The following is a 56,893-nucleotide window of genomic DNA, read 5'->3' as shown; positions in this document are numbered from 1 at the left end:
CCTGCCGAAGAAGGCCCGCGAGTCCGTGTCGGAATCCGAGTACGACCGCTCGACCCGGAAGAAGCAGGCTGATTCGGCCAAGGGCAAGCAGTTCTCCAAGCAGCCGGCCGACGTCGCGAAGAAGACCGCCGCGGCACGGAAATCGACCCATGCGGGATCAGGCCGGACCAAGGCGGACCTGATGAAGGCGGCCCGGGACAAGAACATTCCCGGCCGCTCGAAGATGTCGAAGGGCGAACTGGAGCACGCCCTGCACGCCTGACCGATCAGGCCTCCGACACCGTCAGGCGATCAGCTCACCCCAGGAGGGCTTCCACAGGTTCTGGGGATCGATCACCACGATCTCCAGACCGCCCTCGTTGGCGACGTGGACGGCCACCCCGAAGGCCTGCGCGATGGGCATGACGCCGGTGGTGCTGAACAGGCGGCCGTCGGCGAGCTTGACCTCGCCCGTCTGCGCGCCGCCGGTCTCCGCGAGGCAGAGGGTGACGGCGGAGGCGTCGGGCCGGGTGACGCGTCGGAAGGGCTTCGCCATGGGGGTCCGTGTCTCTCTGCGGCGGCTCAAAAGGCGGCGGCTCAAAAGGAAAGGGCGGCCGAAGCCGCCCTGCCCAGATACATCGTGACGGAGCGCCTCAGCGCTTCGAGAACTGGAAGCTGCGGCGAGCCTTCTTGCGGCCGTACTTCTTGCGCTCGACCACGCGGCTGTCGCGGGTCAGGAAGCCCTCGCGCTTCAGCGGAGCGCGCAGCTCCGGCTCGTAGTAGGTCAGCGCCTTGGACAGGCCGTGGCGCACGGCGCCGGCCTGACCCGAGAGACCGCCGCCATGCACCGAGACGGTGATGTCGTACTGGTCGACGCGGTTGGCGATGGTGAGCGGCTGACGCAGGATCATGCGCAGCACCGGACGGGCGAAATACACCTCGACGGCGCGGCCGTTGACCACGACCTTGCCGGTGCCGGGCTTGATCCAGACGCGGGCGACCGCGTCCTTGCGCTTGCCGGTGGCGTAGGCGCGGCCCTGGGCATCGAGCTTCTGGACGTGGACCGGAGCGGCGTTCTCCGGCGACTCGACGTTCGCGCGGTTCAGGTCGGAGAGGGACTGAAGGGTCGCCATGATCAAGCGCTCACGTTCTTGCGGTTGAGGCTGCCGACGTCGAGCGCCTGCGGCTGCTGGGCGGTGTGGGGATGCTCGGAGCCCTTATAGACCCGGAGGTTGCCCATGATCTGGCGGAAGAGGGGACCACGCGGGAGCATGCGCTCGACGGCCTTCTCCACGACGCGCTCGGGGAAGCGACCGTCGAGGATGAACTTGGCCGTGCGCTCCTTGATGCCGCCCGGGTAGCCGGTGTGGTGATAGTACACCTTCTGCTCGCGCTTGCGGCCGGTGAACTTCACCTTCTCGGCATTGATGACGATGACGTTGTCGCCGCAATCGACGTGGGGCGTATACGCGGGCTTGTGCTTGCCGCGCAGGCGCATGGCGACGATGGAGGCGAGCCGGCCGACGACCAGGCCCTCCGCATCGACGATGATCCACTTCTTGTCGACGTCGGCGGGCTTCAGAGAAAAGGTCTTCATCCCGTGGCGTTCCGTATGGTGTCTGAACAAAACGATGCGCCGCCGCGTGCGGGACGCGGCGGCGTTGACGGTTCCTCTAGGGACATGCATCGGATTCGTCAACCCGCTTCGTTCAGGTTTTGGGTCCTCGAAAACCCGAAAAGCGCAATTATTCGAAGCATTTCGGGCATGCGGTACCCAAATACCGCAGGCCGGATCAGCGGTCCGCCTTCTCGCCCGCCGTGGTCAGGTCGATGTAGCGCAGCGTGGTCGGGCGCACGAGTTCCCGCACCTTGCGGGCCATCGCTTCCTCCTCGCGGAGCGATTGCTGGAAGCCCGTGAGGGCGGTCTGCTGCCCAGCCGCCTCGCCGATGGCGATCAGCGATTCGTAGGCGGCGATCTCGAAATTTTCGAAAGCGTGGTTGGCGTAGGCGTTCTTCAGGATCTCGTCCTGCGCCGGCGTATGGCCGAGGGCCATCATGTTGCCGACGAAGCCCAGCACGCCCTCCTTGATGGTCGAGGGACTTTCCGAGAGGCTGTGCAGGGCCTCCTCGATCCGGGTACGCTGACCGTGGGTCTCCTCGATATGGCGGCGCAGGGCCTGCTCCATTTCGGGATAGCGCTGCAGACGCTCGACCTGACGCTCCATGATCTGGAGCGCCTGCATCTCGAGCGCATGGGTATTCTTCAGGGCGGTCACGTAAATTTCGCGCGTATCGATGGTCACGTGGAAGATCTCCTCGTCGTCGCGAATGCATTCGCTGTCGTCACGAGAAGATCAGAAGCTGGGCTCCTGTTCCGCATAACGGGTTGGCATTTGTTATAGACCAATCCGCGACAAAGCATCACCGGGACCGAACCGGTGCGATGTGTAGACGAACGGTCCAGCTTGCTTGACGCGCTCGCGCTCAGGCCGGTTTGAGGCGGGCCAGTTCCGCCTCGGCGGCGAGCGCCCGGGCCTTCCATTCGTCGCGCTCGGCCTCCGCGGCGCGCGCCGCGATCTCAGCCCGCTGCGCCTTTGCAGCCTGCGTGGCGGCCAGGGCTTGGGCTCGTTCGCGAGCGCGGGTCTCGCCAGCCATCTGCACCTTGAGGTCTCGCGGCGTGGCCATCGGGGCAATCCTGGGGGTAAGCGGGAATTCGGGCGGGGGCGCCGGTTCGGTGCCGTGCCTTCCCGCGCGGCGGCACCCGGGTCAAGCTCGGGCCGCGAAACACTCACACGCCGAGACACCGGAGGGTCAGCAGGTCGTCGAGGCTGAGATCCCGGCCGAAGAGCAGGGGACGCCAGATCGGAAGCGTCGCCAGGACGAGTCCGGCCGCGAGCGCCAGCCAGGGCAGGACCGCCCGCCAGGGCAGGACCGGCCGCCAGGGCAGGCTCCCCCGCCACGGTATGATCATCCGAAAGGTCCGGGGCGGCATCACGCGCGGGCATTCCGAACAAGAACGAACCCGACGATCAGCATCACGAGACCCCAGGCCAGGAAGCCGAGATCCCACGCGAGCCACTGCGTGGGCGGCACCCGTTCGTTGACATGGTGGACGCCAAGAATTTGGTGGTCGATCAATCCCTCGAGGGTGTTGAACAGGCCCCAGCCCATCAGGAGGGTCCCGGCGAACTGCCGGTTCGACCAGCGCAGGTGGCGCCGATGGGCGCTGCGCCACAGCAGGAACAGGCCGAGCACCACGAACACGTAGGTGGCGCTGTGGAAGATCCCGTCCCACAGGGTGTTGCGCTCGAGGTTCTCGATCGAGGTGATCGGGTACCAGCTGCTGAGCATATGGTGCCATTGCAGCACCTGATGCAGCACGATGCCGTCGAAGAAGCCACCGAGGCCGAGGCCGAACAGCAAGCCGGCCGCGATGGGGAAGCGAGGCGCGTCCGGGCCGGGGACGGCGCTTCCGGGGCCAAGGGGCGAAGGGCTAACCGGAGCGGTCATGCGATGCCTCATCGGGGACGGGAGCCCGGGTTCGTCACGCCGGCGGCGCACGGGACACCAAGTGTTGGAAGCCGAGGACGATCGCGGCGAAGACCACGGCGCCGAGACCGGTCGCCACCGGCGCGAAATCGGGTCCGACGAGCACGAGGGACGAGCTGCGCCCCGACAGGGTGTCGGCGGCGGCGAGCAGGACGCCGACGATGCTCTCGCCGACCAGGAAGCCGGACGCGATCAGAACGCCCCGGCGCCGGGCCAGGGGCTCGGCCTCGTCGGAGCCTGGCCCGGCGCGGAGCCGGCGGCGCGCCAGCCAGCCGATCACGCCCCCGATGGCGATCGTCACCACCACTTCCAGGGGCAGGTAGATGCCGATTCCCACCGTCAGGGCCGGGAAGGAAAGCTCGCGCCGGCGCAGGAGCGTCTCGATCACCACGAAGACGACGCCGAGGGCGGCGCCGACCAGCACCATCGTCCAGGGCAGCTCACCGTGGACGATGCCGCTGGCGATCTGGGTCATCAGGGCGGCTTGCGGCGCCGGAAGGGCGTTGCCCGGGTCCATCCCGGGCCGGGGCAGCGCCTGCGCGAAGCCGTAGGCCTGATACAGCAGCGACAGCAGGGGGGCGATGACCAGGGCGCCGACCGTGACCCCGGCCATCAGGGCCACCTGTTGGCGCCAGGGGGTGGCATCGACGAGCTGCCCGGTCTTGAGGTCCTGCAGATTGTCGTTGGCGATCGAGGCCGTCGTCACCACGACGGCGGCGAGGAGCAGCGCCAGCCCGATGACGAAGCGGTCGCCCTCCGGCCCGGCGGAGCGCCCGATCAGGAGGGGGATCAGCAGCGCGGTGACCAGGGTGGTGAGAATGCCGATGCCGGAGATCGGGCTGCTCGACGAGCCGAGGAGCCCGGCGAGGTAGCCGCAGGCCGCCGCCATCAGGAAACCGAACATCACGGCGAACACGGTCGCGACCGCGACCACGGCGATGTGCAGCGCCCCGAGATCGGCACCCGAAGCGAAGATCCAGAACAGCCCGGCCAGAAGGGCGGCGAGGCCCAGGGTCGCGCCCGCCACCCAGGTGATCGGCAGGTCGCGCTCCTGGCGGGGGATCTCCGCGCCGCCCGTCCGCGCGCTCGCGAAGGCGGCCTTCATGCTGCCGGCAATCTGGCGGGCGAGACTCGCCACCGTCCAGAGGGCGCCGACCGCGATGATGCCGGCCCCGATCAGCCGGACCTGATCCGACCAGACCGCCCGTGCGGCGGCATCCGCGCCCTCGCCGGAGGCGGACCCCAACGCGGTGAGGACCGGCACGGCGACACCCCACGCGATGGCGACGCCGGTGAGAAGGGCGAGGCAGGCGCCGAGCCCGACAAGGTAGCCGACGCCGACCAGGGCCAGGGAAAAGCCGGTGCCGAACCGAAACAGCGCCGACCCGGCCGCCACGGTGGCGTGCATCCCGTCGGCCAGGACCCGGAAGCCCGTGGTGGACAGGCCGACGAGGCCCGCCAGCGCCGCCGCGCCGAGGAGCGGACGCAGGCCGCCGCGGGGCGCCGCATCGCCGGAGCTGTCGCCCGCCCGCAGCACCTCGGCTGCCGCCGTTCCTTCCGGGTAGGGCAGGCCGGCGCCCATCACCAGGGCACGGCGCAGGGGGATCGAATACGCGATTCCCAGAAGCCCACCGATCAGGCAGAGGCCGGTGGTCTGCCAATAGGGGAAGTCGCTCCAGTGGCCGATCAGCACGAGCCCGGGCAGCACCAGGATGACGTTGCACAGGGTGCCGGCCGCCGAAGCCTGGGTCTGGACGATGTTGTTCTCGAAGATGTTGGCGTTGCCCACCAGCCGCAGCACGCCCATCGACAGCATCGCAGCCGGGATGGAGGTCGAGAACGTCACCCCGGTCTTCAAGCCCATGTAGAGGTTCGCCGTCATGAACACGACGGTGATCACGGCCCCGAGGAGCAGACCACGCAGGGTCAGCTCCGCCGCGTGCGCCGGTGGGTTCTTCACGAAACGAAAAACTTCATGGAACGGCTCGCGGTGAGGGGTGGCCCGGTCGGCGGCGGAGCGGCGGAGGGGCAGAAGCGAGGGACCGAAAACCCGTGCACGCGGTCCTGAGTCACCGGGTCCGACCGCACGGTCCCAGCGCCGCCACGCCCCGACATGGTGCGGAACCCGGCTCGGCCTGCAAACCACATAGGTTACCGGGCGGACGGCCCGTGACAGGCAGCCACGGGCCTTCCCGAACCCGCCACCGAGGCAAGCTGCTCGATCGCGATCCTGATGGAACGCTCATGAAACGCGGCCGCACACCCGCTCGAATCCTCACGCGTCCGGGTGCAGTTCAGGCGGGCGGTCCCGAGGATGGATCGCGCAAGCCCCGAACGCCCATGCCCGCTTCGCTCATCCCTCCGGCCCCCGCGCTTCCGGACATCGACGGGGGCACGTCGTGCTTCGTCATCGGCCAGGACCGGCAGGGATGCTGGGTCGCCGCCGAGATCCACGGCCGCGCCGGAGGCCTGTTCCGCAGCCGCCAGGACGCGCTGCATTACGCGGTCGATGCCACGGCCCACCGGCCGGACGCAGTGCGGATCGCGGCCGACGGCGTCGAACTGCATCTCGGCGGGACCAGCGCCGTCGCCCTCGATCAGCGGGCCGGACCGCCCTCGTCGTCGGGGGCGCGCAGCCGGTAGCCCACGCCCGTCTCGGTGAGCAGGATCCGCGGGCGCTCCGGATCGGCCTCCAGCTTCTGGCGAAGCTGGCGCATGTAGACCCGCAGGTATTGCGGGTCGGACGAGGTCGAGACCGCGTTCATCAGCTGGGCATGGGTCAAGGCCTTGCCGGCATGCTGCACCAGGACGCGCAGGAAATCGTATTCCCGCGGGGTCAGCTTCACCTCGGCCCCGTGGACGCGGACGATGCGGCGCACGAGGTCGACGCTGAGGCCGTCGACCGCGAACACGGCGCGCTCGCCCTGGACCGCGAGCTGGTGACGCAGGGCCGCCCGCAGGCGGGCGAGGAGTTCGCCCATGCCGAACGGTTTGGTGACGTAGTCGTCGGCGCCGAGATCGAGGGCCTCGACCTTGCCGGACTCGTCGTCGCGGCTCGACAGAACCACGACGGGCAGGTCGCGGTGGTCGGCGCGGATGCGGCGCAGGAGATCGTGCCCCCGCATGTCCGGCAGGCCGAGATCGAGGATGATCAGCGCGATGGTCTCGCGCGCCAGAATGTCGAGGGCCGTGCGGGCGTTCGGCGCCTCGAACACGGTGTAGCCCTGCGTCGCCAGCCCGGTGCGGAGGAGCTTGCGGATGGGCGGCTCGTCGTCGACCACCAGGATGCCGAGGCTCATGCGGCGGATCTCATGGCGAGGCTCATGCGGTGAATCTCATCGGGCGCGACTCATGCGGCAATGTCCGGTGCGCGGCCGCCGTCGACCGGAACCGGCAGCACGAGAGTGAAGACGGCACCGGCGCGATCCGGGCGGTTGGCCGCGCTCAGGGTCCCACCCATCGCCTCGACGAAGCCGCGCGCGATGGCAAGGCCGAGGCCGGTCCCGGCCCGCACGCTGTCGGCCTTGCGCACCCGATAGAACTTGTCGAACACCCGCTCCTCCTCGCCCTCGGGCAGACCTTCGCCCTCGTCCAGCACCTGGAGGCGAACGCGCATCGGGCCGCCGGCGCGCTCGGACGTCACGCCGGCCGCGACCGTCACGGTCGAGCCCGCGGGCGCGTATTTCGCCGCATTGTCCAGGAGGTTGACCAGCACCTGCTCGAACAGGACGGGATCGAGGCGCAGGGCCGGCAGGGCATCGGGAAGATCGAGCACCACCCGGTGTCCGCCGAGGATCGCGCCAAGACGGCGAAGGGCGGTGTCGACGATCTCGGCGACGTCCTGCGGCGTGAGGTTGGCCGCCACCGCGCCGGCCTCGAGCCGGGTCATGTCGAGCAGGTTGACGATGAAGCGGTTCAGCCGCTCGGATTCGGCGATGACCGTCGCCAGCAGGTCGCCCTTGGCCTCGGGGTCCAGCACGGTGTCGAGGTCTCGCAGGGTGGTGGCCGCGCCGAGGACCGCGGCGAGCGGGGTCCGCAGATCGTGCGAGATCGAGGTGAGCAGGGCCTGGCGCAGCCGGTCCGTCTCGGCGTCGCGCGCCGCCCGCGCCAGGTCCTCCACCAGCCGGACCCGCTCGATGGCGAGCGCCCCCATATCCGCCAGGGCGTCGAACAGGCGGCGATCCTCGGGGGTCAGGATCGGCCCGGTGCCGTCGGCATCGAGGCCAATGACGCCGATGGGGCCGCGGCCGGTCCGTGCCGGCAGGAACAGGCGGCGGGCGCCCGGGAGGGTGTCGGCGCCGCGCCCCGCCGGGCGGTCGTTGGCGAAGGCCCAGCGCGCCGCCGCGAGATCGGCCGCTTCGAGCCGGTCCTCGGGCGGATAGCCGGCCCGCACCGCGATCGAATCACCCTCGGGCAGCAGTAGCACCACCCGCACCCGTAGCATCGTGGCGATCTGGGCCGAGGTGGCCCAGAGCACGTCATCAAGGGTGCCGCAGCCCGAGAGCTTGCGGCTGAAGCCGTAGAGGCGCTCCGTCGCCCGCGCCCGGCGCTGGCTGATGACCGCGACCGTGCGGGCCCGCGCAGCGAGGTTCGAGACCAGAACCGCCACCAGGGTGAAGAGCAGGAAGGCCGCGACGTTGGTCGGGTCGGCGATGGTGAAGGTGTAGACCGGGGGCAGGAAGAAGAAGTTGTAGGCCAGCGAGGCGGCGACCACGGCGGCGAGCGAGGGCCATAGGCCGAAGCGCGCCGCCACCGCCACCACCGCCGTCAGCAGGAACAGGTCGGCGTTCTCGACTCCGAGATAGGGCTTCAGCGCCAGCGCGAGGCCGAGGCCGGCCAGCGTCGCCAGCGCGGCGAAGCCGTAGCCTGTCCTGTCGAAGCCTGTCCTGTCGAAGCCTGCCCCGTTGAAGCCTGCCCCGTTGAAGCCTGTCCTGGCCGGAGCGGTCGCCACCGGTCTGGCGGAGGCAGGGGCAGCGGCCATCTCGCCGGCGACGACGTGGATGCTGATGACGCCGCTGCGCCGGACGAGATCGTGCACCACGGAGCCGTGGACCAGCTCGAACCACCAGGACCGCGTCGCCTTGCCGACGACGATGTGGTTGACGTTGGCGGTGCGGGCATAGGCCAGCAGGTCGTCGGCGACCCGCCAGCTCCCCGGCAGGGTCACGGCATCGCCCCCGAGGCGGTCGGCAAGGCGCAGGGCCTCGGCGACCCGATCCCGGTCGGCCTCGCTCGACCCGAGGCTGCGCGTGCCCTCCACGGTGACGGCGGTCCAGGACGCGTGCAGGCGGTCGGCGAGGCGCTTGGCGTAGCGCACCAGCCCGGCCGAGCGGGGGTCCTCGCTGACACAGACCATCACCCGCTCGCCGGCGCTCCACGGCCCCGCGATGGCGTTGGCCTGCATGTGACTGAGGAGTTCGTCGTCGACCCGGTCCGCAGTGCGGCGCAGGGCCAGCTCGCGCAGAGCGGTGAGATTTTCACGGACGAAGTAGTGCCGCAGGGCGCGCTCCGCATGGGCGGGCTCGTAGACCTTGCCGGCCTTCAGGCGCTCGATCAGGTCGGCGGGGTTGAGGTCCACCACCTCGATGTCGTCGGCCCGGTCGAGGATGACGTCCGGTACGGTCTCGCGCACCCGGATACGGGTGATCTGGGCCACGACGTCGTTCAGGCTCTCCACGTGCTGGATATTGAGGGTGGTGTGCACGTCGATGCCGGCATCGAGCAGTTCTTCCACGTCCTGGTAGCGCTTGGGGTGCCGCGAGCCCGGCGCGTTGGTGTGGGCGAGCTCATCGACCAGCGCCAAGGCGGGTCGCCGGGCGAGCAGGGCGTCGAGGTCCATGTCCGCGAGGGTGCCGCCCGAATGGCCGACCTGACGGCGCGGCACCACCTCGAAGCCTTCGACAAGGGCCTCGGTTTCGCTCCGACCATGGGTCTCCACCAAGCCGATGACGACGTCGGCCCCGGCCTTCAGACGCGCCCGCCCGATGGTCAGCATCTCGTAGGTCTTGCCGACGCCGGGGGCGGCGCCGAGGAAGACCTTGAGACGCCCGCGACCGGCCGCGTCCCGGCGTGCCCGGTCGAGCAACGCGTCGGGGGAGGGGCGCTGGCGCTCGCGTCCGTCCTCCATCATCGGGGCCATCTCATCCTGTGCATCGGTCCGACCGGATTATTGCCGGAGGCCGGCGTCCAAAGCGAGGTTCAACGCCAGGACATTGACGCGCGGCTCGCCGAGGAGGCCGAGGGTCCTGTCCTCGACCTGGGCGGTGACGAGGGCGCGGACACGGTCCTCGCTCACCCCGCGGGCGCGGGCCACGCGCGGCACCTGGAACAGGGCGGCCTCGGGCGAGATGTCCGGATCGAGGCCGGAACCGCTGGCGGTGACGAGATCGACCGGCACGGTCGCGCCGGGATTCTCCGCCGTCAGGGTCGCGAGGTCGCCCTTCACCCGCTCGGCCAGAGCCGCGCTGGTCGGGCCGAGATTGGAGCCGGCCGAGTTGGAGGCGTTGTAGGCCGACGGGACGGTCCGGGTCGCGTCGACCGGATCGGCGGCGACCGTCGCCGAGGGGCGGCCGTGGATATAGCGCGGGTTGGTGAAGGACTGGCCGATCAGGCTTGAGCCGACGACGGTCCCGTCGCGGGTGATCAGACTGCCGGCGGCCTTCCCGGGAAACAGCGCTGCGGCGAGTCCGGTCATGGCCAGCGGGTAGGCGAGACCGGTGATCGCCGTAAGGAGGACGAAGAGGACGAGGGCAGGGCGAAACGAGGCGAGCATGGGAACCACTCGGGTTGGGAACGCGGGACGGGTCAGGCGAGGTGGAGAGCGTTCACGGCCAGATCGATCGCCTTGATGCCGACGAAGGGCACGAGGATGCCGCCGAGGCCGTAGACCAGCAGGTTGCGCCGCAGGAGGGCGGCGGCTCCGACGGCCCGATAGGTCACGCCCCGGAGCGCCAGCGGGATCAGCGCAACAATGATGAGGGCGTTGAAGATGATCGCCGAGAGGATCGCGCTCTGCGGCGAGGCAAGCCCCATCACGTTGAGCGCCTGGAGCTGCGGGTACAGCGTCAGGAACATCGCCGGGATGATGGCGAAGTACTTGGCCACGTCGTTGGCGATCGAGAACGTGGTCAGCGCCCCGCGGGTCATCAGGAGCTGTTTGCCGATGCCGACGATCTCGATGAGCTTGGTCGGATCGCTGTCGAGATCGACCATGTTGCCGGCCTCGCGGGCCGCGACGGTGCCGGTGTTCATGGCGACTCCGACATCGGCCTGAGCGAGGGCCGGGGCGTCGTTGGTGCCGTCGCCGCACATGGCGACGAGCTTTCCTTGCGACTGCTCCTTGCGGATCAGCGCCAACTTGTCCTCCGGGGTCGCCTGAGCGAGGAAGTCGTCGACGCCGGCTTCCGCCGCGATGGCGGCGGCGGTCATCGGGTTGTCGCCGGTGATCATCACCGTGCGGATGCCCATGCGGCGCAGCTCGGCGAAGCGTTCGCGGATACCGCCCTTCACGATGTCCTTCAGGGCGACGACACCGAGCAGCCGCCCGTCGCGGGCTACCGCCAGGGGCGTGCCGCCGGCCTTGGCGATGGTCTCCGCAAGGGCGCGAACCTCGTCGATCGCCGCCAGGTTTTCGGCCGGCCGGTCGGCAAGGGCGGCGTTCGAACCACCTCGAGCCAGGATCGGCTGCGGCGCCAGGATCGGCTGTGGCGCCAGGGCGGCGATCACCGCCTCGACCGCGCCCTTGCGGATGGAGGCGCCGTCGAGATCGACGCCGGACATGCGCGACTGCGCCGTGAAGGGCACGAAGGTGGCGTTGAGGCTGGCCATGTCGCGGGCGCGGAGGCCGTAGCGATCCTTGGCCAGCACGACGATCGAACGGCCCTCGGGAGTCTCGTCAGCGAGCGAGGCGAGTTGCGCCGCGTCCGCCAGGTCCTGTTCGGCGACGCCGGTCACCGGCCGGAACTCGGTGGCCTGCCGGTTTCCGAGCGTGATGGTGCCGGTCTTGTCGAGGAGGAGGGTGTCGACATCGCCCGCCGCCTCGACGGCGCGGCCCGACATGGCGAGCACGTTGAAGCGCACCAGGCGGTCCATGCCGGCGATGCCGATGGCCGAGAGCAGCGCCCCGATGGTGGTGGGGATCAGGGTGACGAACAACGCGACGAGGACCACCAGGGGAATGGCGCCGCCGGCATAGCTGGCGAAGCTCGGGATGCTCGCCACCGCGAAGACGAAGACCAGCGTCAGGCCCGCCAGCAGGATGTTGAGGGCGATCTCGTTCGGGGTCTTCTGGCGCGACGCGCCCTCGACTAGCGCGATCATGCGGTCGACGAAGGTGGAGCCGGCCGCCGCCGTGATGCGCACGGTGATCACGTCCGACAGCACCTGCGTCCCGCCCGTCACCGCCGAGCGGTCGCCGCCGGATTCCCGGATGACCGGCGCCGATTCGCCGGTGATCGCCGCCTCGTTCACGGAGGCGACGCCGGCGACGACCTCGCCGTCGGAGGGGATGAGGTCGCCGGCCTCCACCAAAACGAGGTCGCCGACCTTCAGGTCGGTCCCCGGCACCGCCTCCCAGGCCGCGCCGGCGCCGGTGAGACGCTTGGCGGTCATCTCGGTGCGGGTGCGGCGCAGGCTGTCGGCCTGAGCCTTCCCGCGCCCTTCGGCCAGGGCTTCGGCCAAGTTGGCGAAGATCAGCGTGAACCAAAGCCAAAGAATGATCTGGCCGGAGAAGGCCAGCCCGGGGGCGCCCGTCGCGAGGTCACGCACGAAGAGCACCGTGGTCAGGGCGGCGACCACCTCGACCACGAACATCACGGGGTTGCGCACCATGATGCGGGGATCGAGCTTGCGCAGCGCGCCGACGAGCGCGGGCCCGACCAGCGCGGGATGGAACAGAGAGGAGGCAGGACGAGGCATGGCGGGGCGAGGCATGGCGGGGATGTCCACAAAAATCGCGAAAAGGCCGGGCGCGGTGCGCCGGGTGCATGAGGGGGGGCGTCAGGCTCGGGCGTAAGGCGGGTCAGAGCGCGCGCGCACGGCTCGCAAGATCGAACGCCGCCATCAGCGTGAGGGCGCCCAGGAGGGTGACCCCGAGCAGGGCCAGGATCAGATCCGAGAGCCGGACCGGCCCGCCTCCGGATGCGGGCGATGCGGGACGGGAGGCCGATGTCGGCCCATCCGGGTGACGCAGCGCCGGCGGACGATGCGGCCAGTGCCGCGGACGGCGCAGGAATTGGCGCCGGGGACGGCGCGACGGGATGGCGGCGCGCATGGCTCAGCCCCCCGTCGCGAAGGTCTGGCCCGCGGCACCGGCGAGGTGCTCGACGATCGGGCCGAGCGCCAGGGAGGGGAAGAAGGTCAGGCCGCCGACGATCAGGATGACGCCGACCAGCAGGCCGATGAACAGGCCGCCATGGGTCGGCAAGGTTCCGGCCGAGGCCGGAACGGTCTTCTTGGCGGCCAGCGCGCCGGCGATCGCGAGGGCCGGGAGGATGACGAAGAACCGGCCCACCAGCATGCCGATCGCCAGGGTGGTGTTGTAGAACGGCGTGTTGCCGCTCAGGCCGCCGAAGGCCGAGCCGTTGTTGGCCGCCGCCGAGGTGAAGGCGTAGAGGATCTCCGAGAACCCGTGCGGGCCGGCATTGGCGGGCCCGGCGAGGCCCGCGGCCAGCACGGTGGCGAGCGCGGTGAACCCCAGCATCATCAGGGGCAGGCACAGAATGGCGAGCATGGCCATCTTGACCTCGCGCGCCTCGATCTTCTTGCCGAGATATTCCGGCGTACGGCCGACCATCAGACCGGCCACGAAGATCGACACGATGACGAAGACCAGCATGCCGTAGAGGCCCGCGCCGACGCCGCCGACGATGATCTCGCCGAGCTGCATGTTGATCATCGGGATCAGGCCGCCGAGCGCCGTGAACGAGTCGTGCATGGCGTTGACGGCACCGCAGGAGGCGGCCGTGGTGACCACGGCGAACAGGGCCGAGGCGACGATGCCGAAGCGCAGTTCCTTGCCCTCCAGGTTGCCGCCGGTGAGGCCGAGCCGGCTAAGGACGGGGCTACCCGCACTTTCCGCCCAGTAGACGACCGTGACACCGGCGAGGAACAGCAGGCCCATAGCGCCCAGGATAGCCCAGCCCTGGCGCTCGTCGCCGACCATGCGGCCGAAGACGTTGGTCATCGCCGCCCCGAGGGCGAAGATCGAGACCATCTGGACGAAGTTCGACAGGGCGGTTGGGTTCTCGAAGGGATGGGCGGCGTTGGCGTTGAAGAAGCCGCCGCCGTTGGTGCCCAGCATCTTGATGGCGACCTGGCTCGCCACCGGGCCGAGCGCGAGGGTCTGGGTCTCTCCCTCCAGTGTCGTCGCCGCGATGGAGGGTCCGAGGGTCTGGGGGACGCCCTGGGAAACCAGAAACAGGGTGTAGAGAACGCAGAGCGGCAGCAGCACGTAGAGGGTACAGCGGGTGAGATCGACCCAGAACGAGCCGATGGTGCGAGCCGAGGCGCGGCTGAACCCTCGGACCAGCGCGACCGCGAGGGCAATGCCGGTGGCGGCGGACAGGAAGTTCTGGTGGGTCAGGCCCAGCATCTGCGACAGGTAGGACAGCGTGCTCTCGCCGCCGTAATTCTGCCAGTTGGTGTTGGTGACGAAGCTCGCCGCGGTGTTGAAGGCGAGATCCGGCGCCACGGTGCCTTGCCCGGCCGGGTTGAGCGGCAATCCGTCCTGCAGGCGCAGCAGGCCGTACAGGGCCGCAAAGCCGAGGGCATGGAAGCCCAGCATCGAGAGGGCATAGGCGCGCCAGCCCTGCTCGCCCCGGGCATCGAGACCGGCGAGGCGGTAGAGCCCCCTCTCGACCGGGGCGAGCACGGGAGAGAGCAGGGTGCGCTCACCCTGGAAGACGCGCGTCATGTAGCCGCCGAGGGGCCTGACGAGCGCCAGCACGACCGCGCAGAACAGCGCGACCTGAATCCAGCCGTTGAGTGTCATGAAACGTCGTCCTGGAGGAAGATCCGGGGGGATCGCTTTGGGCGCGGCCGTCAGAACCGCTCGGGGCGGACGAGGGCGTAGGCGAGGTAACCGAGCAGCCCGAGGGTCACGAGGGCGCCGAGGGTCAGATCGAGGGTCATGGTGCGGGGCTCCTGGCAGCCGTGTCAGAGGCGTTCGCAGAGCAGCGCATAGCCGGCGGCCAGCCCGAAGAAGGCGAGCCCGGCGGCGAGGAAGGCGATGTCGAGCATGGTGCGTCCGATCCGGTCCGGCGGATCGAACGTGCGATGTCACGATCGATCCGGTCGGCCACCAGGATGGACGGGAATGGCGTTAGGGTTCGAGAGGGCGCGCGGTCCGATCTTATCAGGATCGCATAAGGATTGTGGCCCAACCGGGCGCGATGGGGCGAGCCTAAAGGCGCTTCGAGACGACGCCGAGGGCGAGAACGACGTAGGCGGCGACGAAGAACCAGACCCTGAACTTGACGACGGTCGGACCGATCATCGGGATGCGCAGCGACAGACTGGCGATGGCCAGCCCGATCAGCACGAGGGACAGGAGGAACGTGAGGGTGCGCGGGGGCGAGAGCTTCAGCATGACGCGATCCTGCCGCGCCCGGGTTGAGAAGGCGTGAAACGCCGGGTTCTCCCAGCGGATGACACATCCGGAGACGGGTGGTAGATGGAGGCCGGCACCCCTGACTCCGTAGCTCAGCTGGATAGAGCAGCCGCCTTCTAAGCGGCAGGTCGTTGGTTCGAGCCCAACCGGGGTCGCCATCCCCTGATCTGCGATGTCCGTCTCGTCCTCTCCGAAACCCGCGATGCCTGTTCTCCGCAGATTGGCCGGAAGTCGCGGCTCGGCGGCTCGCGACCGAAGCCGATCATCCGATGGGCGGCTTCCCTACGGCCGAGCTGTGCATAACAAAATCCAGTCGGCGTGCCTCAAGCCAGGCGAACGGTGCCGTGACACCGCGCGCTCCCGCCCTTATCGGGCGTCATGGACCTTCAGAGGTGCCGTCAGCCTTCGTGCCTGACCCACAATTTGGTCCAAGTGCCCAGCTATGCTGTTCAGCGCACGCCAATCAGGACCGGACATGCTGCCACCGACCTCACCCATCTCCACCAAACGGAGCGATCTGGCGGTGTACGCGGAGGTCATTCGCGCCCTGATGCTACGCGACATGCGCACGCGGTTCGGCGCGTCCTACTGGGGCTACGTCGTCGTCGTTCTTTGGCCCGTGGCGCACATCTTTCTGATGGTTGCTGTCATGTTTTCCGCAACATGCCATCCCCGATGGGCAACAACCCGATCCTGTTCGTTGCGACCGGCGCCGTTCCAGCTCTAGTTTTTCAGTACACGTCGCGCGAAGCGATGAAGGCAATCCTCGTTAATAAACCGTTGATGTACTACCCACAGGTAAAATCCTTCGACATTATGATCGCACGGTTCATCGTTGAAACCGTGAAAGGCTTCCAGGGCTTGCTGATCATCATCGGGATACTTTTGCTGCTAGGCGTTGACCCCATACCGGAAGATCCGGCCCGGGCGATCGAAGGCTATCTCATGGCCCTTCTCCTGGGACTTGGCATGGGTGCCATCAACATCGGCATCATGTCATTCTTCCCTGGATGGCTATGGGGATATATTGTATTCACCATTTCAATATACATGACATCCGGCGTGTTTTTCTTACCGCATATGCTTCCGAACGAGATCTATGAAATTCTCAAATGGAATCCGGTGGTCCAGATCATCGAGTGGGTCCGACTCGCCTACAATCCCTCGCTCGGAGTCACGGTCGATTATTTCTACGTCATGGCTTGGGGCTCGGGATCTCTCTGCCTGTGCTTGCTCATGGAACGCACCGTCGTCCGTCGATTCCAGTAATTCGGCCCGTTTCTGCAAACGGATCATGGTGCGGCTGAGTATCCGCCATTGCGCCGGAATCGCACGGCCAGGCCTTCCAAGCCCGACGCGCGCAACCTCCACCGCCTATCGGACTTCACCGCCTATCGGACCTGGGCGCCGAGGGTGCGGCGGGCGACGATCAGCGACAGGAGGATGTTCAGCGTGGCGATCGCCAGCAGAATCTTCAGCAGGAGATCGAATCCGAACCAGGCGGAGAGGGTGCCGCAGACCAGCGGCGTCGCCGCTTGTCCCAGAAGCGGCATCCGCGCCAGACGGCCCATCACCGCGGCGTAGTCGTGCTGACCGTAGAGGGACAGGGGCAGGGTGCCGCGCACGACGGTGCGCATGCCGTTGCCGGCACCGTAGAGCACGATCGCGAGCCATGCCAAGGCGGGCGCAACGGCCAGAAGCAGGAGCCCGAGGCCGACACATCCGCTTGACACCAGCAGGGCCCAGGCGGGATGGGCCCGACGTCCGAACACGAGTTCGAGGATGCGGGCGCCCACCTGCGCGGGTCCGATCAGCGTGCTGAGCGCAACGGCGGTGCCGGCCGTCAGGCCCTTCGCCTGAAGCAGGAGGAGCAATTGCACCGAGACCGCGGTCATGATCACCGCCGCGCTGGTGAAGGTGACGGCGAGGATGCGCTCGCCCGGCAAGCGACAGGGGGCTGCCGGCTTGCCCGGAGCAGCATTCGCGGCAGGCGGCGAGGGCTCGGTCCGGGTCCCGGCCGGCAGGGCAAAAGCGAAGAGCGGCACCACCAGGACGACCGCCAGCGCGGCGTAGACGACACAGGTCAGGCGCCAACCGAGTGCATCGACGAGAAAGCTCGTTGCGGGCCAGCACAGGGTGATGGCGAAGCCGGACGCGATCGCGATCTGAGTCATCGCGCTCCGCGCCGCTGCGCCATAGGTCTGCCCGATCGCGGCAAAGAGCGGATCGTAGAGGGCACCGGCCATGCCAAAACCGATGACCACCCAGGCGAGCAGGAAGGCCGGCAGGTTCGGCGCGAGGGCAAGACCCACCTGCCCGAGCGCGAGGGTCAGGGTGCCGGCGATCAGCACCGGGCGACCGCCGTGCCGGCGGATCCTCCGCCCGACCCAGGGCGAACACAGCCCCGAGACCAGGATTGCCAGGGACAGGGCGCTCACTACCATGCCTTGAGGCCAGCCGGTCGAGCCCACGATGGGGTCGGCCACCACCGCCATCAAGAAGAAGGACCCGCCCCACAGGACGATCTGGGTGAAGCCCAGCGCCATGTTTCCGGCCAGCGTCGGCGCGCGCGGTGCAGGGCGCGGTTCTGCAATTCCAGACGTCACGCGCTGTGGCCGCTCATGAGGATTGTTTCGTGAGAGGAAGAGATTGGACGGAAACGGACAGGGCCGCCTCGGATCGAGGGTGACGCCCTCGGCCTGCATAGACGAGCGGCCAGCGGGGTCGCAAATGCGCTGTCATGCCCCGCGCTGGCCTCCGGTAGAGGGCCAAGCCCCGGGCCGACGACATCGCTCGCGTTCGGAATTTGGTCGTTGGACAGCGCCAGTATTTCGGCTTGGAACCGGATCGCAGCCATGACGCGGTCCAGGCCGACGGCCGGTTTCGTTTGCGAACATAGCTGTGTAACTTGGTATCCCAGGATTGCGACCGGAGGCTCCATGAACCGTCTGACCGAGCGGGGTGGCCCGGAGCGAAGAACAAGCACCGAGACATCGGCCGTGGAGAGCCGCCGCGCCGCGATCGTGGCGGCCATCCGCCAACGCGGCTTCATGACGATCGAGGCCCTGGCGAGCCAGTTCGCCGTCACGGTCCAGACCATCCGGCGCGATCTCAACGAGCTCAGCGCCGCGGGCCGGCTGGAACGCTACCGCGGCGGCGGCGGCCTTCCGTCCAGCGTCGAGAACATCGACTACGCCGACCGGCGCACCACTCTGTTGTCCGAGAAGGCACGAATCGGCCGGCTCGCCGCAGGCCGGATCCCCTCGCACTGCTCGGTCTTCCTCAACATCGGCACCACCACCGAGGCCGTGGCACGGGAACTGGCGCAGCACGACGACCTCAGCATCATCACCAACAACCTCAACGTGGCCATCGGCCTGGCGGCGACCACCGCCTTTCGCATCGTCGTGGCGGGCGGCACCATGCGCAACCGCGACGGGGCGGTGCTGGGCCAGCTCACCTGCGACACCCTCAGCCAGTTCCGGGTCGATGTCGCGGTGATCGGCATCAGCGGCATCGACGCCGACGGGGCGCTCCTCGATTACGATTACGAGGAGGTGCGGGCGACCCAGACCATCCTGCAGCATGCCCGCCAGACCTTCCTGGTGGCGGATCACACCAAGTTCAGCCGTCGTCCCATGGTGGAGGTGGGCCGCCTCGAACAGATCGACACCCTCTTCACCGACCAGTTGCCGCCTCCCGAGATCATCGCCCTGATGGAGCGCCACGGCGTGACGCTGGCCGTGGCGGGAGCGGACGAACCGTAACGAACGTCAGTTTTCGCTTGCGAAAATCACGGCGCAAAGCAATATTCTTCCGACTCGAGCAACAGACGCGAGTCGGAGGAGAACCATGACGACAGTTTCGAACGTACGGGGGCCGGGGGCCCCCTACGATCTGCTCGTCATCGGGGGTGGCATCAACGGCACCGGTATCGCCCGCGACGCCGCCGGGCGCGGTTTGTCGGTCCTGCTCTGCGAACGGGGGGATCTGGCTGAATTCACGTCGTCTTCCAGTACGAAACTGATCCACGGCGGCCTGCGCTACCTCGAATATTACGAGTTCCGCCTGGTGCGCGAAGCCCTGGCCGAGCGGGAGCGCCTGCTGCGCCTGGCGCCCCACATCATCTGGCCGCTGCGCTTCGTGCTGCCGCACGACGAGGGGCTGCGTCCGGCCTGGATGCTGCGGGTCGGCCTGTTCCTGTACGACCACCTCGCCCGCCTGCGGACGCTGCCGGGGTCGACGATGGTTCGCTTGCGAACATCGCCCCTGGGCGCCCCGTTGCAGGATCGTCTGAGCAAAGGCTTCGTCTATTCCGACTGCTGGGTCGAGGACAGCCGCCTCGTCGTGCTCAATGCCATGGATGCCCGAGCGCGGGGCGCCGAGATCCGCACCCGCACCGGCGTCGAAACGGCCCGACGCATCGACGGGACCTGGACGGCGATGCTGCGCGACGAGGCGTCCGGACAGACCGAGACCCTTCGGGCCAGGGCCGTCGTCAACGCCGCCGGTCCCTGGGTCAGCGAGACCCTGGGTACGACGCTGGGCGTCAACAGCCGCGCGGCGGTCCGGTTGATCAAGGGCAGCCACATCGTGGTGCGCAAGCTCTACGAGGGCGATCAGGCCTACATCCTGCAGCAACCCGATAAGCGCATCATCTTCGCAATTCCCTATGAGCGCGACTTCACGCTGATCGGCACCACGGACGTTCCCTACGCGAACGAGCCCGGACCGGTGGCCATCTCCGACGAAGAGACGCGCTATCTGTGCGACTGCATCAACCGTTCGTTCGCGACATCCATCGGTCCCGGGGATGTGGTGTGGAGCTATTCCGGCGTGCGCCCGCTCTACGACGATGCGGCGGCCAACGCCTCGGCGGTGACCCGCGACTACGTGCTGGACCTCGACGATTCGGGCGGGCAGGCCCCCGCGCTCTCGGTCTTCGGCGGCAAGATCACAACCTATCGGCGCCTGGCGGAGCACGCCATCGAGAAGATCGCACCACATTTCCCGAACCTGAAACGGCCCTGGACCGGGGATGCCATCCTGCCGGGCGGGGGGATGCCGGAGGCCGATTTCGACACCTTCCTGGCGGCGTTCTCCCGCGAGGCCCCGTTCCTGCCGACCGAGACCGCCAGGCGCCTCGCCCGGGCCTACGGCACCGAGGCGCGCTCCATCGTCAAGGGCGCGCGCAGCCTTGCGGATCTCGGGGAAGCCTTCGACGGCGGTCTGACGGCGGCGGAGGTTGACTATCTCGTCCGGGTCGAGTGGGTGCGAACCGCCGAGGACATCCTGTGGCGGCGCTCGAAGCTCGGTCTGCGCACCGGCCCGGACAGCGCCGCACGTCTCACCGCCTACCTGAGCCGCCGGGCCGAGGCGGCCTGAGACGGCCTTCGACACGTCGGAACCGCAGAGACATCGAAACCAAAGGTACCGGGAAATCAAAGACACCAGGAAATCAAAGATACCGGGACGGAAGACCCGGAGCAGCACGAACAGAACCACCCGCTGCCGTCCGGAGCCGGCCTGAAGACCGGCCCGGGACACGAGCGACGCACCCGTCCGAGGGAGGAAGACAGCCATGACCCAGTATGTCGGCGCCATCGACCAGGGCACCACCAGCAGTCGGTTCATCGTCTTCGACCGGGAAGGACGCCTCATCGTCTGCAAGCAGCGGGAGCACGCACAGCTCTATCCGAGGCCCGGCCATGTGGAGCACGATCCACTCGAAATCTGGCGCAATACGCAGGACGTGATGCGGGACGCCCTCGACGCGGCCGGCCTGACGCCGAAGGATCTGCTCTCGATCGGCATCACCAACCAGCGCGAGACCACGCTGATCTGGGACCGGCGCACCGGCGAACCGCTGCACAACGCCCTGGTCTGGCAGGACACCCGGAACGACCGGCTGGTCACCGAGTTCGCCAGGGACGGCGGACGCGACCGCTTCCGGGCGCTGACCGGCCTGCCGCTGGCGAGCTACTTTTCCGGCCTGAAGCTGCGCTGGCTCCTCGATCACGTGGACGGCGCGCGGGAGAAGGCTGAAGCCGGCGACGTCCTGTTCGGAAACATCGACACCTGGCTCGTGTGGAACCTGACCGGCGGCCCCGAGGGCGGCCTTCACGTCACCGACGTGACCAATGCCAGCCGGACCCAGCTTATGTCCCTCGAGACCCTGGCCTGGGACGACGGCATGCTGGCGACCTTCGCCATCCCGCGGGCGATGCTGCCCGACATCGTCTCCTCGTCCCAGGTCTATGGCGAGACCCGCGTGCCCTTCGCGGGCGTGCCGATCGCCGGCATCCTGGGCGATCAGCAGGCGGCCCTGTTCGGCCAGACCTGCTTCCAGCCCGGCGAGGCCAAGAACACTTACGGCACCGGCTGCTTCGCCCTGATGAACACCGGCGAAAAACCCGTGCCCTCCACCTGTGGCCTCGTCACCACCCTCGGCTACAAGCTCGACGGACAGCCGGCGGTCTACGCGCTCGAAGGCTCGATCGCGATCACCGGCGCCCTGGTGCAGTGGCTGCGCGACAACCTGCACATGATTCAGGACAGCGCCGAGGTGGAGCGCCTGGCCACCACCGTGGAGGACAATGGCGGCGTCTATTTCGTGCCCGCCTTCTCCGGCCTGTACGCTCCGCACTGGAACGAGGGCGCCCGCGGGCTGATCATCGGCCTGACCCGCTATGCCAATCGCGGCCACATCGCCCGCGCCTGCCTGGAGGCCACCGCTTTCCAGACCCATGAGGTGCTGGAGGCGATGGAAACGGATTCGGGCATTCCCGTACGCGAGTTGCGCTCGGATGGCGGCATGGTCGCCAACGTCACCCTGATGCAGTTCCAGGCCGATATCCTCGACGTGCCGGTGGTCCGCCCGAAGGTGGCCGAGACCACGGCCCTGGGGGCCGCCTACGCCGCCGGCCTCGCCACCGGCTACTGGAAGAGCACCGACGACCTCGTCCGCAATTGGGGCGTCGACCGCCGATGGGAGCCCAACATGGAGGCGGCCCAGCGCCGACGCATCACCGCGACCTGGAAGCGGGCGGTGAAGCGCGCCTTCGACTGGGACATGCAGGACGATTGAGGCGGGCGCCGCAGGCAGGCCCGCGCGATCGCGCGGTCACGGATTCCCTTACAGACCACGTCGGAGGACACGCCATGACGTCGCCATTCCTGGGCGAACTCTTGGGCACGATGGTGCTGATCATCCTCGGCAACGGGGTGGTGGCGGGCGCGCTCCTGCGCGGCTCGAAAGCGGAGGGTGCCGGCTGGATCGCCATCACCGCCGGATGGGCCTTCGCCGTGCTGGCCGGCATCTTCGTCGCGACCGCAGCGGGCAGCCCGGATGCCCAGATCAACCCGGCCGTCACCCTCGCGGCGGCCATCACCTCGGGCCGCTGGGACACGCTCGTCACCTACGTGCCGGCCCAGATGATCGGCGCCTTCCTGGGGGCCACCGTGGTCTGGCTGCACTACCTGCCGCACTGGGCCGTCACCGCGGATCAGGGCGCGAAGCGGGCCTGCTTCTGCACCGATCCTGCCATTCGCCACCCCATCGCGAACTGGGTGAGCGAGATCGTCGGGACCTTCCTGCTGATCCTCATCGTCGGCGCCCTGCTGTCGCGAAGCGTGGGCGCGGCGGGCTCCATTCCGACGGGGCTCGCGCCCTACCTGATCGGTATGGTGGTGTGGGGCATCGGCCTGTCGCTCGGAGGAACCACGGGCTACGCGATCAATCCGGCACGCGACCTCGGTCCCCGTCTCGCCCACGCGATCCTGCCCATCGCCGGCAAGGGCGACTCGGATTGGGGTTACGCGCTCATCCCCGTCGCCGGTCCGGCCATCGGGGCGACGCTCGCCGCCCTGGTCGTGCTGGCGATCGGGTTCTGAGGCGGGACGGGCTGGATCTCTGGAACGGCCTGGATTCCTTGAACGGCCTGGATTTTCTGGCGCCGCCCCTACCTTGAGGCGCAGCGGCGTCCTCGCTCGTGCCAGGAACGGGTTTCGCCGATGGAGCATTACGGCCGTCCATGATCTCCACACCGTCACACCTTCCCGCCGACGCGCAGACCGTCGCCCTCGCGGGGATCGGAGGCGATCTCGGCGGCCGTATCGCAGCGGCTCTGGTGGCCCGCGGCGTCCAGGTCCGGGCGCTGGTGCGGAGCGGCTCCACGGTCCCCGTGCCCGGCGTGACGGCGGTCTCGGTCGACTACGCGGATGCGGCCGCCCTCGTGGCGGCCTGTCGCGGCGCGGACTGCGTCGTCTCCGCCCTCAACGGCCTGGAGCCGGTCATCCTCGACGCCCAGGGGCGCCTGCTCGACGCGGCGGTGGCGGCCGGGGTGCCGCGCTTCATTCCGTCGGATTTCTCCCTCGACTTCACCGGAACCCAGCCCGGCGACAATCGCAACCTCGACCTGCGCCGCGCCTTCATGGCGCGGGTCGACCGAACCCCGATCCGGGCGACCTCGATCCTCAACGGGGCCTTCGCGGACCTGCTGACGGGGGACGCCCCGATCGTGCTGCAACGGCCGCGCAAGGTTCTGTACTGGGGCGATGCCGACCAGCTCTTCGACTTCACCACGAAGGACAACGTCGCGCGCTACACCGCGTCGGCCGCCCTCGACCCTGCAGCGCCGCGCTTCCTGCGCATCGCCGGAGACGTGGTGACGGCCCGCGAACTGGCCGCGACCATGTCCGACCTGACCGGCAGACCCTTCGGGCTGTGGCGGGCCGGGGGACTCGGTCGGCTCGGGCTGCTGATCCGCGTGGTGCGCGCTCTGACCCCGGCAAGCGACGCCGTCTTTCCGGCCTGGCAGGGCATGCAGTACCTGCGCGACATGGCGAGCGGGCGGGGCAAGCTGGCGCCGCTCGACAACGGTCGCTACGGGACGGTGTCCTGGACCGACGCCCGCACGGTGCTGGCCCAGGGTCTCTGATCGGCCTCGCGTCGGCCCTTCGGAGCCCGTCCGATCAGGGGTGGTGCGGGTTCGAGGGGCCGGGATGACACCGGACCGATGTCGTGCCTGTCACGTCGGAGTTTTCCATTCGTCGCCAAGGCCTTCCGTTCCGCGGCCGTCATGATCCTTGTCCGCAAGCTTGGACGCGCCTGACGACTTACCGGATGAACGCCGGCATATTTCGAAATCTTATTTTCGAAGACTTCGACTTTTGCGCCAGGCAAAACACCATTGCTTCAAAAGCCGCAATCCTGAAAGAAGTCATCGCGCGACACGTGACCGCCCAACCTCAAAACCTCCCTTAACATCGGCGAACAACACGATCCCGTCTCGGCTGACCATGGTGCGCCGGACACACGAGACTGAATTTTACCGGATCTTGGGCGGCCGGGTTCATTAATCCGACATGACGTGATTGGATGTTGCAGCGTCGCTCTCCCGGCGCGTCCAGGCGGCATCGGCACAGGCTCGATGCGCGATCACAGTGTCGAAGGCCCCGTGTGGCGCCGGCCCGGTTGTGGCCGCGCAGGCCCGGGGCCGTTTTTTGAACAGGGCTTGCATGCGCATCGAGGCTCGATTCGGTCTGATCCTCGCCTTCTGCTTCGCCCTGGGCGTGGGCATCGCGGGCTACATCTCCTTCACCCTCGAGTTCCGCCAGGCGCAGGAGGAGATGCAGGAGAAGGCCAGCGTTCTTCTCACCATCGCCCTGTCCGTGCGCCGCTACACGGCACAGGAGGTGGCGCCGCTGATCAAGCAACTCGACGACAAAGCCCATTTCCATCCGCAGTCGGTGCCGTCCTACGGCGCGCAGAAGACCCTGGCCGGGCTTCAGAAGGAATTTCCGGATTACAGCTATCATGAGCGGTCGCTCAATCCGACCAACACGGCCGACCGCGCGGCCGATTGGGAGGTCGGCCTGTTCCGAGCGTTCCAAGAGAACCCGGCCCGGACGGAGCTCTCGGGAGAGACCGGGACCGCAACCGTGAAACGCTTCTATGTGAGCCGGCCCCTGCGGCTGACCGATCCGGCCTGCCTGGAATGCCACTCCACCCCCGAGGCGGCACCGGCCGCCATGGTCGCCAAGTATGGGGCGGGCAACGGCTTCAACTGGCAACTCGGGGATGTGATCGGCATTCAACTCGTCGAGGTCCCCAAGAGCCCGATCGTGACGCGCGCCCTCAACGGGGTCCTGACCACGGTGGGGTCCCTCGTCTGCGTTTTCGTCCTGACGACGGCCATCTTCCTGCTGCTGCTGCGCCGCTACGTGACGGGGCCGCTGGAGACCATCACGGGCGTGGCCCAATCCGTCAGCCTGAACCTGGGGCCGGCGCCGCAGCGGCGCGGCCGGGAGCTCGACGGGCAGTTCCACGACCTCGAACGCTCCATCACGCGGCTGAAGACCAGCCTCGACGCGGCGACGCGCTCGTCGCGCCCGCGCTCCGACGCCTGACGGAACCGGCGGCCCCATGTCCACCCTCGTCTTCATCGCGCTGGCGGCCCTCGTCTGGCTGCTCGACTTCACGGTGGCGCCCGACGACGGCCTCGCCAAGACTCTCCTGCCCGCCCTCGCGACGGGTCTCAGCGCCCTCGCCTTGGCCCGGCTGCTCGAACGGGCGCTGCTGCGCCTGCTCGCGGCGCGCGCGCGTCTGGGGAGTCATTCCGACCGGCTGCACACCATGCTGGCCATGGTGATCTATGCAGCGACCGCGCTGGGATGGCTGCATTACGCCCTGGGTCTCAACGTCACCAGTCTGCTGGCGACCTCGGCCGTCGTCACCCTGATCCTCGGCCTGGCTCTCCAGGCGACCCTCGGCAACCTGTTCACCGGCCTCTCGCTCGAACTCGAACGCCAGCTCCGGGTCGGCGACTACATCTTCAAGGGGCCGATCGAGGGCGAGGTCGTCGCACTCAAGTGGCGCTCGGTGTTCCTCAGGACGAGCAACAACACCCGCATCGTCCTGCCCAATAACGGGCTGACGACGGATGCCGTGGAGATCGTCCCCGGTGGGCAGCCGTCCCGACACACGGTCTTCTTCGCGGTCCGCTCCCACGTCCCGCCGATGGATGTGCTGGCCGTGACCGAGGATGTGCTCCGCAGCGGTGTGCCGAAGATCCACCTGGCGTTTCCGCCCTCGGCGGTCCTCCTGGGCCCCGATCCGGAGCGCGGCTTCCTGCGCTACGGCGCCCGCTACTACACGCTGGAATGCCTGGAGCGGAGCAACATCGCCTCGAACCTGCAGGTCCGCCTCTGGTATGCCCTATCCCGCAAGGGCATTGCGATGGCGGGCTGGGGCGTTCCGCCTCGGGACGACGGGCACCTCGTCGCCCCCTTGCCGCGCCTCGCCCAGGATCTCGTCGCCCGCCTGTTGCCCTTCGGCGAACGCCGGAGCTACGGCCCCGGCGAAGAGATCGCCCTGGGAGGCGGCGCGGCCCTCCTCCTGCGCGGCTCGGCGCGCGAGGAACGCGAGGCGCGCCTCGACGCGGAACGCGCGCAGCTCGCCCGTCTGATGGATGACGGGCCGGACGAGCACGGCACCGTCCGGATGGCCGCAGCGCCCCTCGCCGTCATCGGGGAGCGCGCCGCCCGTCATCTCGGCCCCTACGCCTACGCCCTGGCGCACGGCTATGCCACGCGGACCGACGACCCGCGCCTGCTGCACCTCGCCCTGGCGAGCCATATCCAGGACGAACCCGACCGGGAGGTCTTCCTGGCCGAGGCGCCGCGCCACACCTCCCGCCGGCTCGAACCCGGCGCCGGCATCGGCTTCGCGCGCCTGCTCGCCCCGTCGACGCCCGGCAACGGTCGGATCGTGAGCAACCGTCGCTGCGAGATCCTGCACCTCTCGGCCGCCGCCCTGGGCGAGGCCATCGACCGCGCGGTGATCACACCAGCCGATCTCGCCGCGCACGACGCCGATCTTGCCGCGCACGATGTCGATCTCGCGCGCCGGCCCATCGATCCCGGCATCGCCCCGCCGGACGGGATGCCGGCGAACGCCCCGGCGTCGCAAGGCGATGCACCGACGAGGGTGGACATCCACTGAGCTTCGCGGTTCTGGGTGCGCGGAGCGGGAATTGTGGCGACGAAGAGCCGCGCGCGCCGTGGTACCAACTTCGATACGCGGCAGACACGCGGGCGGAGAGACGGCCCTCGAAGCGACCCTCGCCTCGACTCAAGCCTTCCTCAACGCCGCAGCCGTCATGATCCTCGTCCGAAGGCTTGAACGCGCCTTATGACTTGCCGGATGGGCTTTCAGGCCGAGTTGCGGCTCGAGACGAGCCGCAGGGCCGCCGGGGCGGGCCTGCCGGCCAGGATCGCCGCCGCCTTGCGGTGGAGTTCGCCGTCCTGGAACGGCTTCTGGACGATGCGGTCGGCGCCGACCTCGCCCGCCTGCATCAGGGCGGTGGTGTCGGCGTAGCCGGTCACGAACATCACCGGAAGGTGCGGCCAGCGCCGCCGGATCTCGCAGGCCGCCTCGGCGCCGTTCATGCCCGGCATGGCGAAGTCGAGCACGATCAGGTCGACGCAGGGATCCCCCTCCAGGGAGGCGAGGGCGGCGAGGCCGGAGCCCGCCTCGCGGACCTGATAGCCGGCCTCGAACAGGATGGTGGTGGTGACCTCGCGGACCGCGCTGTCGTCGTCGACCACCAGCACCACGGGCCGGTCCCCTGCGCTGCGCTGCGCGGCGCAGTCGATCCCCGGAGCCGGACTCTCGGCGGCGTCGGACCCGCCCTCGGCACGCGGAAGGTAGACCCGGACGGACGTTCCCTCGCCAAGCCGAGTGTCGATGCGGACGCCGCCGCCGGACTGCTTGACGAAGCCGTAGACCTGAGCGAGGCCGAGGCCCGAGCCCTTGTCGACCGCCTTTGTGGTGAAGAACGGCTCGAAGACCCGGGCCAGGACCTCGGGGGCGATGCCGGTGCCGGTGTCGCTCACCGCCAGCATCACGTACTCGCCGGGGGCCGGCTCCTCGGCGCGGGTCGGAGCCGGGGTCAGGCTGACATTGGCGGTCTCGATGGTGAGGCAACCGCCCACCGCCATGGCATCGCGGGCGTTGATCGCGAGATTCAGGATCACGAGTTCGATCTGCGTCGCATCGACGAGGGCCGACCACAGGTCGGATTGCAGCGTCATCTCGATCCGTACCGCCCCGCCGATCGAGCTCTGAAGCAGGTCGCGCATGGAGGAGACGGTCTGGTTCAGCTCCACCGGCGTCGGCTCGAGACGCTGCCGCCGCGAGAAGGCGAGGAGCTGGGCGGTGAGGCGAGCGCCCCGGTCGGCGGCTCCGCGCATCATCGTCAGGCGGCGCTGCGAGCGCTCGTCGTTCACCACCCGCTCCAGGAAGGCGATGTTGCCGGAGATCACCGTGAGGAGATTGTTGAAGTCGTGGGCAACGCCGCTGGTGAGCTGCCCGACCGCCTCCAGGCGTTGGGCCTGCCGCAGAGCTTCCTCGACCCGCTCGCGCTCGACGATCTGGCGATGCAGCTCGGCATTGCTGGCCGCGAGTTCGCTGGTCCGGGCCTCGACCCGCGCCTCCAGGGTCTCGTTGAGGTGGCGCAGGTCGCGCAGGGCGCGCTCACGCTCGGCATAGGCGCGCGCCTCGGCGAGCGCCCGCATGATGGTGCGGGGCAGGCGGTCGAGGCGCTGTTTGGTGACGTAATCGGTGGCCCCGCGCTTCAGGGCCTCCACAGCGACATCCTCACCGAGCGTCCCGGATACGAACACGAAAGGGATTCCGGGGCAGCGGGCGCGGGCGATCGCCAGGGCGCTGAGGCCGTCGAAGGTCGGCAACACGTAATCGGCCAGGATGAGGTGGTGCTCGCACCGGTCGGCCGCAGTGGTGAAGTCGGCCGCGGTCATCACCCGGTCGAGGTCGTAGGGGTGGCCCAGATCGTCGAGCACCGCGCCGAGCAGTTCCGTGTCGAGGTCGCTGTCTTCCAGGAGAAGGATTCTCAACGGCTCCGATCCGAAGCCGTCCTGCATCTCCCGATCCGGATCGCGCTGCGTCACGTGTTCGATGGCCATCCTCCTCCACGGTGCGGCGGCGGCTCGTTCAGCACCGCCCAGAACACGCCGAGATCCTGGATCGCCTCGAAGAATTCCGTGAACCCAACAGGCTTGACCACGAAAGCGTTCACGCCGAGATCGTAGGACCGCACCAGATCGGTCTCCTCGCGCGAGGATGTGAGCATCACCACCGGGATCGCGCGGGTGCGGATATCGCCCTTGACCTGGGCCAGGACCTCCAGGCCATCCACCTTCGGCAGCTTGAGGTCGAGAAGCACCACCGCAGGATCACGGCTGTCCCGCATCTCGTAGGCGCCGCGGCGGTACAGAAAATCCAGGGCCTCGGCACCGTCGCGACAGATGACGATCTCATTGGCGAGCTGGCTCTTCTCCAGCGCCGCGAGGGTGAGTTCGATGTCGTTGGGATTGTCCTCGACGAGGAGGATCGGCTTCAGGTCCGCCATGGCTCAGCGTGCTTCCCTCGAATTCCTCGGCGAACGGGACCTGCCCCCGGCATTCGGATTGGGGACCGGAGTCGGTGTCGGAAGGGTGAAGTAGAAAGTCGCGCCAGCATCCACCGCACCCTCGGCCCAGGTGCGGCCGCCGTGGCGCTCGACGATGCGACGGACGTTGGCAAGGCCGATGCCAGTCCCCTCGAACTCTTCAACCCGGTGAAGGCGCTGGAACACGCCGAACAGCTTGCCAACATAGGCCATGTCGAACCCGACGCCGTTGTCGCGGACGAAGAACACCGCCTGACCGGAGGGGGCGCCTTCCGGATCGAGGCCGGTCGTCGGCGCCTCAAGGCGCCCGATCTCGATCGTCGCCTCGGCCTGGTGCCGGGTGTACTTGATGGCGTTCGAAAGCAGATTCTCGATGACGAGGCGCAGCATCACCGGGTCGGCATGGACCCGGCCGAGCGGCCCCACCGTCCAATGGATGGTCCGGTCCGGTCCGGCGTCCCGCAGGGTCGAGCGGCGAACCTCTTCGACCAGGGCATTGAGGTCGCCCGTGACCGGGTTCAGGGCGTTGCGGCCCATCTGCGAGAAGCGCAGCAGGTTGTCCACCAGGGTGCCGGCCGAGAAAGCGGCCTCCACGATGGTGTCGATGTAGTGCCGGCCCTTCTCGGACAGGCGGCTGCCCTCGCGCGAGCGCAGCAGCTCCGAATAGCCGACGATGTGCCGGAAGGGCGCGCGCAGATCGTGGCTGACCGAGTAGGAGAACGCCTCCAGCTCCTTATTGGAGCGCTGCAGTTCCTCGCTGAGGGATGCGAGTTCCTCCGCCCGGCGCAGCACGATGCCGAGCACGGAGGTCCGGAGATCCTTCACCGCGTCGGTCTCGGCACGGGACCAGGGCAGGGAGCGGCCCTGCAGCGTCTCCTTCCAGGTCTCGAAAGATTTGCGCGGGTGCAGGCGCTGCGGCCCTCCGGCCGGATCGGGCACCGCCGCCTTGGTGGGATCACCGCCCCACTTGACGGTGCGCACCACCTCCGGCCTGAACCACAGCACGTAGCTGGCATATTTCTGCGAGATCGAGATCGCCAGGAGGCCGCTTGCCCGAGCGGCGAAGACCCGCGCCGGGGGATAGGCCTCGCCGAGAAAGTCGGTGACGACGAGATCCGCACCGCCAGGGCCGCTGGACAACCACTGGTAGATCGCCCGAACCTCGGGTTCCTGCGGGGTCGCCCCGATCAGCCGGCAGCTGTCGGAGGTGATCACCGCCGCTCCGGAGGCGCCGGCCAGGGCCAGCACGTCGTCGGGATGCTGCAGCAGGCCGTCGACGAAGTTCTCCTCCTCCGCCATATAGCCCAGCAGCTGGGCCTGGATCGCCCCCAGCCGCAGGCGCTGCTCGGCCTCGGCACCGCGCTCCTTGGCGGCGAGCTGCAGCGCGAAGATGCGGGTGAGGAAGTCGCAGGCGTTGCGGGCCTGGAGAGGCACCCGGCGGGCCTCGCGATTGTGGCAGGAGATCAGACCCCAGAGCGCGCCGTCGACCAGGATCGACACCGACATCGATGCCATCGTGCCCATGTTGCGCATATATTCGACATGCACCGGCGAGACGCTGCGCAGGATCGACTGGCTGAGGTCGAGGGGCTCAGCGTCGGCGAGCGCGGCCTCCCGCAGGATCGGCACCGGCCGATAGCCCGCATCCGGGATGATCCGCAGGCGATTGCGACGGTAGAGTTCCCGCGCCTGGGCCGGAATGTCGGTCGCGGGGAAGCGCAGGTCGAGATAGGAGGGCAGGACGCCGTTCCCGTCCTCGGCGATGACGGTACCGTGCCAGTCGCGGTCGAACCGGTAGACCAGGGTTCGGTCGAAGCCCGTGATGTGGCGGATGTCGACCGCCACGAGATCGCACAGCTCCGCCACGGAGGCGGCCTCGTGCAGGCCCTCGACGAAGCGGCTGAGGCGCGGATAGAGAGCGTCCAGGCTGTGCTCGGAGGCGAGCGAGTTCGGGACCGCCTCGAATTCGAGGACGGCAAGATCGCTCGCAGCAGGATCGCCCGCAGCAGGATCGCCCGAACCCAGGTCGCCCGGACAATGAACCGCGAGATCGTAGGCCCCGAGACCTTCGGGTGTTTCCAGCGTCACGGTGCGCAGATATTGCGCGCCGTCGCGCGCGCTCTCGCCAAAATCCCGCGGCAGAAGCCCGTCCAGGCTCGGGAAGACTTCGGCGAAGCGGCGTCCGAGCACCCGTTCGATCCCGCCCGGCACATTGGCGCTCGCCTCGACGATCCGACCGTCGGCAATCCGGAAAGCGATGAGGAACCCGTGAGGCTGGATCGTCCCGAGCCGGTGAATCGGCTCTCGGTCGCAGGCCGTCAGGGCCTCGGCCGGTGGCGATTCTAAGGTCAGGCTCAAGACATTCGCTCCCTGCTGACAGCCCCGCCGTGCCGACCCGGAATGCGGTGCCTACGCGGATCGGCCGGCAGGCGCAACGCACTCCGTTGTGTCGGGTACATAACATTGCGCGATCCGTCGCATCGCGTAATCCGGCCTAACCGTGAGCCGTCCGATCCATGATCCGCAGGGATTCGCTCGCCCCGCCTCATCGGCGGACCCGGTCCCCGGCGACCGGGAGGCCTGCGCCAGCGGTCGACATCGGACCGGATCGCTCTAGCTTCCCCGCACACAAGGCAGGAACCCGGCAGGAACCCGGAAGACGGGGACCGGTCGAACCCATGCAACCGAGGGGGGAACAGGATGGCCAAGCCCGATCGCGTGGACCCTTCTCCGCCGGACCTGCTGCCGCCGTGGCGCACCGAGGCGCGCGCGGCGCTCCAGGCGGAGGCGCGGGCCTTCGCCAGAGACGTCGTCATGCCACTGGCCGACGAACTCGACCCGCAGAAGGCGGAGATGCCGCGGACCCTCATCGACCGGATGGCGGCCAAGGGCTGGTTCGGCATCACCATTCCGGCCGAGCAGGGCGGCCTCGGCCTCGGGGTGTTCGAGTACTGCCTGGTATCCGAGGAACTGGCCCGCGCCTGGCTCTCGGTCGGCAGCATCCTGGCTCGTGGCCAGGGTCTCGGCACCCAGACTCTCGATCCGGAGCGGCGCCGGAGCCTCCTCGAGAAATCCGCCCGGGGTCAGTGGATCGGCAGCATCGCGCTGTCCGAGCCGACGGCGGGCTCCGATCTCGCCGGCGTGCAGACCCGGGCGGTGCGCGACGGCGACACCTGGGTCCTCACGGGAACCAAGCGCTGGGCGGGCTTCGCCAAGGCGGCGGACTTCGTCGAGGTTCTGGCCCGTACCCGCGACCCGGAGCCCGGCGAGCCGCGCTCGGCCGGTTTGGAGCCTTTCCTGGTGGTCAAGGAGCCCGGGACCTTCCCGCCCGGGATGACCGGACGGGTGATCGACAAGATCGGATATCACGGCTTCCTGACCTTCGAACTCGATCTCAACGGCGTGCGGGTGCCGGAGAGCGACCGTCTGACCGGGCTCTACGGAGACCAGGGCGCGGATGCGGATTCGGGTGGCTTCGCCTCGGTCCAGCGCGGCCTCAACATCGCGCGGGTGCACACGGCGGCCCGCGCGGTCGGCGTCGCCCGGGCGGCGATGGAGGACACCCAGGCTTACCTGCAGGAGCGTGAGCAGTTCGGTCACCCGATCGGCGATTTCCAGGCCCTGCGCTTCGCGCTCGCCGACATGGCGGCCGATATCGCGCAAGCACGCGCCTTCTGGAACCAGGTCGCGCATCTGCTCGATGCCGGCGAAGCGGCGGAGAGCGAATCGGCGATGGTCAAACTCGTCTGTACCGAGATGGCCGTGCGGGTGACCAACCAGGCGATGCAGCTCCATGGCGGCAACGGCTACACCACGGAGCGCCGGGTCGAGCGCTACTGGCGCGACGCGCGGCTGACCACGATCTTCGAGGGCACCAGCGAAATCCAGCGACGCATCATCAGCGACCGGATGCTGCCCAAGCCCTGAGACGCGTGACGCGGTGCTGACGAACCCCGACAGGTGTCAGCGCCCGCCCATCACCAGACGTAGCTTGTCGGCGAGATCCTCGCGCCGATACGGCTTGTTGAGGAGCGGCAGGTCCACGGGGACACCCTGCTCGCCGAGCGCCGAGCCGGTATAGCCGGAGGCGAGCAGCACCCGCAGGCCGGAACGCAGGGTTCGCGCATGGGTGGCGAGTTCGACCCCGTTCATACCACCCGGCATCACCACGTCCGAGAACAGGATGTCGATCCGCTCCGGCCCCTTCAGACGCTCCAGCGCCTCGGCCGCATGCGTGGCGGTGAGGGTGCGGTAGCCGAGTTCGGACAGGCTCTCGACCGCCATTTCCAGAACGGCCGCCTCGTCCTCGACCACCAGAACGACCTCGCCCTCCACCGCCCGGCGCAGGGGCAGGAGTGCGTCGGTGCGCAGGCTCGCGATTGCGGGCTCGGCCGAGCGCGGCAGATCGATGGTGATGGTGGTGCCCTGGCCGGGCGCGCTCGTGACGCGGACCTGACCGCCGCCCTGGCGGGCGAAACCGTAGACCTGGCTCAGGCCGAGGCCGGTGCCCTTTCCGACATCCTTGGTGGTGAAGAACGGCTCGAACACCCGCGCGGCGGTGGCCGCGTCCATGCCGAGGCCGGTATCGATGACGCAAACGCGGACATAGTTTCCCGGCGTCAGGTCGGACAGGGCGCCGCGGCGCTCCGGCGTCACGGCGAGGTTCTGGGTCCGGATCGTCAAGGTGCCACCGCCCGGCATGGCATCGCGCGCATTGACCGCGAGGTTGAGGATGGCGCTCTCGAACTGGCCGGGATCGAGGCGGACCGGATCGAGGGCCGCGTCGAGATCGAGGATCAGGGCCACGGTCTCGCCGACCGCGCGCTGAAGCAGGCCCTGGAAGTCCTTCAGCAGATGGTTGGGATTCACGGTCTCGGGCCGCAGCACCTGCCGCCGCGAGAACGATAGCAGTTTCTCGGTGACCTCGGCCCCGCGCCGCGCCGCGGTCATCGCCGAGGTCGCGAGGCGCTCAACGCGCTGCGCGTTGTCCGGTCGGCGCACGATCATGTCGAGATTGCCGACGATCACCGTCAGGAGGTTGTTGAAGTCGTGGGCGACACCGCCGGTGAGTTGGCCGATCGCCTCCATCTTCTGCGACTGATTCAGGCGCTGCTCGGCCTCGCGCCGATCGGTGGTGTCGATGACCACCCCCGCCAGGGTGGCGGGACGGCCGTCGGCGCCGCGATAGAGGCGGCCGCGCACGTCGATCCAGCGCTCGGCGCCATCGCCGGCTCGGGTGATCCGGCACTGGAAGCAGAGCGTGGACTCATCCTCCGCCCGTGCCAGGGCGGCCTCCACCAGGGCGCGGTCCTCAGTCACCACATGGCCGATGAAGTCGGCGAGGCCCCAGCGCGGCAAGAGACTGTCGTAGCCGAAGATGCGGTCGTGGCGCAGGGTGCGCCGGGCCTGCCCAGTTGCGAGATCGAGGGTCCAGTCGCCCATGTCGGCGGCCTCGAGCGCCACCGCGAAGTTGTCGCGTGCGATCTCGAGTTCCGCCCGCTGGCGCTCGCTCGCCTCGGCCGCCGATTCGGCCGCGCCGTACAGAATGTCGACCTCGCGCAGATAGACCCCGAGGACGATGATCCCGGCCATCAGGGCTTCGAGCCGCCCGGCGAACCAGCCCACCGTGCCGCGCGCCGCCCCCACGAGGGTGATCAGGTTGTCGAACACGAGGAGCAGCAGCGAAACCGCGAGCCAGAGCTGGAGCACGCTGCGCAGGCGCGTCGTCCAGCACAGGGTGGCCAGCGCTGCAACGGTCAGGACAACGACTCCGGGGCCGATGCCGGAGGTTGTCAGAAGCCAGTACTTGTCGCCCTCGACGCTGCGCGGCAGGTAATCGACATAGTCGGTGATGATCCAGGTCAGCGCGGCGACGACGGCCGTCACCGCCAGGGCTGTCAGGCCGCCGGCCCGGGCGACGCGATGGCTCGGCACGGCGCGCGGGCGCTGATCGCCCTCCATGATCGCATACGGAAGGGCGAAGAGCGGCGGCGCGAGATGCCACAGGGTCCAGAGCCAGGTCGTGGTGCCGGGACCGGACCCGATGATCCGCCCGGGGCCGAACAAGCCCGGAAAGGTCAAGAGCTGTATCGCGACGATCTCGGTGGTGCAGAGGCTGCCGGCGGCCAGTACCAGGAGCGGGACCGAGCGGGTCCGCCTGAACTGCGCGAAGAACAGGCATGTGGTGACGGCGTAGACCGTGATCAGCGCAGCCTGATAACTGGGAACGAAGCCCGGCATCGCCCCGATGGGATCGGCCGCGATGGGCAGGAGCGCGAGGGTCAGGACACCGAAAGCAAGAGAGACGACCGCCGCGAATCGGGTCTGGAGGCGCGTCGGTCCGGCATCCGCGAAGGTCGAGAGGCCTGAAACACCAGCGTTTTTCGGCACGGTCTACCTCCTGGCCGCACGTCACAGGCGAATCGCCCGGCCGCCAGGACCAAAGCTGGTGTACCACCGATGAGCTTGGTCGCACACGGTCCGGGCAACCCCGGATGTCCGTCGATTATTTGAAAGAGGACACGCTGTTGCTACGCGGCGACAGGCTGTTGCTACGGGGCGAATGCCATTGCGCAGATCCCCACCGACCACGAATCGCGTTTCATGCATGTTTCGAGGCGGAATCCGAAAAGACGAATACTTGATCTGCAAACCTTGGTATAATGGCGTCGACCCAAGGAATCACAGCGATGATCCGCTGTATAATATCGCGCCTCTCTAGGTTGGCTAGGATGTGAGCACGAACCGAGGACTGGCGACACGAAGTGCTCAGTCCACGGATCGCTCTCGGAACCACCATCCAATCGGAGACATCCCATGATCAAGCAGCTCGCCACCCTCGCGGTTCTCCAGCTCGGCCTCGTCGCCCCCGCCTTCGCGACGCCGATGCATCACCCGGTCGCCACCCGGCAGGGCGCCGATATCGCCACGACCGGTTCGCTCCCGACCGACAGGGCGCCGCAGGCCGGCCGAAGCCTCGACAGCTCGGCCAAGGGCGGCAACGCCGACGAGACCAATCATGCGGTCCCGAATTTCGGCACGACGTCCGGCGGCCCCGCCTTCTGACTCCCGTCCAGTCCGGCCCGCCGCCGCGCGGCATCTCCAGGGAGACCGACCATGAACCTGCTCGTCCGGCCCTTCCTCGCAGCCGCCCTGGCCCTCGGGTCGACGGCACCCTTCGCCCAGACCTACACACCCCCGGCGGGGCTCGCCGCCGCCGGGGCACCGGGGGGCCAGACCGCCCGAACCCCGGCGACACAGGATCGGGGGGGAGGGCGCCCCGCGCCGCCATCACGGCCTCCTGCGCACCCACCCGTGACGGGAAGCGAGTCAGGGATCCGGATGTAGGAAGGCGTGGACCGCCTGGACAACCACCGAGCCCTCGCCGACGCCGGAGGCGACCCGCTTCACCGAGCCCGCCCGGACGTCGCCGACGGCGTAGAGGCCGGGCACGACGGTGGCGTAGGGCGACGTGGCCGGTAGCCCGTCCCGGTTCATCCCCGTCGGCACGAAGCCCTTCGGATCGAGGGCGAGGCACTCCGCCAGCCATCCGGTGTTCGGCACCGCGCCGATCATGACAAAGATGTTCCCGATCGGCCGGGTCTCACCGAGGCCGGTCGACCGGTCGCGCCACGTCACCGACGTCAGCGTATCGTCGCCGTGCAGCGCCTCGATCTCGGTCCGGGTATGCAGGGTGATGCGCGGCGACGACGCGATCCGACGCACGAGATAGTCCGACATGGTGGCGGCCAGCCCGTCCGCCCGCACCAGGAGATGGACGTGCGCCACGGTGCGGGACAGGAACATCGCGGCCTGACCGGCCGAGTTCCCGCCGCCGACCACGATCACCTCGGCGCCCGTACAGAGCTGCGCCTCCATGGCCGTGGCGGCGTAATGAATGCCCTGGCCCTCGAAATGGGCGTAGCGCGGCAAGTCCAGCCGGCGATAGCGCGCCCCCGTGGCAGCGATGACCGCACGGGCCGGAACGCTTCCGCCGTCCTCCAGGACCACCCGGAAGGCCGAACCGCCGCAATCGAGCTGCGCCGCCATGCGGGAGATCGCGAGCCGCGCCCCGAATTTCTGCGCCTGGACCTGGGCCCGACCGGCGAGCGCCTGGCCCGAGATGCCGGTGGGAAAACCCAGATAGTTTTCGATTTTCGAGGAGGTCCCGGCCTGCCCGCCCGGGGCCATCCCCTCGATCACGATGGTGTCGAGTCCCTCTGAGGCAGCATAGACGGCGGCCGCGAGGCCCGCCGGACCGGCGCCGATCACCGCCACGTCGTAGATGCGGCCCGGGTCGAGGGCTTCGGTCAGGCCGAGCGCATCCGCCAGGGCCGCGTTCGAGGGATTGCGCAGCACGGCCTCGCCCGGGGCGATCACCACCGGCAGGTCGGCTGCCGTGAGGCCGAACCCCTGGAGGGCGTGCCGGGCCTCGGGGTCGAGGGCGATGTCGAGAATGCGGTGGGGATAGGCGTTGCGAACGAGGAAGCGTTCGAGACGCAACGTTTCACGGTGATGGCCAAGGCCGATCAGCACCACGCCACCCCGTCCGTGCCGGATCAGTCCGACCCGGCGCAGGATGAACGCCCGCATGATGATCTCGCCGATATCCGGCTCCGCCGTCACCAGGCGGCGGAAGTCGCTGCGCGGGATGCGGACCACCCGCGTCTCCACGGCGGCCCGGCCCGAAACCAGGATCTCGCGATCGTTGAGCAGATCGAGCTCGCCGGTGAACTGGCGGGCGGTGTGCACGGTGAACACCGTGGCGGCCCCCGCATGATCGGTCTCGAACATGTCGACCTGACCCGAGAGGACCAGGAAGAAGTCCACGCTGCGCTGGCCGCGCGAGAACAGCAGCGTCCCGGCCGCAAGGATCTCCTCGGTGCCATAGGCGGCCACCCGCTGCGCCATTTCCGCGCTCAGGTGGGGAAAGGTCTGCGCGGAGCGATCGTCGCCCCCGGCGTCCGCTGCCACATTCGTAGGCGCCGAATCTTGGGGCGCCGAATTCGTGTCGGTCACGTCAGCGCACTCCGTGTCTTCGAACGCGGTGTTTTAGATCCGGTGGAGCGCTCGGGCCACGCCTGATCCGCGCGCCGTCCCGCCGGGTCGGTGCGAGCGAGGCTGGACGACGGCGTCGCGTCGCGCTTGTCCGATCGCGCGTCGTTTTGTACGGAGCCGCCCCCATCGAGGCGTGGGGTGATCCGACGCGGAACGCGCCCGGACACAGGGATTGGATCGTCCAATCTGCAGGCGGAACATGCAAGATTCGCAGCCCTGTCAGGATCGAGGACAGGGGATCGGCTGCCGGTTCCGGCAAGCCCGGGGGGAACGGAGCGAACGCATGCGGACGCAGACCCGAGAGGCGGCGCGCCGAAGGGCGCGGAGGCGTGTGCCGTGAAGGTTGTGCGTCGAGTTTGGCTGTGGTCGGTCGTCCCGAGCCGACGGAGACGCACGCTCATCCCGAGCAGGCGCGCGAGGTTTCGATGGACGCGCGCCTCGTAGCCGGTCCATCCGCTCTCGGCACCGGCGATGAAGGCCGCGGACGCCTGAGAGGCCTCGGCGCGCTCGCGCTCGGCTGTGCGGCGGCGCTGTTCCTCATCGATGCGTTCACCCCGCTGGAGGGGGCGGTGGCCGTCCTCTACGTCGTCGTCGTGCTGATGGCGGCGCGGGCCTTCGAGCGGAATGGCGTCATCCGGGTGGCGATCGGCTGCCTGATGCTGACGGCGGTGGCCTACCTGCTGTCGCACGACCCGCTCGACCGCGATTCCGCATTGCTGCGCGCGTTCGTCAGCCTCGCGGCGATCGGGGTGAGCACTCTGCTGGTGCTGCGCAACCAGGCGACCGCCACCATCCTGGCCGAGCAGGCCGAACTGCTCGAACTCACCCACGACCCGATCTTCGTGCGCGCGCCGAGCGGGATCGCGACGTTCTGGAACCGGGCGGCGGAGGATCTCTACGGCTGGCGCCGGGACGAGGTTCGGGGCCGGCGGGTCCACGCGCTGCTGCGCACCGTCTTCCCGGACGGGGAGGCGGCGATCCGAGCCGAATTGATGCGAACCGGGCGATGGGAGGGCGAGTTGGTCCAGTCCGTCCGGTCGGCGGCCAAGGTGGTGGTCGAGAGCCGCTGGTCGCTCCAGCGCGATGCGCGCGGCGAGCCGGTCGCGATCCTGGAGACCAATACCGACATCACGGAGCGCCGCCGCGCACACGCAGCTCTGGTGCAGAGCGAGCGTCGCTACCGCACCATCTTCGACAGCGCGCGGGTCTCGATCCTGCAGCAGGATTGGCGAGCGGTCCGGGCGGCCCTCGATGCGCTCCCGGCCGAGACGGGCGCAACGCTCGGGACCTATCTCGACGGGCATCCCGAGATGGTTCGCACCCTGCGCCGCAGCGTCACCATCGTCGAGGCGAACGCGGAGATGCGGCGCCTGATCGGAGCCGGGGAGGAAGCGGCGCCCCCCCGCACCCTCGACGCGTACCTGCCCGACGACGAGCCGACCTTCGCCGCTTCCCTGGCCGCACTCGCGCGCGGCGACGCGTTCTTCGAGGGCGAGACGGCGATCCTGACGCTGTCGGGCGCACGGGTGCCGATCCTGTTCGGCATCACCTTCCCCTCCGAGCCCGGAGGGTTCGAGTGCGTGCTGGTCTTCGCGGTCGACATCACCGAGCGCAAGCAAGCCCAGGAAGCGCTCCTCGCCGTCCAGGCCGAGCTGGCTCACGCCGCGCGCGTCACCACGCTCGGCGAACTGACTGCCTCGATCGCCCACGAGGTGAACCAACCCCTGGCGGCGATCGTCACCAATGCCGAGGCGGCCCTGCGCTGGCTTCGACGGGACGTTCCAGACCTGATGGAAGCCGCATCGGCCCTGCGCCGGGTCGTGGCGAGCGGCACGCGCGCGGGCGAGATCGTGTCCCGCATCCGCACCTTCCTGGCCAAGGCACCGCCCCCGCGCGACTGGATCGACCTGCGCGAGATGATCGACGAATCGGCCCAGTTGCTGGAGCGTGAATTGGCGCGCAGCGGCGTGCGCCTGATGCGAGAGCTGGCATCCGATCTGCCCGCCATCCTGGGCGACCGGGTGCAGGTGCAGCAGGTGCTGATCAACCTGATGATCAATGCCGTGCAGGCCATGGCGACGGTCGACGACCGTCCCCGTCGTCTCATCCTCCGGGTCGCAGCGGACGCGGCGGCGGTCCGCGTCACCGTGGCGGACAATGGCGCGGGCATCCCGGATGAGGTCGTCGAGCAGGTGTTCCGACCCTTCTTCACCACCAAGCCCGACGGGATGGGCATGGGGCTGGCGATCTGCCGCTCGACCATCGAGGCCCATGGCGGTCGCCTCTGGGTCTCCGGCCACGAGGGGCCAGGCGCCGCCTTCCACTTCACGATCCCCACGACGCCCGGGAGGCGTTCATGAGACGCAACGGCGCAACGGAACCCGCCGGCTCCCCGGCCGCGCCCCCCACGGTGTTCGTGGTGGACGACGACAGCGATCTCCGGGACGCACTCTCGGGCCTCCTGCGCTCGGTCGACCTGCCCTGCCTCAGCTTCGGCTCGGTGACGGATTTCCTCGCCGCGCCACGCCCACCGGGCGGGGGCTGCCTCGTGGTCGACGTCCGGCTGCCGGGGGTGAGCGGCCTCGACTTCCAGGATCAGATGAGCGCGTTCGGGATCGACCTGCCGATCATCCTGATGACCGGGCACGGCGACATCCCGATGTCGGTGCGGGCGATGAAGGCCGGAGCGGTGGATTTCCTGGCCAAGCCCTTCCGCGAGCAAGACCTGCTCGACGCGATCGCAGCCGCCCTCGCGCGCGATTCGCATCAGCGCAGCGCCCACGCGGCCCTGGACGGCCTGAAGGGCGATTACGAGACCTTGACGCCGCGCGAGCGCGAAGTGATGGCGCAGGTCACCGCCGGTTTGCTCAACAAGCAGGTCGCGGGCAATCTCGGGCTCAGCGAGATCACGGTGAAGATCCATCGGGGCCAGGTCATGCGCAAGATGAAGGCGCGGTCGCTGGCCGATCTGGTCCGTAGCGCGGAAGCCCTCGGCATCTCGCAGGGCCGAGATCGACCGGGAGCGTCATCGCTGTGGCCGCGACGGTCTCCGAGGATGGAGGGCGAGACCCCGGCCTGACGGCAAACCTCCGTATGATTTCCAGCGGCGATGCCGAAGCCCATATCAGAGCATGGGCCAACGCCTCCGGATCGCCGTGACCGGGCAGCAAACCCGGGGGTCAAGCCATGCCAGCAGTGCCGGTGATCGCCATCGTGGACGATGACGAGGAGGTGCGGATCGCCACCGGAAGCCTGGTTCGCTCCCTCGGCTACACAGCCCGCATCTACGCCTCCGGACGCGCCTTCCTCGAGTGCCGTGACGCGCCGGTGCCCGACTGCGTCCTCACCGACGTGCAGATGCCCGGAATGTCGGGCCTGGAGATGTACCAGGGCCTGCTCGCCCGCGGCGCGACGGTGCCGGTGATCTTCATGACGGCGTTCCCTACCGACCGCCTCCGCGACACCCTTCTGGCTGCCGGCGCCAGCGACTTCCTCAAGAAGCCCTGCGACGGGACCGAGATCATCCGGTCCCTGCACCGCGCCCTGCACACCGGGACCCGATCCACCTGAGCCGCTCCTGCCGGACGGAATCGCGCCGCGACGCGCGCCCCAGTCAGGCGGGAATCCGTTGCCCGTCCCAGGCAAAGACGCCGCCCGAATCCGGGGGATTCAACCCGTCGAGCACCGCCAGGAGGTGGGCCGCGCTAGCCTCCGGTGTGAACAGACCCGGAGCCCCGGCATCGGGCCGGAACGGCCGGGACAGGCCGGTCGCCACCGTTCCGGGATGGAGGCCGGCCACGATCGCGTCGGGATGGGTGCGCTTCGCCTCGATGGACAGGGTCCGGAGGATCTGGTTCAGGGCCGCCTTCGAGGCACGATAGGCGTACCAGCCGCCCAGGCGATTGTCGTCGATCGACCCTACCCGCGCCGACAGGGCGGCGAAGACGCTGCGTCCGCTCCGGGGCAACAGCGGCAGGAAGTGCTTGGCCACCAGGGCAGGACCGATGGTGTTGACGGCGAATACCGTCGCCATGGCGGCCGGGTCGAGGGTGCGGATCGCCTTCTCGGGTACCAGTCCAGTCTGATGCAGGAGGCCCGTGGCGACGATGACGAGCCCAACCGGTCCGCAGCGCGCCACGCGCTCGGCCGCGGCAGCAATCGAGGCCTCGTTGGTCACATCCACGCAACCGTAGCGGACCGGTTCGGGGACGACATCCCCCAGGGCGGCTCCCGCACGGGACAGGGCGAAGACGCTAGCGTGCTCCCCACGCAGCGCGAGAGCGCCGACGAGCGCGCGGCCGAGCCCCCCGGAGGCACCGATCACCACAGCGCTGGCCATAGCTTCATTTACCATGTCAATTTTGCTGGAACCGTTCGGACACCTTCGACGTTTCGGGGCGGAATCCGATGCGTCTCGAGCAGGTCCGGGGAGCTGGTGAGACGCTATGGCTGCACAGGCTCCAAGGGTAGATGAATGAGTACATCCTCGGCGTCGCACCCGGGTTCTGCACGGTTTCATCGTATTCGGCATCGCGAACGGGCCGCGCCGCGCGCGGCGGGTCCGGTGAGTTCGGTGGGGAACGCACGACGCCCGGATTTAGTGGTGCCGGAGCCCGTGGGATGGAACCCACAACGCTTGTTCGAGGCCCCGGCGGGCGGAACCGGCACTTTCCATCCGGTCCTTCGGCCTCGCTGAGCATCAGGCTCTTCCAGCCTGGGTGGATCGCTACGAGCGGCAAGGTTGATGGAGATCACGAGAGACGTGACAGGATTTCGCCGCGTTTGTCTGACACTGCGTTCTCGTTATCGTACGTAGAAAATCGATTTCCCCTCAACGCCTATGAACAAGCACACCGACAGCGCCGCACTTGATCAAATGACACCCTTCTAACCCATTATCGTTACAACAGAGATTCGGCCATCGAAAGCAATCGAACAGTCAATCAAAACTTTCGATCGTAAGCCGTCTCGGTATAAAAAGTGGCACCATTGTTCATCACCTGCTCTGACATTGCCTCTCTGTCCCAAAATACGCCTGCACGTATTTTTTTATGGTGCGGCCATCGGCGTGTTTCTGCTATGGGACCCGCAACAGCGCTCCCGAACGTCCAAAAATGGCGCGAAATTCCTAAATTCGATGTGGCACGAATTTCGCTGAAATTGGCCAACTTCTGATTAACTGCTGTTCGAAAGGACACCGATATGAAACGGGATGATTACGTGGCGGCAGAACAGTCGAACCTTGCGTATCCTCTCAGCCAGACCCAGTCTCGTCACATCGGTTTGGCGGCAAAGCGCAGTGTGGATGTCTCGATCGCCCTGATCACCCTATTCCTTCTCCTTCCGCTGATGGCCGTACTTCTGGTCGCGGTCTGGGCTCAAGATGGTAAATCGCCAATCTTCCGTCACCGCCGCATCGGCCTTGGCGGACGGACCTTCGATTGCCTCAAGATCCGGTCAATGATGGCCAATGGTGATGCCCTGCTTCAGGAGCATCTTGCGCAAAGCCGCTCTGCTCGTGCGGAATGGGACGCAACCCACAAACTCACGAACGATCCGCGGATCACCCCGCTCGGTCATATCCTCCGCAAGACCAGCCTCGACGAGTTGCCCCAGCTGATCAACGTCCTGAAGGGCGAGATGAGCTTGGTCGGTCCCCGGCCCATCGTGCAGGCAGAGGTTGCCCGTTATGGTGCCGCCTTCCAGACCTGCTTCTCGGTCACGCCCGGCGTCACCGGACTGTGGCAGGTGTCCGGTCGCAGCAACTGCTCCTATGCCGAGCGGGTCGAGATGGACCTTGCCTACGCCCTGGACTGGTCGTTCTCACGCGATCTTTCGATCCTGGTCCGCACGGTCCCGGCCGTGCTCGCCCAGCGCGGAAGCCGCTAAGCGCGCCACGCCCGATCGCGCCGACATCTCATCTGCGCGAGATGTCTCATCCGCGCGATCGGATGTTCCATACCCCTCGCCATCCCGCCTTGGACGACGACGGAACGGCGAACCGGGCCGCGTGAACGAGGGACGCGAACCCGGTTCGCCGGCCATCCCTCGCATGGGGGCGGGCAGGGGACGGCACGACAAGCTTGAGCGTTCGATGTTGCTCGGGTGTTTCAGTTGCAGCCGTTGCAGATCCCGCTGGTGATCTCCGAATCCTTCTTCTGCTGCGGCGTGCGGCGTTCCGGTTCGCCGGACATCTCAGGCCCCGCGGTACTGCCCGGGGGCTTGGTCCGCCCGACGCTCGACGTGTTGGGTGCGGTCGTGGTGGACAGGGCTCCACCGCCCGTCCCGGTCTGAGCCGGGTTTTCCGCTCGCGCCAATCGCGTCCCGATGATGGCGAGCGGCAGAACCAAGGCAAGCGCAGCCTTGATCAGCACAATCTTCGTGGCCATGAACCTTTCTCCTTTCGCGCGCCAACCGCGCGCGCGCCGGATCGGTTCATGCAGGCACGGAGCTTGGGCGCTTCGAGCCTGCGGCGACATCTACCAGCGAGTGGTCACGGAGCCCGTAATGCGGCGGCCATCACCGTAGCTGTAGCCGGTATAGCCCGCGAGCAGCACGCAGGTCCCGACATAGACCCGGTCGAACAGATTGTTGGCTGCAACCTGGAAGCGCCAGCTGTCATAGGTGTAGCGGTTCGAAGCATCGGTGAGGACGTAGCCCTTCACCGGGACCGTATTCTGCGCGTCCGCGTAGGTATCGCCGATGTAGCGCAGGCCGACGCCGAAAACATCACCGATCTGCACGGTATTCTCGAGCCAGTTCGATCTCAAGATGCTGAGTATCCGGCTCGGACGCCCACAAACCGCGCGAAGGCAGGCCGGCATCGTGACCCACGTTCAGCGCCCTGAGCGAGTTCAGCGGGTGAATCCTGGTGTTGCGCTGGATCGTCCCCACGATCTCGAAGCCACGTATTCGATCTCGCCGATCTCGTAAGAGGTCTACGACCCTCTCAAGACCCACCGTGGCCTCACGCCCTACGAAGCCAGCTGCAAGGAACCACCGAGCCTAGCCGCTTTCCGTCAAACCTGCTTCACCCAATGCCGGGACCAAACAATCGCGCAGGTCTGCCTCCAGGTCTGTCAGGGTCGCCGTTCAACGACCTTGCACAGCGTAGGGCTCGGCCTCAAACGCCCTCGAAGCTTGCGGGACGAACCGCGAAAATTGCCCCTCCCTCGAGCCGAGAATGGATTTGACACCCGGGGACTGCTCCCAGTGCATGGACTGGACGCGCGTGGCCAAAGTCTTCGCAGATGCCGGCCACGCAGCTCAACGACCCGCAACCGCCCCGATCATCGCCGGAGGCATCGTGGATAAAAGCTCTGATCGGTTGGGCTTCGCCGCCCATTCGGACCGCTGCGTCGTTGAGGGCTTCTTCGTCTGGGTCATTGGCAATCGCCGCCTTCGGAAGGAACCGGGATCACCCTTTGCTTCAGCCCAGGCTTTCCTCAACGCCGGGGCGGTCCGAGACCTGTACTCCTGCGAAGCAGCAAACATCTGGCGCCCGGACAAAGGCCGGCAATTCGAAAAATGCGGGAAAGCCGTGGCAGATTGAGCGCGTCGTCCCACAGACCCTTCGACGAACCACGGTGACCGCAACGAAGGTTGAGTGCGATGACAGTGATGACGGCCTTGCAGGATTCCGGCTGGACGATGTGTCTGCGGCGTGGAGTTGTCCTGACAATCACAGGCCTGATTTTGATCGGGACTGTCGCCATCACCGCCCCGGCGGTAGCGCAGGACGCTGAGGCACCCGCGGCAACCGTTGCGGGCACGATCAATCCCACCGCAGCCGTACCGCCATCTCCGGCTGGTGCGACCGTGCCGGCCCTGCCCGTGGCAACGAGCGCACAGCTCCCGGTGACAGACAAAGCGACCGAGGCTGCCCACGATCTCTCGCCGATGGGGATGTTCCTGCACGCGGACATGGTCGTGCGGGCCGTCATGGTAACCCTTCTACTGGCTTCGGTGGTGACCTGGGCCATCCTCTTGGTGAAGACGCTGAGCCTACACTTCGCCAAGCGCGAGATCCGCACCAGCCTCAAGGCACTCCGGTCGGTGGCGAATCTGGCAGAGGCAAACGATTCGGTCCGCCGCGGCGTCGGAGCGCTTCTTCTGGTGGAGATCGAGGGGGAGGTCGCCCTGTCTCAGGGGTTACCCAGCGAAGGTATCAAGGAGCGGGCCGCCATGGCGCTGGTCAGGATCGAGGCCATGGTTGGCAAGCGGATGGCGTCCGGCACCGGGATCCTGGCGACGATCGGTTCGATCGGTCCGTTCGTCGGCCTGTTCGGTACGGTCTGGGGCATCATGGGCAGCTTCATCGGCATCGCCAACTCGAACACCACCTCTCTTGCGGTGGTGGCGCCTGGCATCGCCGAAGCATTGCTGGCCACCGGCATCGGGTTGGTCGCGGCGATTCCCGCGGTCGTGATCTACAACGCGCTGACCCGCTCCATCACCGGCTACCGCGCCCTGGTCGGCGATGCCGTTGCGCTGACCATGCGCCACCTGTCGCGTGATCTCGATGGTCGCGAGCGGGTGACCTACAGCCGCCCGTCCGGCCTTCGCCTGGCGGCGGAGTAGGCGCATGGCCGTCAATCTGGGATCGAACGACGGCGGCGATCTCGTCGAAAACGCCGAGATCAACATCACGCCCTTCATTGATGTGATCTTGGTGCTGATGATCATCTTCATGGTGGCGGCGCCGCTCTCGACCGTCAGCGTCCCCGTGGAACTGCCGACGTCGTCGGCTCAACAGCAGCCGCGGCCTGACAAACCGGTCTACGTCAGCATCAAATCCGATCTCTCCGTCACCGTGGGTGAAGACACGCTGGCCCGGGCCGATCTCGGCACCGCTCTCGACGGGGCGACCAAAGGCAACAAGGAAGAGCGAATCTTCCTGCGTGCCGACAAGGGCGTGCCCTATGGCGAACTGATGCAGGTGATGAACCTGTTGCGCGGAGCGGGCTACCTGAAGGTCGGCCTGGTTGGGCTGGAGGAAATGGCCGGCGGAGCGCAGCCATGATGCATCCGCCGCCCGAAGCCTTCCTTCAGGCCATCGAGCAGCGTCGCTGGGAACTGGAAAGATCCGAGAGATCCTCGGCTGTCCGGGTCCTCGGCTGGGCGGTCGCCGTTTTCCTGACGCTCGCCGCCCATGTCGGTCTCTACCTCGCTTTGACCTACCAATCCGAAACGCCGTCCGTTCCGCCGGAACAACCGGCGGCGATCATGATCGATATGTCGCCCGAGCCCACCGTCGCGAAGTCCGATCTCGACAACGCCAAGGATGGCCCTGTGGCCCCGGATGCGCAGGAGACGCAGCCGGAAACGCCCGACGAGCCCCCGCCGCCCGATCCGCCGGCAGCTCTTGCAGCGCCGCCGCCCCCGCCTCAGGTCGTGTCGCAGGCCGTACTTCCACCTGAGGTCCCGAAGGAGGTCAGCCCGCCGCAGCAAAAGCCGCCGGAGAAGAAGCATCCCGAAAAACCGCAGCCTCGGAAGAAGCCGGTTCCGAAACACCCCGTTCACAAGAAGCCTGAACCAAGCCCGGCATCCCGGAGTGGCGGTGGTCCGAAGTCGGACCAGCAGAATGCGAATCGGACCGCTGCCTCTGCCGCAGGCTCCGCAATCAGCCAAGCGTCGCGCGCGACGTGGCAGAACGAGATGCGGGCCCGGATTGTCCGTGCCAAGCGCTTTCCGCCCGCGGCTGCCGGTGCGGTTGGGGTGGCAGTGGTGAGCGTCACGTTCGCGTCCAACGGCAGCGTGACCGCGGCCCGTCTTATCGCGTCGTCCGGCAATGCGGCCCTCGATGCCGAGGCGGTTGCCGTGATGTATCGGGCAGCGCCTTTCCCGCCACCGCCCGGCGGTCAGGCGATGACGCAGACGATCCCGCTCAACTTCAGCCGCCGGTAGCGAACCGGTGGTTTTCCGGAACCAGGATTCGATCGTCCGCCGGGCGTCGTTAGAAAAACCCCGAGCAGCACAAGATCCCGAACCAGAAACGAGCAGCAATGCCTTCGCATCCGTCCAACCTCCCGACAACCGCAGCGACGCCGGACGCAGCCGTCTCGGTTTCGAAGTTCAGGCTTGAGAACGGGATGCAGGTCGTGGTTATCCCGGATCGACGCAGCCCGATCGTCACTCACATGATCTGGTATCGCACCGGCTCGACGGACGATCCGCCCGGCCAATCGGGACTGGCCCATTTCCTCGAACACCTGATGTTCAAGGGCACCGCGACCTATCCGGCCGGTGCCTTCAGCGATCTCCTGACCTCCCTGGGCGCCGAGGAGAACGCTTTCACCGGCTGGGACTTCACCGCCTACCACCAGCGGATTCCCAACGAATATCTTGCGACCTGCATGGCCTACGAAGCCGACCGGATGTGCAATCTCGTCCTCGAAGAGGCCGCTGTGGCAACCGAGCGGGACGTGATTCTCGAGGAACGCTCCATGGTCGCGGATGCGAACCCGGCCGGACTGCTCGGGGAGGCTCTGGCGATCGCCGCAAGCCCCGCCCACCCATCGGGGCGCCCGATCATCGGCTGGCGCCATGAGATCGCTGGTCTGACCCGGGCAGATGCCCTGGCTCATTATCGACGCTTCTATACGCCTGAGAATGCGCTTCTCGTAGTGGCCGGCGATGCCGAGCCGGAGGCGGTGCGAGATCTCGCCGCCGAGATCTACGGCGCGATCCCGGCCTCGGGCGCTCCTCCCGAGCGCCGTCACCTGCAAGACCCGCCGAGCCGGGTCCATCGGCAGATCACCCTGGCTGAGACGACCGTCGGCGAGCCGCAGTTGACGCGGCTGCACAAGGTGCCGTCACCCACGGACGCAGTTCCGGGGCAAGCCGAGGCCCTGGAAGTGCTGGCCTTTCTGCTCGGCGGCGACGAAACCTCGATTCTCCATACTCGTCTCGTCGTCGAGGAGGCCCGTGCGACCCGCGTCGGGGCAGCCTATTGGGCGCTTCTCTTCCGCGGTCCCTCACGCTTCTACATCCACGGATCGCCCTCGGTCGGGACCACGCCCGAAGAGCTCGACCACGCAATCGATGCGCACCTCGACGACCTGCGAGTGTCCGGGTTCGAGGCATCGGCCGTCAAGCGCGCCAAGACTCAGCTCGTGGCCAGCGCTCTCTATGCCCGCGATAGCCAAGTCAGCCTCGCCAACTGGTACGGCATGGCTCTGTGCTGCGGCCTCACGCTCGACGATCTGGCAACTTGGCAGACCCGCATCGAGACAGTCGACACCGAGGCGCTCCAGCAGGCCCTCGCCCTTCTGGAACGGCGAGACACCGTCTCGGGCCATCTCATTCGTTTCCAAACGGCCTGCCCGAGCGTGCTGAACGGGGAAGACCTCTCGTCATGACGATTCACGTCACAACGTCCGGCAGGCCCCTGGCCGCCCGCGTTCGGTGCTTTCGCAGCCCTGGCGGCATCGAGGCCTGGCTCCTTGAGGACCACACGCTGCCGATCCTGTCGATGCAGTTCGGGTTTCGGGGCGGTCCCACGCTCGACCCAACGGACCGCTCGGGGACGGCGCGGATGCTTACTGGCCTGCTCACCGAGGGTGCTGGATCGATGGACGGCGGCGCCTTCCGCCAAGTCCTCGGGGATCGGGCGATCCAGCTGTCCTTCTCGGTCTGGAGCGACAGCCTGCGCGGTGAGCTCAAGACCCTTGCACGTGAAACGGAGGCTGCGTTCGAGCTGATCGGCCTCGCCTTGTGTGACCCGTGTCTGGCCGCGGATGACATCGTTCGGGTCCGAAACGCTTTGGAGGCGGATGTCCGCGCCAGCCTCAGCCGCCCGGATCAGGTCGTGAACCAGACCTTTGCCGCGCACGGCTTTGCCGGTCACCCCTATGGCCGGCCCTCGTCCGGCAATCTCGACAGCCTTCGGCGGATCGAGCGCGCGGACTTGGTAGCTCTACAGGCGCGCATGGTGACCCGCACCAACCTGGGCGTCGCCGTCGTCGGTGCGATCGGTCCCGAAGATCTCGGCCTCGCCCTGGATGGTGCCTTCGGGCAACTTCCGGCGGGTGTCCCCGTGCAGACGGCAGCGACCGCAATCCAGGGACTCGGCGAGCGCATCGTCAAACGGCTCGCGCTGCCCCAATCGACGATCCGATTCGGGCGGCCCGGCATCCCTCGCGCGGACGCGGATTTCGCCGCCGCCACCGTGGTGAACCACGCCTTGGGGGGGGACATGTCCTCCCGCCTGTTTCGCGAGGTTCGCAAGAAGCGCGGCCTTTGTTATGCGGTGGGAACCGCCCTTCAAGTTGTGGACGGCGCCGCCACCCTGGTGGGCAGGACGGCGACCGGCAACGATCGCGTCGAGGAAGCACTCGGTGTGATCGAAGACGAGCTTCGCCATCTGGCTCGGGACGGACTCGACGCACAGGAGATGGAGCGGGGCAAGGGCTATCTTATCGGCTCGTCCAAGCTGCGCCTCGACAGTTCGTCGGCCATCGCTGCCCTGCTTCTCGGGTTGCAGCTCGACGGGCGCGGGTTGGACTGGCCCGATACCCACAACTCGCGCATCGCCGCCGTGACGGCGGAGGACGCGCGGCGAGCCGCAGCGCGCCTGATCGGCGATGCTCGGATGCTCGTCGCGATCGCAGGAGATCCGACCGAACCGTAATCGCCGGGGCATACGCCGAGTCGGGCGGCTCGGCGGCACTTCGGCATCGGGAAGCCGAAATCAGTGTCAAAATTTGGCAAATCCGGGCGGCACCGTCGTCTAATCGGGAGTGAAGGCCGTGAGATCCATCGTCATAGTGAGCCTGGGGCTGATCCTCGCATCCCCAATCACGGCACAGGCGCAAGTCGCTTCAAGCAAACCGCTTATTCCCGGGGCACCTGTTCAAACACAGACCGGAACTGGGCGGTCCGGCTCCGCGAGTGCAACGCTTCTCGAAACGCCCGGCGCGGCTCCATCCGCTCCGAGCGGTTTCGATCCACCCGGCCAGAAGCCGCCACGCCCGGATACGGCAATCGGACCTGATCTCGTCGCCTACATCTTTGCGCCGGTCGGGAAGATCGTCGGACCGATCACCGAGGGCCTCCACGTCTTCGACGCATCTCTTGCGCCGATCAACGCGGTTCTGCTCCCGCTGACCGGTCCTCATGACCCTGCACCCGAAGTCGCACCGGCCTCCGCGCCGGTCTCGCCTGTGGCGGAGGCGGTTCCGACAACGCGCGGGCCACGCAAGTAACGGCCCGCTCGACCATTTGGCGCCGCCCGGTCCGCGTCCACTGACGGATGTGTGTTGCGACCAGGACGGCCGATTTCCTCGCGGCAAGGTCCCGAGAAAGGTTTCCCCCATGTCTTCTTCCGAGTTGCTCGTCGGCGATCCCGCACCCGCGATCGAAGTCGAGACGTTTCTGAAGGGCGAGCCGCTCACGGGCTTCGCTCCCGGCTGCGTCTACGTCGTCGAGTTTTGGGCGACTTGGTGCGGTCCCTGCGCGACCAGCATCCCGCACCTGACGGAGCTTCAGGCGCGCTACCCGAACGTTCCAATTCTCGGGGTCGCCGTGGGTTGGACAGACCTCATGGTGGTCGAGAGCTTCGTACGCGATTGGAATGACCGCATCGGCTACCGGATCGCCGTCGATCGGCGGCCAGAGCGAGAGGTTGGCCGGAGCCTGATGCGCGCGGCCTGGTGCGATGCGGCCTTCCAGAAAGGCGTACCGACGTCCTTCATTGTGGATCGGGCGGGCCGCATCGCATGGATCGGACATCCGATGGACCTGGATACCCCGCTCGCAGCCGTGGAAGAGGGACGCTGGGATCTCGCAGCCGCTGCCGACGCGCACCGATCACAGCTGGTACGCGAGAAGGTCCGCGAAGCTCAGGCCTTGGAACGGGCGGTGCGCGCTTGCTCCGAGATGGGCGACCGGGACGGCATGCTGCGGGCCTATGACGCGGCCTTCGCGACTGAGCCCGAACTGGAGCCGACTTATGGCTTCGGCAAATTCAAGCAATTTGCGCCTGGCGGTGAAGCCGCCCTGGTCTACGGGCAACATCTGATCACGCGGGCTGCCGCGAACGACATCAACACGCTCTTCAAAATTGGAATGAGTTTGACCCGACAGGGCGAAACCCTCAGGGAGCCGGTTTCCGAGCCGGCCGCGGCCCTGGCGATCCAGGCCCTGGATCGAGTTTGGTCCCTTGCCGGGTCCGAGCCGAACCCCCGCCTGCGGATGCGGCTGTCGGAGGCTTATGCATATGCCTTGCTGGCGGCCGGCCGGCGGGGGGAGGCGATGTCCTACGCAAGAGCCGCACTGGACGCCGGAAAGGCGACCGGAGCGAACGAGGAGGTGCTGGCACCGCTCCAAGCTCTTCATGAGCGGTGCGTGGCGGCGACTCCCTCCGTGCCGACGCCACCGCCGTCGATGATCTGCGACGGCGACAGTTGCCGTCTCGCCGATTCTTGATTGCCGCCCTCAAACGGTTCGGCGTCTTACCGCTCCGAGACTCCGCGACGCATGCCGGCAAGCCCGGAGGCACGCGACCCACAATTCCAAAGAGCAGCCTCAAACCTGCTCCTCAAGCTGCTGCGTTCCGCTATCGCTCCCTGCTTCTCCGGCAAAGACATGACGCTTCACACTTGGCTCGCCTTCGTGGCCGCATCCTGCCTCACCTTGGCGCTCCCCGGGCCGACCGCCCTCATCCTCCTCCGCTACGCCTCGTTGCCCGGACCCCGCACCCTTCCCTCCATCGTCGCGGGCGCGGTTCTGGGTGATACGTTCGCGCTGACCATCTGCAATTTCGGTCTGGGGACGCTACTGGCGGCCTCCTCCGATCTCCTCACGGTGTTGAAGATCGCGGCGGCGGCCTATCTGATCGGGCTCGGCCTCTCCAGCCTATTTGCCCGCCCCTCGATTCGCGTCGCACCGCCGCACCACACCCGCCGCCCCTTCGCCGGCGTCTTCCTGGTGACCGCCTTCAATCCCAAGGGCATCATCTTCTTCTGTGCCCTGTTGCCCCAATTCGTCGACGCCGCCCAACCTGTGCTGCCGCAACTCGCGATTTTGCAGGTGACGTTCTGCACGCTGTCCCTGGTCGCTGCCGTGACCTGGGTCTCCGCCGGACGCCTGCTGCGCCGAACGGCCGATCGATGGATCCGGCGCACGACAGGTCTGCTTCTCATCAGCACTGGTGTCGCGCAGGCGACCGGTCGGCTCGCATGAACCGGGGTGGCGAGGGCCGAGAGCCCGGAGCCGCCCTCCTGGGCTCCATCCGCGCTCCGGCGGTTCGGGCACGCGAATGGATCGCGGGCGCTATCGAGACGATCGAGGCCGATGTCAATCGGTCCGCGGACACACACCTGTTGCGGGTGCCGCTTCCAGCCTATCCCAGGATCAGCTTCTACATCAAGGACGAGTCGACGCATCCGACCGGGAGCCTCAAGCACCGCTTGGCCCGCTCGCTTTTCCTCTACGCCCTGTGCAGCGGCTGCATCGGCCCGGACACGACGATCGTCGAGGCCTCCAGCGGATCGACCGCGGTCAGCGAAGCCTATTTCGCCCAACTGCTCGGATTGCCGTTCATTGCGGTGATGCCGAGGGCCACCTCCGCCGAAAAAGTCGCCCAGATCGCCCGCTATGGCGGTCGCTCCCACTTCGTCGACACCTCGGGCGCCGTCTATGCTGAGGCCGAGCGGATCGCGGCCGCGTCTGGCGGCTACTACATGGACCAGTTCACCTTCGCTGAACGGGCGACGGACTGGCGCGGCAACAACAACATCGCGGAATCGATCTTCACCCAGATGTCTCATGAGACCGACCCGGTTCCGGCCTGGGTTGTCGTGGGCGCCGGCACCGGCGGTACCTCCGCCACCATAGGACGTTTCATCCGCTATCGCCGACTCGCGACACGGCTCTGCCTCGCTGACCCGGAAGCTTCGGTGTTTCACCGTCACCTTGCAGACCGCTCCGTACGCAGCCACGAGGGGGGAGCGTCGATCGTCGAGGGCATCGGCCGCGCACGCTGTGAGCTGTCGTTTCTTCCTGATCTGATTGATCGCAGCGAGGCGATCTCGGACGTGGGGAGCTTGGCCGCCGCCCGCGTCCTATCCGAGCGGCTCGGCCGCTCCTGCGGGGCGTCGACGGGGACGAACATGTGGGCGGCCGCGCGGATCGTCTCCGACATGGCGGCGGCGGGCGAGCACGGCTCCGTCGTGACGCTTCTGTGCGATTCCGGTGAGCGCTATCGCAGCACACATCTCGACCCGTACTGGTTGGCGGACCGCAATCTCGACCTTGCTGCCCCGCGTGCAGCGATGGAGGCCTTCTTCGACAGGGGCGTCTCGCCGGACCTAGCCCTGGCGGAGCGGAGCCGCTCCAGTACCGGACTGTGACTGCATCCATCCGGAAAATCTCAAGCTCGACTGTGGGAACTTGGGCGCCGGCTCAGACAACAAGGTGCGAACCAAGTTTGAGGGACGGCGATGTTCAATGTGTTAAGGCGATCAGCGTACCGGTCCGGTCTCCCGGTTGTCGCCGCCTTGATGAGCAGCGCGAGCCCGACCTATGCGGGCCTCGATACCCCGGTCGAGCTCGATATCCCCGCCGGAGACCTCGGCCGCACACTGATCGCGATTTCACGCCAGGGCGGGATCACGATTTCCTTTCCGCCTGAGATCGTCGCCGGCCGTAAGGCTTCGGCCGTGAAAGGACGGGTCGTCGTCCGGGATGCGCTGATGCGCGTACTCGGAGGAACGGGCCTCCGCCTCGTGCCGGGTTCGGGCGGTGGCGTGACCGTCGTCGCCGACCGCGGCACAGGCGTCAGCCCCCAGGGTCTCGGCGATATCGCGGCGATCGACGTGACCGACGAGAGTGCGGGTTCGCGGTTCAGCGACGTCGGCTTCCAAGCCGGCGATGCGGGCACGTCGTCGCGTCTCTCCGGCACGCCGACGAAGGAGTTGGCGAACACGATCACGACCGTGACGCAGAAGGTGATCCAATCGCAGGTGGTCACGAGTGCCGCCGAGGCGGCGCAGAACGTTTCGGGCGTAACGCTGGGAACCAGCGGCGATGGCCGCGCCAATTTCGTGATCCGCGGCTTCCAAACCCAGGGAGTGATGGTCGACGGCATCGGATCCTTCAACCGGAGTACGACTCTTTACGGTCAACCCCCGATCGACAACGTGGAACGCATCGAAGTCTTGAAAGGACCCAGTGCCATCCTGACGGGTGCGACCGTAGAGGGGGGCGGCGTGAACGTCACAACGAAGCGGCCGACCGAGTCGGTCATCCGCGACGCCACCGTGCGGTACGGTTCTTACGGCTACAAAACGCTCGCGTTCGATTTCGGTGGTCCCGTCGCCGACGCTCAGGGATTGACCTATCGCTTCGTTGCCTCGGGAAATGCGGCGGACACCAATTATGCAGGCTATCGCGATCCGCACGAATACCTCCTTGCACCCAGTGTCCGATGGACAGACGGGGTAACGACGTTGCTTGCGGGAATGAGTTACACGGATCAGGCGCGAGCGCCGAGCCAGTATACCTTCATCCCCATACAAGGGATGAACCCTCTTCATCCCATTCTTCGGCTTCCGAGAGGTGTCCCAAATATCAATCCGAATTTGGGCTACTCCACTAATCTGATCCAGCTTTTCAGCGAGCAGTCGCACGATTTCGGCGACATTTTGGGCTTCAACATCGTGCTCAACAATCGGCTCCGTTACGATACGTCAACGGATGCCTTGAATACGGGCTCTTGGATCGGCCGCCCGGGTAGAAATGGCACTTATAGCACCACTCAGACGCAGGCCAGTTATCAATTCTCTCGGTTGTTCGAACAGGTCGATCTGACTAGCACCTACGACGCAGGATTCGCGCGGCAAACATTGAAATTTGGCGTTGATTATTCCTCGACCGAGATCATGTACTCACAAGTTCCGGCCCCGGCAGCTCAGAATTTCTTCACGAATCCCTATTCTGGACTTCCAACTCAAGACCTTTTCCGGCCGACAATCATTCCTCCTTCGACGGTGGGAGGTTTTGAGGCGACTTCTCTTGGATACTATGTCATCGACAAATTCGATACGTTGGACAATCGACTGCATATCACGGGTAGCGTTCGATACGATGATTTCAGCAATGGGGCTTCCGGTGCAGGCCGTCCTAGGGTCTGGACTCGATCAGCACCAGAAGGCGATGACGGCAGCGAGTGCGACGGCCGAGGCGTAGTTTCGGGCCAGCTTGTCGTAGCGGGTGGCGATGCGACGGA

General features: G+C 67.7%; 50 protein-coding genes, 1 tRNA gene and 2 pseudogenes (1 of these 53 cut by a window edge). 27 read left to right on the top strand and 26 right to left on the bottom strand.

Translation table 11 applies throughout. The annotated features are described in order from the left end of the window. Positions 1–262, top strand: partial view of a hypothetical protein gene (locus ASF60_RS11620; protein WP_056184638.1) — the 3' portion only. 251 nt of this gene lie to the left of the window's left edge; 262 of the gene's 513 nt are visible here — the last part of the coding sequence; its start codon lies beyond the left edge, outside the window; the stop codon is at positions 260–262. A 21-nt stretch (positions 263–283) separates the two neighbouring features. On the opposite strand, the gene ASF60_RS11615 is transcribed toward ASF60_RS11620, so the two are convergent. The 8 genes from ASF60_RS11615 to ASF60_RS11580 form a co-directional block, all read right to left on the bottom strand. Next, positions 284–535, bottom strand: a complete 252-nt coding sequence (locus ASF60_RS11615; RefSeq protein ID WP_056184581.1) for a hypothetical protein — start codon at positions 533–535, stop codon at positions 284–286. Positions 536–632: 97 nt separating this feature from the next. Further along, positions 633–1,112, bottom strand: a complete 480-nt coding sequence (gene rpsI / locus ASF60_RS11610; protein WP_056184579.1) for a 30S ribosomal protein S9 — start codon at positions 1,110–1,112, stop codon at positions 633–635. 2 nt (positions 1,113–1,114) lie between these two features. Continuing rightward, on the bottom strand, positions 1,115–1,576 hold the full coding sequence (gene rplM / locus ASF60_RS11605; protein ID WP_056184577.1) for a 50S ribosomal protein L13: 462 nt from the start codon (positions 1,574–1,576) through the stop codon (positions 1,115–1,117). Positions 1,577–1,772: 196 nt separating this feature from the next. After that, positions 1,773–2,282, bottom strand: coding sequence for a ferritin-like domain-containing protein (locus tag ASF60_RS11600; protein WP_056184574.1), 510 nt, complete (start codon positions 2,280–2,282; stop codon positions 1,773–1,775). 181 nt (positions 2,283–2,463) lie between these two features. Next, the gene (locus ASF60_RS11595) at positions 2,464–2,664 is read right to left on the bottom strand and encodes a hypothetical protein (protein ID WP_056184573.1); all 201 of its coding nucleotides are present in this window, start codon (positions 2,662–2,664) and stop codon (positions 2,464–2,466) included. 103 nt (positions 2,665–2,767) lie between these two features. Continuing rightward, positions 2,768–2,950 carry a hypothetical protein gene (locus ASF60_RS11590; RefSeq protein ID WP_156634036.1) on the bottom strand — a complete coding sequence of 61 codons (183 nt, stop codon included), beginning with the start codon at positions 2,948–2,950 and terminating at the stop codon, positions 2,768–2,770. Between the two features lie 20 nt (positions 2,951–2,970). Further along, positions 2,971–3,489, bottom strand: coding sequence for a DUF2243 domain-containing protein (locus ASF60_RS11585; RefSeq protein WP_056184570.1), 519 nt, complete (start codon positions 3,487–3,489; stop codon positions 2,971–2,973). A gap of 34 nt (positions 3,490–3,523) precedes the next feature. Continuing rightward, positions 3,524–5,488, bottom strand: a complete 1,965-nt coding sequence (locus ASF60_RS11580) for an OPT family oligopeptide transporter (protein ID WP_056184568.1) — start codon at positions 5,486–5,488, stop codon at positions 3,524–3,526. A 380-nt stretch (positions 5,489–5,868) separates the two neighbouring features. Between ASF60_RS11580 and ASF60_RS11575 the strand changes: the two genes are divergently transcribed. Further along, positions 5,869–6,171, top strand: coding sequence for an RAG2 PHD domain containing protein (locus ASF60_RS11575; protein ID WP_338011506.1), 303 nt, complete (start codon positions 5,869–5,871; stop codon positions 6,169–6,171). On the opposite strand, the gene ASF60_RS11570 is transcribed toward ASF60_RS11575, so the two are convergent. From ASF60_RS11570 to ASF60_RS11535, 8 genes are all read right to left on the bottom strand, one after another. Beyond that, positions 6,126–6,827 (bottom strand): response regulator, encoded by a 702-nt coding sequence (locus ASF60_RS11570; RefSeq protein ID WP_056184566.1) that lies wholly within the window; start codon positions 6,825–6,827, stop codon positions 6,126–6,128. The two genes, ASF60_RS11575 and ASF60_RS11570, sit on opposite strands and share 46 nt — an antisense overlap. Before the next feature lie 50 nt (positions 6,828–6,877). Beyond that, positions 6,878–9,658: a sensor histidine kinase gene (locus tag ASF60_RS11565; RefSeq protein WP_056184633.1), complete on the bottom strand. Its 2,781-nt coding sequence runs from the start codon at positions 9,656–9,658 to the stop codon at positions 6,878–6,880. A 36-nt stretch (positions 9,659–9,694) separates the two neighbouring features. Next, positions 9,695–10,300: a K(+)-transporting ATPase subunit C gene (locus ASF60_RS11560; protein WP_056184564.1), complete on the bottom strand. Its 606-nt coding sequence runs from the start codon at positions 10,298–10,300 to the stop codon at positions 9,695–9,697. A gap of 32 nt (positions 10,301–10,332) precedes the next feature. Next, complete coding sequence (gene kdpB / locus ASF60_RS11555; protein WP_056184562.1) at positions 10,333–12,444, bottom strand: potassium-transporting ATPase subunit KdpB; 2,112 nt, start codon at positions 12,442–12,444, stop codon at positions 10,333–10,335. 103 nt (positions 12,445–12,547) lie between these two features. After that, a complete protein-coding gene (locus ASF60_RS11550) occupies positions 12,548–12,799 on the bottom strand; it encodes a hypothetical protein (RefSeq protein ID WP_056184560.1) in 252 nt (83 codons plus the stop codon). Between the two features lie 3 nt (positions 12,800–12,802). Beyond that, positions 12,803–14,518, bottom strand: coding sequence for a potassium-transporting ATPase subunit KdpA (gene kdpA, locus ASF60_RS11545; protein WP_056184558.1), 1,716 nt, complete (start codon positions 14,516–14,518; stop codon positions 12,803–12,805). 50 nt (positions 14,519–14,568) lie between these two features. Continuing rightward, complete coding sequence (locus ASF60_RS11540) at positions 14,569–14,658, bottom strand: K(+)-transporting ATPase subunit F (RefSeq protein WP_056184556.1); 90 nt, start codon at positions 14,656–14,658, stop codon at positions 14,569–14,571. 271 nt (positions 14,659–14,929) lie between these two features. Continuing rightward, positions 14,930–15,115, bottom strand: coding sequence for a hypothetical protein (locus tag ASF60_RS11535; RefSeq protein ID WP_056184554.1), 186 nt, complete (start codon positions 15,113–15,115; stop codon positions 14,930–14,932). Between the two features lie 102 nt (positions 15,116–15,217). On the opposite strand from ASF60_RS11535, the gene ASF60_RS11530 reads away from it, so the two are divergent. Both ASF60_RS11530 and ASF60_RS11525 read left to right on the top strand, forming a co-directional pair. Next, positions 15,218–15,294, top strand: a tRNA-Arg gene (locus ASF60_RS11530). Positions 15,295–15,811: 517 nt separating this feature from the next. Further along, positions 15,812–16,405: an ABC transporter gene (locus ASF60_RS11525; RefSeq protein WP_338011505.1), complete on the top strand. Its 594-nt coding sequence runs from the start codon at positions 15,812–15,814 to the stop codon at positions 16,403–16,405. A 122-nt stretch (positions 16,406–16,527) separates the two neighbouring features. On the opposite strand, the gene ASF60_RS11520 is transcribed toward ASF60_RS11525, so the two are convergent. Beyond that, entirely contained in the window at positions 16,528–17,742 is a 1,215-nt protein-coding gene (locus tag ASF60_RS11520) for an MFS transporter (RefSeq protein WP_056184552.1), read from the bottom strand. 333 nt (positions 17,743–18,075) lie between these two features. Between ASF60_RS11520 and ASF60_RS11515 the strand changes: the two genes are divergently transcribed. The 7 genes from ASF60_RS11515 (at position 18,076) to ASF60_RS11485 (ending at position 27,140) form a co-directional block, all read left to right on the top strand. After that, positions 18,076–18,903, top strand: coding sequence for a DeoR/GlpR family DNA-binding transcription regulator (locus tag ASF60_RS11515; protein WP_056184550.1), 828 nt, complete (start codon positions 18,076–18,078; stop codon positions 18,901–18,903). A gap of 85 nt (positions 18,904–18,988) precedes the next feature. Beyond that, positions 18,989–20,521: a glycerol-3-phosphate dehydrogenase gene (gene glpD / locus ASF60_RS11510; RefSeq protein WP_056184548.1), complete on the top strand. Its 1,533-nt coding sequence runs from the start codon at positions 18,989–18,991 to the stop codon at positions 20,519–20,521. 196 nt (positions 20,522–20,717) lie between these two features. Beyond that, positions 20,718–22,223, top strand: coding sequence for a glycerol kinase GlpK (glpK, locus tag ASF60_RS11505; RefSeq protein ID WP_056184546.1), 1,506 nt, complete (start codon positions 20,718–20,720; stop codon positions 22,221–22,223). A gap of 74 nt (positions 22,224–22,297) precedes the next feature. Next, positions 22,298–23,029, top strand: coding sequence for an MIP/aquaporin family protein (locus tag ASF60_RS11500; protein ID WP_056184544.1), 732 nt, complete (start codon positions 22,298–22,300; stop codon positions 23,027–23,029). A 140-nt stretch (positions 23,030–23,169) separates the two neighbouring features. Continuing rightward, entirely contained in the window at positions 23,170–24,075 is a 906-nt protein-coding gene (locus tag ASF60_RS11495) for an NmrA family NAD(P)-binding protein (protein ID WP_056184541.1), read from the top strand. Between the two features lie 580 nt (positions 24,076–24,655). Then, positions 24,656–25,546, top strand: coding sequence for a Tll0287-like domain-containing protein (locus ASF60_RS11490; protein WP_056184540.1), 891 nt, complete (start codon positions 24,656–24,658; stop codon positions 25,544–25,546). Between the two features lie 16 nt (positions 25,547–25,562). Further along, positions 25,563–27,140, top strand: a complete 1,578-nt coding sequence (locus tag ASF60_RS11485; protein ID WP_056184537.1) for a mechanosensitive ion channel family protein — start codon at positions 25,563–25,565, stop codon at positions 27,138–27,140. 209 nt (positions 27,141–27,349) lie between these two features. Here the strand turns inward: ASF60_RS11485 and ASF60_RS11480 are convergent, their stop codons facing one another. The 3 genes from ASF60_RS11480 to ASF60_RS11470 are packed head-to-tail and all read right to left on the bottom strand — an operon-like array spanning position 27,350 to position 31,965. Continuing rightward, positions 27,350–29,122, bottom strand: a complete 1,773-nt coding sequence (locus ASF60_RS11480; RefSeq protein WP_082507898.1) for a hybrid sensor histidine kinase/response regulator — start codon at positions 29,120–29,122, stop codon at positions 27,350–27,352. Continuing rightward, positions 29,104–29,568, bottom strand: coding sequence for a response regulator (locus tag ASF60_RS11475; RefSeq protein WP_056184535.1), 465 nt, complete (start codon positions 29,566–29,568; stop codon positions 29,104–29,106). The genes ASF60_RS11480 and ASF60_RS11475 overlap by 19 nt, the downstream gene beginning before the upstream one ends. A 3-nt stretch (positions 29,569–29,571) precedes the next feature. Further along, positions 29,572–31,965: an ATP-binding protein gene (locus ASF60_RS11470; RefSeq protein ID WP_082507897.1), complete on the bottom strand. Its 2,394-nt coding sequence runs from the start codon at positions 31,963–31,965 to the stop codon at positions 29,572–29,574. A gap of 342 nt (positions 31,966–32,307) precedes the next feature. Between ASF60_RS11470 and ASF60_RS11465 the strand changes: the two genes are divergently transcribed. After that, the gene (locus ASF60_RS11465) at positions 32,308–33,534 is read left to right on the top strand and encodes an acyl-CoA dehydrogenase family protein (RefSeq protein WP_056184533.1); all 1,227 of its coding nucleotides are present in this window, start codon (positions 32,308–32,310) and stop codon (positions 33,532–33,534) included. A 36-nt stretch (positions 33,535–33,570) separates the two neighbouring features. On the opposite strand, the gene ASF60_RS11460 is transcribed toward ASF60_RS11465, so the two are convergent. After that, entirely contained in the window at positions 33,571–35,997 is a 2,427-nt protein-coding gene (locus tag ASF60_RS11460) for an MASE4 domain-containing protein (RefSeq protein WP_056184531.1), read from the bottom strand. A 426-nt stretch (positions 35,998–36,423) separates the two neighbouring features. On the opposite strand from ASF60_RS11460, the gene ASF60_RS11455 reads away from it, so the two are divergent. Further along, positions 36,424–36,672: a hypothetical protein gene (locus ASF60_RS11455; protein ID WP_056184529.1), complete on the top strand. Its 249-nt coding sequence runs from the start codon at positions 36,424–36,426 to the stop codon at positions 36,670–36,672. A 264-nt stretch (positions 36,673–36,936) separates the two neighbouring features. Here the strand turns inward: ASF60_RS11455 and ASF60_RS11450 are convergent, their stop codons facing one another. Continuing rightward, positions 36,937–38,625 carry an FAD-dependent oxidoreductase gene (locus tag ASF60_RS11450; RefSeq protein ID WP_244478399.1) on the bottom strand — a complete coding sequence of 563 codons (1,689 nt, stop codon included), beginning with the start codon at positions 38,623–38,625 and terminating at the stop codon, positions 36,937–36,939. A gap of 464 nt (positions 38,626–39,089) precedes the next feature. Here ASF60_RS11450 and ASF60_RS11445 point away from each other — a divergent pair, with 464 nt between their 5' ends. From ASF60_RS11445 to ASF60_RS11435, 3 genes are all read left to right on the top strand, one after another. Beyond that, complete coding sequence (locus ASF60_RS11445; protein ID WP_056184627.1) at positions 39,090–41,024, top strand: PAS domain-containing sensor histidine kinase; 1,935 nt, start codon at positions 39,090–39,092, stop codon at positions 41,022–41,024. Then, positions 41,021–41,743 carry a response regulator transcription factor gene (locus tag ASF60_RS11440; RefSeq protein WP_082507896.1) on the top strand — a complete coding sequence of 241 codons (723 nt, stop codon included), beginning with the start codon at positions 41,021–41,023 and terminating at the stop codon, positions 41,741–41,743. The genes ASF60_RS11445 and ASF60_RS11440 overlap by 4 nt, the downstream gene beginning before the upstream one ends. Before the next feature lie 107 nt (positions 41,744–41,850). Then, positions 41,851–42,234 carry a response regulator transcription factor gene (locus ASF60_RS11435; protein WP_056184527.1) on the top strand — a complete coding sequence of 128 codons (384 nt, stop codon included), beginning with the start codon at positions 41,851–41,853 and terminating at the stop codon, positions 42,232–42,234. Between the two features lie 43 nt (positions 42,235–42,277). On the opposite strand, the gene ASF60_RS11430 is transcribed toward ASF60_RS11435, so the two are convergent. After that, positions 42,278–43,018, bottom strand: coding sequence for an SDR family NAD(P)-dependent oxidoreductase (locus ASF60_RS11430; protein WP_244478398.1), 741 nt, complete (start codon positions 43,016–43,018; stop codon positions 42,278–42,280). 848 nt (positions 43,019–43,866) lie between these two features. Here ASF60_RS11430 and ASF60_RS11425 point away from each other — a divergent pair. Beyond that, entirely contained in the window at positions 43,867–44,553 is a 687-nt protein-coding gene (locus ASF60_RS11425) for a sugar transferase (RefSeq protein WP_082507895.1), read from the top strand. A 221-nt stretch (positions 44,554–44,774) separates the two neighbouring features. Here ASF60_RS11425 and ASF60_RS11420 read toward each other — a convergent pair whose 3' ends face one another. Together ASF60_RS11420 and ASF60_RS11415 are read right to left on the bottom strand one after the other, a co-directional pair. After that, positions 44,775–45,053, bottom strand: a complete 279-nt coding sequence (locus ASF60_RS11420) for a hypothetical protein (protein WP_056184523.1) — start codon at positions 45,051–45,053, stop codon at positions 44,775–44,777. A gap of 90 nt (positions 45,054–45,143) precedes the next feature. Continuing rightward, a complete protein-coding gene (locus tag ASF60_RS11415; protein WP_056184521.1) occupies positions 45,144–45,434 on the bottom strand; it encodes a TonB-dependent receptor in 291 nt (96 codons plus the stop codon). 461 nt (positions 45,435–45,895) lie between these two features. Here ASF60_RS11415 and ASF60_RS24405 point away from each other — a divergent pair, with 461 nt between their 5' ends. The 10 genes and pseudogenes from ASF60_RS24405 to ASF60_RS26090 form a co-directional block, all read left to right on the top strand. Further along, positions 45,896–46,216, top strand: a complete 321-nt coding sequence (locus ASF60_RS24405; protein WP_156634034.1) for a hypothetical protein — start codon at positions 45,896–45,898, stop codon at positions 46,214–46,216. 68 nt (positions 46,217–46,284) lie between these two features. Then, positions 46,285–47,244, top strand: coding sequence for a tonB-system energizer ExbB (gene exbB, locus ASF60_RS11410; RefSeq protein WP_443136754.1), 960 nt, complete (start codon positions 46,285–46,287; stop codon positions 47,242–47,244). Positions 47,245–47,248: 4 nt separating this feature from the next. Continuing rightward, positions 47,249–47,686, top strand: coding sequence for a TonB system transport protein ExbD (exbD, locus tag ASF60_RS11405; RefSeq protein WP_056184519.1), 438 nt, complete (start codon positions 47,249–47,251; stop codon positions 47,684–47,686). Continuing rightward, a complete protein-coding gene (locus ASF60_RS11400; protein WP_056184517.1) occupies positions 47,683–48,570 on the top strand; it encodes a TonB family protein in 888 nt (295 codons plus the stop codon). The genes exbD and ASF60_RS11400 overlap by 4 nt, the downstream gene beginning before the upstream one ends. Before the next feature lie 185 nt (positions 48,571–48,755). Next, a complete protein-coding gene (locus ASF60_RS11395) occupies positions 48,756–50,024 on the top strand; it encodes a M16 family metallopeptidase (protein ID WP_082507893.1) in 1,269 nt (422 codons plus the stop codon). Next, positions 50,021–51,295 (top strand): M16 family metallopeptidase, encoded by a 1,275-nt coding sequence (locus tag ASF60_RS11390; protein WP_056184514.1) that lies wholly within the window; start codon positions 50,021–50,023, stop codon positions 51,293–51,295. Before ASF60_RS11395 ends, ASF60_RS11390 begins: the two co-directional genes overlap by 4 nt. 683 nt (positions 51,296–51,978) lie before the next feature. Continuing rightward, positions 51,979–53,091, top strand: a complete 1,113-nt coding sequence (locus ASF60_RS11385) for a TlpA family protein disulfide reductase (RefSeq protein ID WP_082507892.1) — start codon at positions 51,979–51,981, stop codon at positions 53,089–53,091. Between the two features lie 159 nt (positions 53,092–53,250). After that, a complete protein-coding gene (locus ASF60_RS11380; RefSeq protein WP_056184512.1) occupies positions 53,251–53,847 on the top strand; it encodes a LysE family translocator in 597 nt (198 codons plus the stop codon). Continuing rightward, positions 53,844–55,016, top strand: coding sequence for a PLP-dependent cysteine synthase family protein (locus ASF60_RS11375; RefSeq protein ID WP_082507891.1), 1,173 nt, complete (start codon positions 53,844–53,846; stop codon positions 55,014–55,016). Before ASF60_RS11380 ends, ASF60_RS11375 begins: the two co-directional genes overlap by 4 nt. A gap of 90 nt (positions 55,017–55,106) precedes the next feature. Beyond that, a pseudogene (locus tag ASF60_RS26090) lies at positions 55,107–55,811 on the top strand (TonB-dependent receptor plug domain-containing protein); the annotation flags it as partial. Positions 55,812–56,804: 993 nt separating this feature from the next. Here the strand turns inward: ASF60_RS26090 and ASF60_RS24400 are convergent. Further along, positions 56,805–56,893: pseudogene (locus ASF60_RS24400) on the bottom strand (IS5/IS1182 family transposase); the annotation flags it as partial.

The sequence above is a fragment of the Methylobacterium sp. Leaf113 genome, from assembly GCF_001423325.1.
Classification (GTDB): Bacteria; Pseudomonadota; Alphaproteobacteria; order Rhizobiales; family Beijerinckiaceae; genus Methylobacterium.
The sequence above is the reverse complement of the archived record's forward strand: the minus strand, read 5'-3'. Positions and strand labels throughout refer to the sequence as shown.

What these genes read in the sequence shown, in the direction of transcription:
- rpsI (WP_056184579.1), bottom strand. Translation starts at nt 1,112, where the DNA reads ATGGCGACCCTTCAGTCCCTCTCCGACCTGAACCGCGCGAACGTCGAG.
- ASF60_RS11595 (WP_056184573.1), bottom strand. Translation starts at nt 2,664, where the DNA reads ATGGCCACGCCGCGAGACCTCAAGGTGCAGATGGCTGGCGAGACCCGC.
- ASF60_RS11475 (WP_056184535.1), bottom strand. Translation starts at nt 29,568, where the DNA reads ATGGCGGACCTGAAGCCGATCCTCCTCGTCGAGGACAATCCCAACGAC.
- ASF60_RS11485 (WP_056184537.1), top strand. Translation starts at nt 25,563, where the DNA reads ATGTCCACCCTCGTCTTCATCGCGCTGGCGGCCCTCGTCTGGCTGCTC.
- ASF60_RS11455 (WP_056184529.1), top strand. Translation starts at nt 36,424, where the DNA reads ATGATCAAGCAGCTCGCCACCCTCGCGGTTCTCCAGCTCGGCCTCGTC.
- glpK (WP_056184546.1), top strand. Translation starts at nt 20,718, where the DNA reads ATGACCCAGTATGTCGGCGCCATCGACCAGGGCACCACCAGCAGTCGG.
- ASF60_RS11500 (WP_056184544.1), top strand. Translation starts at nt 22,298, where the DNA reads ATGACGTCGCCATTCCTGGGCGAACTCTTGGGCACGATGGTGCTGATC.
- kdpB (WP_056184562.1), bottom strand. Translation starts at nt 12,444, where the DNA reads ATGCCTCGTCCTGCCTCCTCTCTGTTCCATCCCGCGCTGGTCGGGCCC.
- ASF60_RS11385 (WP_082507892.1), top strand. Translation starts at nt 51,979, where the DNA reads ATGTCTTCTTCCGAGTTGCTCGTCGGCGATCCCGCACCCGCGATCGAA.
- ASF60_RS11390 (WP_056184514.1), top strand. Translation starts at nt 50,021, where the DNA reads ATGACGATTCACGTCACAACGTCCGGCAGGCCCCTGGCCGCCCGCGTT.
- ASF60_RS11585 (WP_056184570.1), bottom strand. Translation starts at nt 3,489, where the DNA reads ATGACCGCTCCGGTTAGCCCTTCGCCCCTTGGCCCCGGAAGCGCCGTC.
- ASF60_RS11480 (WP_082507898.1), bottom strand. Translation starts at nt 29,122, where the DNA reads ATGGCCATCGAACACGTGACGCAGCGCGATCCGGATCGGGAGATGCAG.
- rplM (WP_056184577.1), bottom strand. Translation starts at nt 1,576, where the DNA reads ATGAAGACCTTTTCTCTGAAGCCCGCCGACGTCGACAAGAAGTGGATC.
- kdpA (WP_056184558.1), bottom strand. Translation starts at nt 14,518, where the DNA reads ATGACACTCAACGGCTGGATTCAGGTCGCGCTGTTCTGCGCGGTCGTG.
- ASF60_RS11550 (WP_056184560.1), bottom strand. Translation starts at nt 12,799, where the DNA reads ATGCGCGCCGCCATCCCGTCGCGCCGTCCCCGGCGCCAATTCCTGCGC.
- ASF60_RS11525 (WP_338011505.1), top strand. Translation starts at nt 15,812, where the DNA reads ATGGGCAACAACCCGATCCTGTTCGTTGCGACCGGCGCCGTTCCAGCT.
- exbB (WP_443136754.1), top strand. Translation starts at nt 46,285, where the DNA reads ATGACGGCCTTGCAGGATTCCGGCTGGACGATGTGTCTGCGGCGTGGA.
- ASF60_RS11575 (WP_338011506.1), top strand. Translation starts at nt 5,869, where the DNA reads ATGCCCGCTTCGCTCATCCCTCCGGCCCCCGCGCTTCCGGACATCGAC.
- ASF60_RS11420 (WP_056184523.1), bottom strand. Translation starts at nt 45,053, where the DNA reads ATGGCCACGAAGATTGTGCTGATCAAGGCTGCGCTTGCCTTGGTTCTG.
- ASF60_RS11430 (WP_244478398.1), bottom strand. Translation starts at nt 43,018, where the DNA reads ATGGTAAATGAAGCTATGGCCAGCGCTGTGGTGATCGGTGCCTCCGGG.
- ASF60_RS11535 (WP_056184554.1), bottom strand. Translation starts at nt 15,115, where the DNA reads ATGCTGAAGCTCTCGCCCCCGCGCACCCTCACGTTCCTCCTGTCCCTC.
- ASF60_RS11440 (WP_082507896.1), top strand. Translation starts at nt 41,021, where the DNA reads ATGAGACGCAACGGCGCAACGGAACCCGCCGGCTCCCCGGCCGCGCCC.
- ASF60_RS11395 (WP_082507893.1), top strand. Translation starts at nt 48,756, where the DNA reads ATGCAGGTCGTGGTTATCCCGGATCGACGCAGCCCGATCGTCACTCAC.
- ASF60_RS11515 (WP_056184550.1), top strand. Translation starts at nt 18,076, where the DNA reads ATGAACCGTCTGACCGAGCGGGGTGGCCCGGAGCGAAGAACAAGCACC.
- ASF60_RS11560 (WP_056184564.1), bottom strand. Translation starts at nt 10,300, where the DNA reads ATGCTCGCCTCGTTTCGCCCTGCCCTCGTCCTCTTCGTCCTCCTTACG.
- ASF60_RS11490 (WP_056184540.1), top strand. Translation starts at nt 24,656, where the DNA reads ATGCGCATCGAGGCTCGATTCGGTCTGATCCTCGCCTTCTGCTTCGCC.
- ASF60_RS11380 (WP_056184512.1), top strand. Translation starts at nt 53,251, where the DNA reads ATGACGCTTCACACTTGGCTCGCCTTCGTGGCCGCATCCTGCCTCACC.
- ASF60_RS11425 (WP_082507895.1), top strand. Translation starts at nt 43,867, where the DNA reads ATGAAACGGGATGATTACGTGGCGGCAGAACAGTCGAACCTTGCGTAT.
- ASF60_RS11445 (WP_056184627.1), top strand. Translation starts at nt 39,090, where the DNA reads ATGGACGCGCGCCTCGTAGCCGGTCCATCCGCTCTCGGCACCGGCGAT.
- ASF60_RS11615 (WP_056184581.1), bottom strand. Translation starts at nt 535, where the DNA reads ATGGCGAAGCCCTTCCGACGCGTCACCCGGCCCGACGCCTCCGCCGTC.
- ASF60_RS11540 (WP_056184556.1), bottom strand. Translation starts at nt 14,658, where the DNA reads ATGACCCTCGATCTGACCCTCGGCGCCCTCGTGACCCTCGGGCTGCTC.
- ASF60_RS11400 (WP_056184517.1), top strand. Translation starts at nt 47,683, where the DNA reads ATGATGCATCCGCCGCCCGAAGCCTTCCTTCAGGCCATCGAGCAGCGT.
- ASF60_RS11435 (WP_056184527.1), top strand. Translation starts at nt 41,851, where the DNA reads ATGCCAGCAGTGCCGGTGATCGCCATCGTGGACGATGACGAGGAGGTG.
- ASF60_RS11590 (WP_156634036.1), bottom strand. Translation starts at nt 2,950, where the DNA reads ATGATCATACCGTGGCGGGGGAGCCTGCCCTGGCGGCCGGTCCTGCCC.
- ASF60_RS11495 (WP_056184541.1), top strand. Translation starts at nt 23,170, where the DNA reads ATGATCTCCACACCGTCACACCTTCCCGCCGACGCGCAGACCGTCGCC.
- ASF60_RS11570 (WP_056184566.1), bottom strand. Translation starts at nt 6,827, where the DNA reads ATGAGCCTCGGCATCCTGGTGGTCGACGACGAGCCGCCCATCCGCAAG.
- ASF60_RS11375 (WP_082507891.1), top strand. Translation starts at nt 53,844, where the DNA reads ATGAACCGGGGTGGCGAGGGCCGAGAGCCCGGAGCCGCCCTCCTGGGC.
- ASF60_RS11565 (WP_056184633.1), bottom strand. Translation starts at nt 9,658, where the DNA reads ATGATGGAGGACGGACGCGAGCGCCAGCGCCCCTCCCCCGACGCGTTG.
- ASF60_RS11465 (WP_056184533.1), top strand. Translation starts at nt 32,308, where the DNA reads ATGGCCAAGCCCGATCGCGTGGACCCTTCTCCGCCGGACCTGCTGCCG.
- exbD (WP_056184519.1), top strand. Translation starts at nt 47,249, where the DNA reads ATGGCCGTCAATCTGGGATCGAACGACGGCGGCGATCTCGTCGAAAAC.
- glpD (WP_056184548.1), top strand. Translation starts at nt 18,989, where the DNA reads ATGACGACAGTTTCGAACGTACGGGGGCCGGGGGCCCCCTACGATCTG.